Source organism: Sphingopyxis sp. GW821-FHT12C06 (assembly GCF_058807415.1).
In genome coordinates this window covers 1-53,563 of the sequence record NZ_JBXAQR010000005.1, presented here as the reverse complement: position 1 = coordinate 53,563, position 53,563 = coordinate 1, and the positions used below count along the sequence as shown (strand labels likewise).

The 53,563-nt window shown below is 63.5% G+C and carries 64 protein-coding genes and 1 riboswitch (1 of these 65 cut by a window edge); of the genes, 43 read left to right on the top strand and 21 right to left on the bottom strand.

Annotated elements, in window-relative coordinates; translation table 11 throughout:
- The 10 genes from aroE to AC1RRJ_RS15480 all read left to right on the top strand — a co-directional run.
- Positions 1-744, top strand: partial view of a shikimate dehydrogenase gene (gene aroE / locus AC1RRJ_RS15525; protein ID WP_493124252.1) — the 3' portion only. The gene continues 75 nt to the left of window position 1, outside the view; the window shows 744 of its 819 coding nt (coding positions 76-819); its start codon lies beyond the left edge, outside the window; it ends in the stop codon at positions 742-744.
- Positions 741-1,364, top strand: a complete 624-nt coding sequence (gene coaE / locus AC1RRJ_RS15520) for a dephospho-CoA kinase (protein WP_493124250.1) — start codon at positions 741-743, stop codon at positions 1,362-1,364. Before aroE ends, coaE begins: the two co-directional genes overlap by 4 nt.
- A 19-nt stretch (positions 1,365-1,383) precedes the next feature.
- Positions 1,384-2,085 (top strand): DNA polymerase III subunit epsilon, encoded by a 702-nt coding sequence (dnaQ, locus tag AC1RRJ_RS15515; RefSeq protein ID WP_493124248.1) that lies wholly within the window; start codon positions 1,384-1,386, stop codon positions 2,083-2,085.
- 46 nt (positions 2,086-2,131) lie between these two features.
- Positions 2,132-2,704 (top strand): ribosome hibernation-promoting factor, HPF/YfiA family, encoded by a 573-nt coding sequence (gene hpf, locus AC1RRJ_RS15510; protein ID WP_493124246.1) that lies wholly within the window; start codon positions 2,132-2,134, stop codon positions 2,702-2,704.
- A gap of 150 nt (positions 2,705-2,854) precedes the next feature.
- Positions 2,855-3,319: a PTS sugar transporter subunit IIA gene (locus AC1RRJ_RS15505; RefSeq protein ID WP_088473723.1), complete on the top strand. Its 465-nt coding sequence runs from the start codon at positions 2,855-2,857 to the stop codon at positions 3,317-3,319.
- A 27-nt stretch (positions 3,320-3,346) separates the two neighbouring features.
- Entirely contained in the window at positions 3,347-3,685 is a 339-nt protein-coding gene (locus AC1RRJ_RS15500) for a DUF1491 family protein (RefSeq protein ID WP_493124243.1), read from the top strand.
- 235 nt (positions 3,686-3,920) lie between these two features.
- Entirely contained in the window at positions 3,921-4,556 is a 636-nt protein-coding gene (locus AC1RRJ_RS15495; RefSeq protein ID WP_493124241.1) for a cell wall hydrolase, read from the top strand.
- Between the two features lie 94 nt (positions 4,557-4,650).
- Positions 4,651-5,277 (top strand): DUF4136 domain-containing protein, encoded by a 627-nt coding sequence (locus AC1RRJ_RS15490; protein WP_493124239.1) that lies wholly within the window; start codon positions 4,651-4,653, stop codon positions 5,275-5,277.
- Positions 5,274-6,395 carry a M14 family metallopeptidase gene (locus AC1RRJ_RS15485; protein ID WP_493124237.1) on the top strand — a complete coding sequence of 374 codons (1,122 nt, stop codon included), beginning with the start codon at positions 5,274-5,276 and terminating at the stop codon, positions 6,393-6,395. Before AC1RRJ_RS15490 ends, AC1RRJ_RS15485 begins: the two co-directional genes overlap by 4 nt.
- Positions 6,392-6,868, top strand: a complete 477-nt coding sequence (locus tag AC1RRJ_RS15480; protein ID WP_493124235.1) for a GNAT family N-acetyltransferase — start codon at positions 6,392-6,394, stop codon at positions 6,866-6,868. The genes AC1RRJ_RS15485 and AC1RRJ_RS15480 overlap by 4 nt, the downstream gene beginning before the upstream one ends.
- A 69-nt stretch (positions 6,869-6,937) precedes the next feature.
- On the opposite strand, the gene AC1RRJ_RS15475 is transcribed toward AC1RRJ_RS15480, so the two are convergent.
- A complete protein-coding gene (locus AC1RRJ_RS15475) occupies positions 6,938-7,390 on the bottom strand; it encodes an Hsp20 family protein (RefSeq protein ID WP_493124233.1) in 453 nt (150 codons plus the stop codon).
- 198 nt (positions 7,391-7,588) lie between these two features.
- Here AC1RRJ_RS15475 and gpmA point away from each other — a divergent pair, with 198 nt between their 5' ends.
- Positions 7,589-8,275 (top strand): 2,3-diphosphoglycerate-dependent phosphoglycerate mutase, encoded by a 687-nt coding sequence (gene gpmA / locus AC1RRJ_RS15470; RefSeq protein ID WP_493124231.1) that lies wholly within the window; start codon positions 7,589-7,591, stop codon positions 8,273-8,275.
- Positions 8,276-8,396: 121 nt separating this feature from the next.
- Here gpmA and AC1RRJ_RS15465 read toward each other — a convergent pair whose 3' ends face one another.
- The 4 genes from AC1RRJ_RS15465 to AC1RRJ_RS15450 form a co-directional block, all read right to left on the bottom strand.
- Complete coding sequence (locus AC1RRJ_RS15465) at positions 8,397-10,499, bottom strand: TonB-dependent receptor plug domain-containing protein (protein WP_493124229.1); 2,103 nt, start codon at positions 10,497-10,499, stop codon at positions 8,397-8,399.
- 126 nt (positions 10,500-10,625) lie between these two features.
- Positions 10,626-11,468 (bottom strand): 2,3,4,5-tetrahydropyridine-2,6-dicarboxylate N-succinyltransferase, encoded by an 843-nt coding sequence (gene dapD / locus AC1RRJ_RS15460; protein WP_493124227.1) that lies wholly within the window; start codon positions 11,466-11,468, stop codon positions 10,626-10,628.
- Entirely contained in the window at positions 11,465-12,142 is a 678-nt protein-coding gene (locus AC1RRJ_RS15455; protein ID WP_493124225.1) for a pyrimidine 5'-nucleotidase, read from the bottom strand. The genes dapD and AC1RRJ_RS15455 overlap by 4 nt, the downstream gene beginning before the upstream one ends.
- A 48-nt stretch (positions 12,143-12,190) precedes the next feature.
- Entirely contained in the window at positions 12,191-12,694 is a 504-nt protein-coding gene (locus tag AC1RRJ_RS15450) for a DNA-deoxyinosine glycosylase (protein WP_493124223.1), read from the bottom strand.
- 304 nt (positions 12,695-12,998) lie between these two features.
- Between AC1RRJ_RS15450 and rpsL the strand changes: the two genes are divergently transcribed.
- The 29 genes from rpsL to AC1RRJ_RS15305 all read left to right on the top strand — a co-directional run bounded on the left by rpsL (position 12,999) and on the right by AC1RRJ_RS15305 (position 30,565).
- Positions 12,999-13,370, top strand: coding sequence for a 30S ribosomal protein S12 (rpsL, locus tag AC1RRJ_RS15445; RefSeq protein ID WP_037515637.1), 372 nt, complete (start codon positions 12,999-13,001; stop codon positions 13,368-13,370).
- Between the two features lie 73 nt (positions 13,371-13,443).
- A complete protein-coding gene (gene rpsG / locus AC1RRJ_RS15440) occupies positions 13,444-13,914 on the top strand; it encodes a 30S ribosomal protein S7 (RefSeq protein ID WP_056341861.1) in 471 nt (156 codons plus the stop codon).
- Positions 13,915-14,007: 93 nt separating this feature from the next.
- The gene (gene fusA / locus AC1RRJ_RS15435) at positions 14,008-16,101 is read left to right on the top strand and encodes an elongation factor G (protein ID WP_493124221.1); all 2,094 of its coding nucleotides are present in this window, start codon (positions 14,008-14,010) and stop codon (positions 16,099-16,101) included.
- A 117-nt stretch (positions 16,102-16,218) separates the two neighbouring features.
- Positions 16,219-17,409 carry an elongation factor Tu gene (tuf, locus tag AC1RRJ_RS15430; protein WP_493124219.1) on the top strand — a complete coding sequence of 397 codons (1,191 nt, stop codon included), beginning with the start codon at positions 16,219-16,221 and terminating at the stop codon, positions 17,407-17,409.
- Between the two features lie 147 nt (positions 17,410-17,556).
- Positions 17,557-17,868, top strand: a complete 312-nt coding sequence (gene rpsJ / locus AC1RRJ_RS15425; protein ID WP_003042199.1) for a 30S ribosomal protein S10 — start codon at positions 17,557-17,559, stop codon at positions 17,866-17,868.
- 302 nt (positions 17,869-18,170) lie between these two features.
- Complete coding sequence (gene rplC / locus AC1RRJ_RS15420; protein WP_493124216.1) at positions 18,171-18,950, top strand: 50S ribosomal protein L3; 780 nt, start codon at positions 18,171-18,173, stop codon at positions 18,948-18,950.
- Positions 18,951-18,952: 2 nt separating this feature from the next.
- Entirely contained in the window at positions 18,953-19,579 is a 627-nt protein-coding gene (rplD, locus tag AC1RRJ_RS15415) for a 50S ribosomal protein L4 (RefSeq protein ID WP_493124214.1), read from the top strand.
- Entirely contained in the window at positions 19,572-19,880 is a 309-nt protein-coding gene (locus tag AC1RRJ_RS15410) for a 50S ribosomal protein L23 (RefSeq protein ID WP_088473640.1), read from the top strand. The genes rplD and AC1RRJ_RS15410 overlap by 8 nt, the downstream gene beginning before the upstream one ends.
- A 21-nt stretch (positions 19,881-19,901) precedes the next feature.
- On the top strand, positions 19,902-20,753 hold the full coding sequence (gene rplB, locus AC1RRJ_RS15405; RefSeq protein ID WP_493124212.1) for a 50S ribosomal protein L2: 852 nt from the start codon (positions 19,902-19,904) through the stop codon (positions 20,751-20,753).
- A gap of 3 nt (positions 20,754-20,756) precedes the next feature.
- Entirely contained in the window at positions 20,757-21,032 is a 276-nt protein-coding gene (gene rpsS, locus AC1RRJ_RS15400; RefSeq protein ID WP_037556370.1) for a 30S ribosomal protein S19, read from the top strand.
- Entirely contained in the window at positions 21,032-21,412 is a 381-nt protein-coding gene (gene rplV, locus AC1RRJ_RS15395) for a 50S ribosomal protein L22 (RefSeq protein ID WP_056341841.1), read from the top strand. The genes rpsS and rplV overlap by 1 nt, the downstream gene beginning before the upstream one ends.
- Position 21,413: 1 nt before the next feature.
- A complete protein-coding gene (gene rpsC, locus AC1RRJ_RS15390; protein WP_088473643.1) occupies positions 21,414-22,121 on the top strand; it encodes a 30S ribosomal protein S3 in 708 nt (235 codons plus the stop codon).
- An 11-nt stretch (positions 22,122-22,132) separates the two neighbouring features.
- A complete protein-coding gene (gene rplP, locus AC1RRJ_RS15385; RefSeq protein WP_487792118.1) occupies positions 22,133-22,564 on the top strand; it encodes a 50S ribosomal protein L16 in 432 nt (143 codons plus the stop codon).
- Positions 22,565-22,568: 4 nt separating this feature from the next.
- Positions 22,569-22,772 (top strand): 50S ribosomal protein L29, encoded by a 204-nt coding sequence (gene rpmC / locus AC1RRJ_RS15380; RefSeq protein WP_438324307.1) that lies wholly within the window; start codon positions 22,569-22,571, stop codon positions 22,770-22,772.
- Between the two features lie 11 nt (positions 22,773-22,783).
- The gene (rpsQ, locus tag AC1RRJ_RS15375) at positions 22,784-23,053 is read left to right on the top strand and encodes a 30S ribosomal protein S17 (protein ID WP_088473645.1); all 270 of its coding nucleotides are present in this window, start codon (positions 22,784-22,786) and stop codon (positions 23,051-23,053) included.
- A 61-nt stretch (positions 23,054-23,114) separates the two neighbouring features.
- A complete protein-coding gene (gene rplN, locus AC1RRJ_RS15370; protein WP_033074348.1) occupies positions 23,115-23,483 on the top strand; it encodes a 50S ribosomal protein L14 in 369 nt (122 codons plus the stop codon).
- 2 nt (positions 23,484-23,485) lie between these two features.
- Entirely contained in the window at positions 23,486-23,806 is a 321-nt protein-coding gene (gene rplX, locus AC1RRJ_RS15365) for a 50S ribosomal protein L24 (protein WP_493124206.1), read from the top strand.
- Positions 23,799-24,377, top strand: a complete 579-nt coding sequence (gene rplE / locus AC1RRJ_RS15360; RefSeq protein ID WP_431561320.1) for a 50S ribosomal protein L5 — start codon at positions 23,799-23,801, stop codon at positions 24,375-24,377. The genes rplX and rplE overlap by 8 nt, the downstream gene beginning before the upstream one ends.
- A 50-nt stretch (positions 24,378-24,427) precedes the next feature.
- Positions 24,428-24,733 carry a 30S ribosomal protein S14 gene (gene rpsN / locus AC1RRJ_RS15355; protein WP_088473648.1) on the top strand — a complete coding sequence of 102 codons (306 nt, stop codon included), beginning with the start codon at positions 24,428-24,430 and terminating at the stop codon, positions 24,731-24,733.
- 12 nt (positions 24,734-24,745) lie between these two features.
- On the top strand, positions 24,746-25,150 hold the full coding sequence (rpsH, locus tag AC1RRJ_RS15350) for a 30S ribosomal protein S8 (protein WP_054589697.1): 405 nt from the start codon (positions 24,746-24,748) through the stop codon (positions 25,148-25,150).
- Entirely contained in the window at positions 25,150-25,683 is a 534-nt protein-coding gene (gene rplF / locus AC1RRJ_RS15345) for a 50S ribosomal protein L6 (protein WP_493124203.1), read from the top strand. The genes rpsH and rplF overlap by 1 nt, the downstream gene beginning before the upstream one ends.
- Before the next feature lie 3 nt (positions 25,684-25,686).
- Positions 25,687-26,040 (top strand): 50S ribosomal protein L18, encoded by a 354-nt coding sequence (gene rplR, locus AC1RRJ_RS15340; protein ID WP_438324303.1) that lies wholly within the window; start codon positions 25,687-25,689, stop codon positions 26,038-26,040.
- A gap of 2 nt (positions 26,041-26,042) precedes the next feature.
- Positions 26,043-26,750, top strand: a complete 708-nt coding sequence (gene rpsE / locus AC1RRJ_RS15335) for a 30S ribosomal protein S5 (protein ID WP_493124201.1) — start codon at positions 26,043-26,045, stop codon at positions 26,748-26,750.
- 4 nt (positions 26,751-26,754) lie between these two features.
- Positions 26,755-26,940, top strand: coding sequence for a 50S ribosomal protein L30 (gene rpmD, locus AC1RRJ_RS15330; RefSeq protein ID WP_438324301.1), 186 nt, complete (start codon positions 26,755-26,757; stop codon positions 26,938-26,940).
- Positions 26,941-26,947: 7 nt separating this feature from the next.
- Positions 26,948-27,154: a DUF1737 domain-containing protein gene (locus AC1RRJ_RS15325; protein WP_493124199.1), complete on the top strand. Its 207-nt coding sequence runs from the start codon at positions 26,948-26,950 to the stop codon at positions 27,152-27,154.
- Between the two features lie 50 nt (positions 27,155-27,204).
- A complete protein-coding gene (gene rplO, locus AC1RRJ_RS15320) occupies positions 27,205-27,735 on the top strand; it encodes a 50S ribosomal protein L15 (protein ID WP_493124197.1) in 531 nt (176 codons plus the stop codon).
- Between the two features lie 141 nt (positions 27,736-27,876).
- Complete coding sequence (gene secY, locus AC1RRJ_RS15315; protein WP_493124195.1) at positions 27,877-29,250, top strand: preprotein translocase subunit SecY; 1,374 nt, start codon at positions 27,877-27,879, stop codon at positions 29,248-29,250.
- Between the two features lie 51 nt (positions 29,251-29,301).
- Positions 29,302-29,961: an adenylate kinase gene (locus tag AC1RRJ_RS15310; protein WP_493124942.1), complete on the top strand. Its 660-nt coding sequence runs from the start codon at positions 29,302-29,304 to the stop codon at positions 29,959-29,961.
- Between the two features lie 49 nt (positions 29,962-30,010).
- Positions 30,011-30,565, top strand: a complete 555-nt coding sequence (locus AC1RRJ_RS15305) for an SRPBCC family protein (protein WP_493124193.1) — start codon at positions 30,011-30,013, stop codon at positions 30,563-30,565.
- A gap of 10 nt (positions 30,566-30,575) precedes the next feature.
- Here the strand turns inward: AC1RRJ_RS15305 and AC1RRJ_RS15300 are convergent, their stop codons facing one another.
- Complete coding sequence (locus AC1RRJ_RS15300; protein ID WP_493124191.1) at positions 30,576-31,109, bottom strand: YceD family protein; 534 nt, start codon at positions 31,107-31,109, stop codon at positions 30,576-30,578.
- Entirely contained in the window at positions 31,106-31,636 is a 531-nt protein-coding gene (locus AC1RRJ_RS15295) for a ubiquinol-cytochrome C chaperone family protein (RefSeq protein ID WP_493124189.1), read from the bottom strand. Before AC1RRJ_RS15295 ends, AC1RRJ_RS15300 begins: the two co-directional genes overlap by 4 nt.
- Before the next feature lie 171 nt (positions 31,637-31,807).
- On the opposite strand from AC1RRJ_RS15295, the gene AC1RRJ_RS15290 reads away from it, so the two are divergent.
- Entirely contained in the window at positions 31,808-32,290 is a 483-nt protein-coding gene (locus tag AC1RRJ_RS15290; RefSeq protein ID WP_493124187.1) for an outer membrane protein assembly factor BamE, read from the top strand.
- A gap of 83 nt (positions 32,291-32,373) precedes the next feature.
- Here AC1RRJ_RS15290 and AC1RRJ_RS15285 read toward each other — a convergent pair whose 3' ends face one another.
- Positions 32,374-34,638, bottom strand: a complete 2,265-nt coding sequence (locus AC1RRJ_RS15285) for an NADP-dependent malic enzyme (RefSeq protein ID WP_088473660.1) — start codon at positions 34,636-34,638, stop codon at positions 32,374-32,376.
- A 129-nt stretch (positions 34,639-34,767) separates the two neighbouring features.
- Here AC1RRJ_RS15285 and mutS point away from each other — a divergent pair, with 129 nt between their 5' ends.
- Complete coding sequence (mutS, locus tag AC1RRJ_RS15280) at positions 34,768-37,440, top strand: DNA mismatch repair protein MutS (RefSeq protein WP_493124184.1); 2,673 nt, start codon at positions 34,768-34,770, stop codon at positions 37,438-37,440.
- The gene (locus AC1RRJ_RS15275) at positions 37,437-40,196 is read left to right on the top strand and encodes a [protein-PII] uridylyltransferase (protein WP_493124182.1); all 2,760 of its coding nucleotides are present in this window, start codon (positions 37,437-37,439) and stop codon (positions 40,194-40,196) included. The genes mutS and AC1RRJ_RS15275 overlap by 4 nt, the downstream gene beginning before the upstream one ends.
- Here AC1RRJ_RS15275 and AC1RRJ_RS15270 read toward each other — a convergent pair.
- From AC1RRJ_RS15270 to AC1RRJ_RS15210, 13 genes are all read right to left on the bottom strand, one after another.
- Positions 40,193-40,750 carry a methylated-DNA--[protein]-cysteine S-methyltransferase gene (locus AC1RRJ_RS15270; RefSeq protein ID WP_493124180.1) on the bottom strand — a complete coding sequence of 186 codons (558 nt, stop codon included), beginning with the start codon at positions 40,748-40,750 and terminating at the stop codon, positions 40,193-40,195. The two genes, AC1RRJ_RS15275 and AC1RRJ_RS15270, sit on opposite strands and share 4 nt — an antisense overlap.
- A gap of 71 nt (positions 40,751-40,821) precedes the next feature.
- The gene (locus tag AC1RRJ_RS15265; protein ID WP_493124178.1) at positions 40,822-41,781 is read right to left on the bottom strand and encodes an alpha/beta hydrolase; all 960 of its coding nucleotides are present in this window, start codon (positions 41,779-41,781) and stop codon (positions 40,822-40,824) included.
- 40 nt (positions 41,782-41,821) lie between these two features.
- On the bottom strand, positions 41,822-44,209 hold the full coding sequence (pheT, locus tag AC1RRJ_RS15260; RefSeq protein ID WP_493124176.1) for a phenylalanine--tRNA ligase subunit beta: 2,388 nt from the start codon (positions 44,207-44,209) through the stop codon (positions 41,822-41,824).
- Entirely contained in the window at positions 44,206-45,300 is a 1,095-nt protein-coding gene (pheS, locus tag AC1RRJ_RS15255; RefSeq protein ID WP_493124174.1) for a phenylalanine--tRNA ligase subunit alpha, read from the bottom strand. The genes pheT and pheS overlap by 4 nt, the downstream gene beginning before the upstream one ends.
- A gap of 137 nt (positions 45,301-45,437) precedes the next feature.
- Complete coding sequence (locus AC1RRJ_RS15250) at positions 45,438-46,343, bottom strand: helix-turn-helix domain-containing protein (protein WP_493124172.1); 906 nt, start codon at positions 46,341-46,343, stop codon at positions 45,438-45,440.
- A gap of 447 nt (positions 46,344-46,790) precedes the next feature.
- A complete protein-coding gene (locus AC1RRJ_RS15245) occupies positions 46,791-47,714 on the bottom strand; it encodes a homoserine O-succinyltransferase (RefSeq protein WP_493124170.1) in 924 nt (307 codons plus the stop codon).
- A gap of 39 nt (positions 47,715-47,753) precedes the next feature.
- Positions 47,754-47,859: riboswitch (SAM-I-IV-variant riboswitch) on the bottom strand.
- 157 nt (positions 47,860-48,016) lie between these two features.
- Positions 48,017-48,382 (bottom strand): 50S ribosomal protein L20, encoded by a 366-nt coding sequence (gene rplT / locus AC1RRJ_RS15240; protein WP_493124168.1) that lies wholly within the window; start codon positions 48,380-48,382, stop codon positions 48,017-48,019.
- 12 nt (positions 48,383-48,394) lie between these two features.
- Complete coding sequence (gene rpmI / locus AC1RRJ_RS15235) at positions 48,395-48,598, bottom strand: 50S ribosomal protein L35 (RefSeq protein WP_088473669.1); 204 nt, start codon at positions 48,596-48,598, stop codon at positions 48,395-48,397.
- A gap of 180 nt (positions 48,599-48,778) precedes the next feature.
- Positions 48,779-49,363 (bottom strand): outer membrane beta-barrel protein, encoded by a 585-nt coding sequence (locus tag AC1RRJ_RS15230; RefSeq protein ID WP_493124166.1) that lies wholly within the window; start codon positions 49,361-49,363, stop codon positions 48,779-48,781.
- Positions 49,364-49,457: 94 nt separating this feature from the next.
- Entirely contained in the window at positions 49,458-49,808 is a 351-nt protein-coding gene (locus tag AC1RRJ_RS15225) for a GFA family protein (protein ID WP_493124164.1), read from the bottom strand.
- 17 nt (positions 49,809-49,825) lie between these two features.
- Positions 49,826-50,605 carry a histidinol-phosphatase gene (gene hisN, locus AC1RRJ_RS15220; protein WP_493124162.1) on the bottom strand — a complete coding sequence of 260 codons (780 nt, stop codon included), beginning with the start codon at positions 50,603-50,605 and terminating at the stop codon, positions 49,826-49,828.
- A 70-nt stretch (positions 50,606-50,675) separates the two neighbouring features.
- Positions 50,676-52,220 (bottom strand): phospholipase D family protein, encoded by a 1,545-nt coding sequence (locus AC1RRJ_RS15215; protein ID WP_493124160.1) that lies wholly within the window; start codon positions 52,218-52,220, stop codon positions 50,676-50,678.
- Between the two features lie 132 nt (positions 52,221-52,352).
- Positions 52,353-53,288 (bottom strand): ribose-phosphate pyrophosphokinase, encoded by a 936-nt coding sequence (locus AC1RRJ_RS15210; RefSeq protein ID WP_088473673.1) that lies wholly within the window; start codon positions 53,286-53,288, stop codon positions 52,353-52,355.
- Positions 53,289-53,563: the final 275 nt, after the last annotated feature.

Genomic DNA, 53,563 nt, shown 5'->3' with positions numbered 1-53,563 from the left:
TTCTGGCTGGAGGCGCTCGGCATTGCGGGCGATTATCGCCGCTGTCATGTGACGACCGATGAGCTCGCCGCCTATATCGAAGGGCGCCGCGCCGACCCTGACTGGCGCGGTTGCAACGTCACCATGCCCCACAAGGCCGCGGTGATGGATCTGGTCGACGACCCCGGCGATATTCGCGGCACGATTGGCGCGATGAACACCGTCGTCCGGCAAAAGGACGGCTCGCTGATCGGCACCAACACCGATGCGGCCGGATTCTATTCGCCGCTCGCCGAACTCGATCTCGAAGGCGCGCCGGTCGTCGTCGTCGGCGCGGGCGGGGCCTCGCGCGCGGTGCTGTTCGCGCTTGCGCGCGCTGGCGTTGGCCCTGTCACCATTCTCAATCGCAGTCCGCTTAAAGCCATGGGCCTGCTCGCGACCTTTGGTCTCAAGGGCGATGTCGTCGGCCTCGACGCCAAGCTGCCGCCCGCCACGCTGCTCGTCAATGCGAGCAGCCTTGGCATGAAAGGCCAGCCGCCACTCGACCTCGACCTGTCGCCGCTGCCCGATGATGCGATCGTCTATGACCTTGTTTATTCGCCGCTCGAAACCGGACTGCTTCGCGCCGCCGAGGCGCGCGGGCTCGACACGGTCGACGGGCTCGACATGCTGATCGGCCAGGCCGCGCTCGCATTCGAGCTGTTCTTCGGTGCTGCGCCACCCGAAGGCCGCGACGAGGAATTGCGCGCGCTGCTCACCGCATGACGCATCGCCCCCACCCTGGATCGCGGTTGCGCCGGCCGTTTCTGATCGGCCTCACCGGGTCGATCGGCATGGGCAAATCGACTGCGGCGGCGATGTTCGAACGCGAAGGGGTGCCGGTGTTCGACGCCGATGCCGAGGTTCACCGTTTGCAGGGGCCCGGCGGCGCGCTCGTCGCCGCGATCGAAGCGCGCTTTCCGGGGACGACCGGCCCGAAGGGAGTCGACCGGCAGAAACTGGGCCCGCTCGTGCTCGGCAACACCCATGAGCTCGCGGCTCTGGAAGCAATCGTCCACCCGGCAGTCGCGAAGGCGCAGCGGCGCTTCCTGATGCGCCACCGCGCGCGTGATGTCGTCGTGCTCGATATCCCCCTGTTGTTCGAAAAGGGCGGCTGGCGAAAGGTCGGCGCGATCGCCGTCGTCTCGGCCCCCGCATGGATGCAGCGAAAGCGCGTCATGCGCCGCCCCGGCATGACCGCGGCGAAGCTCAAGGCGATTCGCCGCCTGCAGGTCCCCGATCGGGTCAAACGCGCGCGCGCCGATTTTATTATCGAAACCGGGCGCCCGAAAAGCGCGACGCATCGTCAGATAAGGGCGATCGCCTCTTGTTTCCGCGCCGGATAGGGTCCAGATTAAAGCCTCGATGCGTGAGATTATTTTCGATACCGAAACTACGGGTTTCGATCCCAAAACCGGGGACAGACTGGTCGAAATCGGGTGTGTCGAGCTGATCGACCGCCGCGAGACGGGGGTCACTTTCCACGCCTATTTCAATCCTGAACGCGACATGCCCGCCGCAGCCGAGGCAGTGCACGGGCTGTCGATCCAGTTTCTGTCGGACAAGCCGCTCTTTGCGACTCGCGTCGACGAGTTGATTGAGTTTCTGGGCGACGCGCCGCTGGTAGCCCACAATGCCGTCTTCGATTTTGGCTTCGTTAATGCCGAGCTCGCACGCGCTGGCCGGCCACCTCTCGACATGGCGCGCATGTGCTGCACCGTCCAAATGGCGCGCAAACTGCATCCGGGGGCAAAGCATAATCTCGATGCGCTGTGCGTGCGCTATGGCATCGATCGAAGCCACCGCGTCAAGCATGGCGCGCTGCTCGACGCGGAACTGCTTGCACATCTCTATATCGAAATGACCGGCGGGCGACAGATCGGCCTCGGTCTCGCCGCGACCCCCGGTTCGGCGGCGGCTTCGCCCGCGGGCGACGCCGCCCGGCCCGTCGTTCAGACCCGCGACTTTCGCGAACCGCGTCCGCACGCCGCGACGCCCGCCGAGATTGCGCGTCACACCATATTCGTCGCTGCACTGAATCAACCATTGTGGGACGATAGTCCGTGACGGGGGCTCAGGCCGCCGTCTTCGAGGCACTCGAAGGAGAAGAATAATGGAAATCCGCGTCTCTGGCCACCAGATCGAAACCGGCGAAGCGCTTCAGGCGCATGTGTCGGACCGGATGAACGCGATTGCCGACAAATATTTCTCGCGCGCCATCGGGGCCCATGCGACCTTCGGAAAAGGACCGCACGACAGCTTTCAATGCGATATCGTCGCGCATGTGATGCAGGGATTGGTGCTCAAGGGGCACGGTCAGGCGCAGGATGCTCATGTCGCATTCGAAGGCGCGGCGGAACGAATCGAAAAACAGCTGCGACGCTATATGCGACGATTGAAGGATCATCACAGCAATGGTCAGTCGTCGCCGACAGTCGAAGAGATTCAGGACAATGCCAATTATATCGTCTTCGACGGCGGCGGCGAAGAAGAGGATGCGGGTGATGCGCCGGCGATCATCGCCGAAACGCGCGTCGATATCCCCAGCAGCAGCGTGTCCGATGCGGTGATGATGCTCGACTTGCGCAACACCAACGCGCTGTTGTTTCTGAACAGCAAGACGGGCACGCACAATATGGTCTATCGCCGCCGCGATGGCACGATCGGCTGGGTCGAACCGCAATAAGGCTGGATTTTTTCCGCCAACCGGCATAAGGGCCGCGCCCAACACGGCCCTGTGCCGGGTGGCGTGGCCCCGGTACGATCGATCCGCGATCAATTGCCATTGAAACAGCTGGACCCTTTGTCCGGCGGCTGCACAGATTTGACCAGAGCGATGAACCTATCTTCCCTTCTTTATCCGGCGACCGTGCGCGCGCATGTTCAGCTCGATTCCAAAAAGGCGCTTTTTCCCTTCGTCGGCGATCTCGCCAGCCGTTCGCTCGGTCTCGATGCGGGCGAAGTCAGCGAGGCGCTGCTCGAACGCGAACGCTTGGGTTCGACCGGCTTTGGCCGCGGTATCGCCCTGCCCCACGCCAAGATGGCCGACCTGACCGGGGTCCGCGGCCTGTTTCTGCAACTCGCGCGGCCGATCGATTTCAACGCGGTCGACGGACTTCCCGTCGACCTGCTCTTCGTTCTGCTGTCGCCGCTCGATGCAGGCGCCGACCATCTGAAGGCGCTGGCCGGCGTGTCGCGCATGCTGCGCAACGAAGCGATCGCCGAGCGGCTGCGCGGCGCGAAGAATGACGAGGCGCTCTATGCGCTGCTCGTCGACACCGAGGCACGTGACGCGGCCTGACGCCGCCAACTGCTGCGGACAGCCATTATGTCACGGTTGACCAGCCGTTTCCTCGTTGACCTGATTCTGCGCAGGACCCAGGCGGTGGGCGGCTTTGCCGCCGTTCTCGCCAAGGGCGACGAACATTCGGGCACGATTCTCATCCAGTGCAGCGATCGCGGCCAGCCGGGACCGCTGCTCGAACGGCGCTTTTCGGCTGATGGGCATTATGTCTGGGAGGCGGTCGGTCCGGTGGGCTCTGATGACGCCGAAGCACGCGCAAATTATCAGGATCGGCGGCGTTCGGCTGATCCCGACCTGTGGATCGTTGAACTGGATATCGCAGATGCGCCACGACTCGTCGCGGAGTGGGCTGCGTTAACTTGACTCTGTTGCAGTGCACAATAAGTGCGCCACATAGTTCACGCGTAGGTCGTTCCGCGGGTTTATCGGCTTGTCCGAAAAGACCCGGCCAAACGGTTCGGACACGCAGTCGGATGATGACCGCAGGCGAAATTGGGCCCTTGCCCCCCGCCTGTTTTAAGGTTTCGGTTCATCAGCCGCCCTTTTGACGGACAATATGAGTCGCATTTTGAACGTAGCCAGCGTGGCTGCCGTTGGCATGACTGCCGCATCCATGCTGCTGCTGGCGGAACCTGGTTTCGCCAATGATCTGGGTGCCAACGCCCATATTCCGCTGATCACCTTGCCGGGCGCCGATGCGCCGGCTGCAACCGATCCGGACCTGCTGACCGGGGATGAGCTGACCGGAGACGAAACCCCGGTCGAAACGAAGCCTGCAACAGGAACCCAGCCCGAGGTCGAGCCCAAGCCGGCGCCCTTGACGGCCGAATCGCTCGCAGAACTCGTCGCCGAGACCCCCCGCCCCGCGAAACTCGACGCCGAACTGCGCTGTCTCGCCGGTGCGGTCTATTTCGAATCGCGCGGCGAATCGCTCGTCGGCCAGCTTGCGGTGGCGCATGTCGTGCTCAATCGCGCCAAGTCGGGCCGCTTCCCGACCAGCCTGTGCGGCGTCGTCCATCAGAAAAGCCAGTTCAGCTTCGTCCGCGGCGGCAAGATGCCCGCCGTGCGAAATGGCGGACAGTGGAATAACGCTGTCGCGATCGCACAAATCGCACGCGACGGCAGCTGGAAGAATCACGCGCCGGGTGCGCTCTTCTTCCACGCGCGCTATGTCTCGCCGGGCTGGCGCAAGACGCGCGTTGCGCAGATCGACAACCACATCTTCTATCGCTGACGCGATTTGATCCTCCCTGTGCCGCAGGCGCGGGGAGGAACGTCTCCGCACCCCGTTCATTGCCAAGCCATTTATTGTGGCGCATGATACGGGGATGATGCGTCATTTCCCCGCCACGCTGCTTGTCGCAGCGTCGCTCGCCCTCGGCGGTTGCGCGACTGCCGTGCCGCCGGTCGAAGTCACCCGCTTCCACAGCAATGCCGTCGCCGGCTGGGCGACAGGGACGCGCTATGTCGTCGACGTCGCGCCGCTCGGCAATGCCGCGGCCGCGGCCGACGGCTGGCAGCCGTCGCTCGAATGGAACAGCTATCGCACCGCGGTCGAACGCCAGCTGCAGTTGCAGGGTCTCGTCGCTGCGCCCGACGGCGCAAGCGCACCGCTCAAGGTCCGCATCGGCTTCGATCGCGCCGAGCGCGTTGGTCCTGCCAAACGCTCGCCGGTGTCGGTCGGCGTCGGTGGCTCGACGGGCAGCTATGGTTCGGGGCTTGGCCTCGGCATCGGGATCAATCTTGGCGGCGGCCCCAAGCCGAAACAGGATCTCCAGCTTTCGGTTCGGATCGACGACGCCGCGACCGGCCGGGCTTTGTGGGAAGGCCGCGCGCTGACTGCGGTTCCCGCCAAGGCGCCCGCCGCGCAGCCGTCGCTCGCCGCGGCGAAATTGGCCGAAGCTTTATTCAAGGACTTCCCCGGCGAATCGGGACGCACTATTACGGTCCCATGACCATCACCATCAACGCCGCCTTCGACAGCGGCAATATCGTCGTGGACAGCATCGACGGCACGTCGGCGCGCCTGTCCATCCGCAAGGATCGCGAATCCGATTTCTTCCAGTGGTTCCACTTCCGCGTTTCCTGCGCGGTGGGCGATGCGCTGGAACTTTCGATCACCGGCCTTGGCGCTTCTGCCTTTTCCGATGGCTGGGCGGACTATGCCGTGTGCGCGAGCTATGACCGCGACAACTGGTTCCGCCTCGACACCGGCTATGATGCAAAGGCCGACGGCGGCTCGCTCACGATCCGTCACACCGCCGAAAGCCCGATCCTGTGGCTCGCCTATTTCGCGCCCTATTCGATGGAGCGTCACCATGACCTCGTCGCCTCGGTCGCCGAATGCGAGGGCGTGACCTATCGCTGCCTTGGCACCAGCATCGAGGGCCAGCCGATCGACTGCCTCGAAATGGGCACCGGCGACACGCAGGTCTGGCTTTATGCGCGCCAGCATCCGGGTGAGAGCATGGCTGAATGGTGGATGGAGGGTGCGCTCGAAATGCTCACCGACCCTGCCAATCCGCACGCGCGCGCGCTGCGCCAGAAATGCCGCTTCCACATCGTCCCGAACATGAACCCCGACGGCTCGTGCCGCGGCCATTTGCGCACCAACTATGCCGGGGTGAATCTCAACCGCGAATGGGATAATCCGACGCCCGAACGCAGCCCCGAAGTCTTGTGCGTCCGCAATGCGATGGACGAAAGCGGCGTCGACTGGGCGATGGATATCCATGGCGATGAAGCGATTCCGGCGGTTTTCATCGCCGGCTTCGAGGGTATCCCGTCGCTCAAGCCCGGCCAGATGGAAAAATACAAGGCGTTTGAAACCGCGCTGGCCGCCAACACCCCAGATTTCCAGACCGAGCTTGGCTATGTTGAGACCGCCCCTGGGCAGGCCAATCTGACGATGTCGACCACGCAGGTCGCCGAACGTTTCGGCGCGGTGGCGATGACGCTCGAAATGCCGTTCAAGGACAATCGCGACCTTCCCGACCCGGTCCAGGGCTGGTCGCCCGAGCGGTCGAAGCTGCTCGCGCATGCATGTCTCGATACGCTGGATCGCATGCTGTGACGCACGTCGGGGCCGACTGGCGGATTGTCGAAGACGATCTGTCGGGGGCCCCGATCCGCGCCTTGCTCGAGGTGCATTTCGCGGGAATGCTGGCGAACTCGCCAGCGGACAGCTGTCACTTCCTCGATTTCGACGGGCTCAACGCACCCGACGTGACCTTCTGGTCGATTCATTGTGACGGCGAACTGGCGGGCTGCGGCGCGCTCAAAATGCTGGGCAGAGCGCACGGCGAGATCAAGTCGATGCGCACCGCCGATGGCTTTTTGCGGCGGGGTGTCGCGGCGCGGATGCTCGAGCATATCATGGCCGAAGCGCGCGGCCGCGGTCTTGAACGCTTGAGTCTCGAAACCGGATCGAGCGCGGCGTTCGAACCCGCGCTCGCGCTATATCGGCGTTACGGCTTCGAAGATTGCGCGCCCTTCGCGGATTACAAACCCGATCCGTTCAGCCGCTTTATGACGCGCTCGTTATAGATACGCAAACGGGGCCCGGAAGGGACTCCGGACCCCGCTCATATGCCCTTTCGGGCTCAGCTTTGTCGTTTAGGCGGCTTTTCCGATCGGCGTCGGGGCGCTGCCGCCGATCGCAATCTTGTGCGGCTTCATCGCCTCGGGCACTTCGCGCACCAGGTCGATGGTCAGCAGGCCGTCGGCCAGGTCGGCCGCGCTCACCCGCACGAAATCGGCGAGCTGGAAGCGGCGCTCGAATGCGCGCGTTGCGATACCACTATAGAGCAGCTGGCGTCCCTCGCCCTCACCGGCCGGTGTTTTGCGACCGCTGACGAGCAGCATATTCTGCTGCGCGGTGATGTCGATCTCGTCGCTCTTGAATCCCGCGACCGCGACGGTGATGCGGAAATGATCGTCGGCGATCTTCTCGATATCGAAGGGCGGGTAATTTTCGGCGCCCGAGCCGCTCGTTTCGAGGAAATCGAACAGGCGGTCGAAACCGACGGTCGAACGGCGATAGGGGGTCCAGTCGAAACTGTTACGCATGGGTCATGGCTTCCTTTCAAAGCGAAACATGGGACGGCGGCGATTCGCGCCGCGGCCTCCGCCCGGCCCCTTCGTGGCGACCGGATGTTTTGAATCTGGGAAGCGGGCATGGCTTTTCAAGGGGTGGTGGCTCTGGTGCCCGCGCCGCGCTATGGGGCGGCGAATCATCCCTGCGACGCAACGCGAAAAGGACAATCTATGCCCCAGCTCATCCTCATCCGGCACGGCCAGTCGCAGTGGAATCTTGAAAATCGCTTCACCGGCTGGTGGGACGTCGATGTCACCGAAAAGGGCGCGGCCGAGGCATGGGCGGCGGGCGAGCTGATGAAGGCCAAGGGGATCACCCCCGACCTAGCCTTCACCTCGGTCCAGTCGCGCGCGATCAAGACGCTGAACCTCGCGCTTGAGGCGATGGGGCGTTTGTGGCTGCCGGTGACCAAGGACTGGCGCCTGAACGAACGCCACTATGGCGGACTCACCGGGCTCGACAAGGCCGAGACCGCGGCGAAGCATGGCGACGATCAGGTCAAGATCTGGCGCCGCAGCTTCGATATCCCACCGCCGCCGCTCGACGCCGGCTCGCCGTGGGATTTGTCGAGCGATCCGCGCTACGCCGGGATCGCGATTCCTTCGGCGGAGAGTCTGAAGGACACGATCGAACGCGTCCTCCCCTATTATGAAAGCGCGATCGCGCCGCAACTCGCCGCGGGCAAGACGGTGCTGATCTCCGCCCATGGCAACAGCCTGCGCGCGCTCGTCAAGCATCTGTCGGGGATTTCGGACGCCGACATCACCGGGCTCGAAATCCCGACCGGTCAGCCGATCGTCTATGATCTCGCCGACGATCTGACCGCGCGCGAGCGCTATTATCTCAGCGAGCGTTGAGCATCGGGCCGTTTCTCGGCGAAGTCGCAGACAGCGCCTGGCGCCACCCGCCGGGGCCCGGCGCGACGATAACCATGGACCCCGGCTTTCGTCGGGGAACAGGGCTGGATGATGGTTGAGATCAAATCGTCCCGGTGACGGTCAGCTGGAAATACCGGCCGAACCGGCGCTGGCGGCTCTCGCTGAACGCGATCGGCCCGTCGCGCCGGTTGACGAAAACGGTGCGATCAAAGCCTTCGCGCATGTTCGCGAGGTTACGGTACGACGCCTTGACCGTGAAGCCCGCGACATTCTTGTGCTCGATGAAGGCGGTGACGAACGCGCCGCCGGTATATTCATGCTCGATCGCGTTCAGCCTGACGTTCGGACTGAACCGCTCGTCAAAATAGCCGGCGCCCCACGCAATATCCGTTTCGGGAATGTCATGACGCAGGCTGACGTCGACGACATATTCCTGCCCCTCGCTCTGGTCGCGCCACCGGCCGGTCAGCGGGTCGCGCACGCGGTTGCGGCGCCACGTCAGGTCGCTGTTGATCCGCGCGCCCTTCCACCCCAGCGGGTCGAGCAACAGGGTCGCCTTGGAACTGATGCGAAAGAGATGCGCGGGCGGCAAATTGCCGCGCCCTTCGGTCGTCGGCGACAGCGGAATCTGGTCGACCAGATCCTGCGCATAGGCATAGGCGGCGGCCATGGAGGCGTTGCCCCAGCGGCCCATGTCCTGAACAAGTTCCAGCTCGGTGCGGTTGACGATCGGCGGTACCAACTGGCCATTGCCCGTATTGCCATTGTTGTTCGCGACATCGACCGAACTCGCGAAATCGAAAAAGTCGAGCTGGTCGACGCGGCGCTGAAGGAACCAGTTGATCGTCGTCTTTGCTCCGGCCTTCCACGCCAATGCCAGCTTGCCCTTCGGCCGGACAAAGCGGCGCGTCAGTCCGCCGGGGCCTGAGGATGTCAGCTCGCTATATTCGGCGCCAAGGTTCAGCTGCGCGGTCAAATTGTCCGTCAGTGCGCGGCCCCAAGTCAGCGACGCTTCGCCGCGCTTTTCCTCGACCCTGGTCTTCTCGCCGCCAAAGACGATCGGCAGAAAGCTTCCGTCGGGTTGCAGCCGCGCAAATTCGGCATCGACATCTAGGCTGTTGTACGCGCCTTCGAGGGCAACCTGCCAGTCGGTACCGCCCGCGGTGCGCCAGCTATATTCGCTGCGCAAAATGGATTCGCCCTCGTCGGAAATCTGTGTGAATCGCTCGCCGCTGCGCCCTCCCACATCGCGATCGACGATAAAGCTGTCGACTGCCGGACTATGTTCGAAGCGGTAGAGACCGATCAGTTTGAGCCGGCCCTTGCCGAGCCCCAGCTCATAATCGCCGCCAATGTCGAAATTACGCTCCTCTTCGGTGAATCGAAAAGCCTCGCGGACGGCGCCTGCGCCGGGTTGGACCGAAATTCCGTTTACTCGCTCGTCGAGGTTGATCAGTTGGCCGCCGAGGTTGAAATTCCATTTGTTGCCGTTCGCGGCAGTGTGCGCGAGCGCGGCCGACAGGCGCGGTTGGTCGTCGTCATAGCGCCCAATTTCGTCGCGGATGAACAACAGGTCGCCATCGCCGTCGAACCGCCGTTCGGGACCCCAATGCCCCTTACGACTTGCCTCATTCTTCAGGCTGAGCGTCACATTGGTTTCGCCCAGCTTGCCGGTCGTCGAAATTTCGCCTTTCAGCCAATTGTTGTCGAGCCGCGGCCGCCATTCGGGTTGCCAGCGAAAAGTGGTCTTGAATCCGCCGCTTCCTGCGCCCGCGATCAGCACGACGTTCGCCACTTGTCCTGTCAGCCCGGGAACGTTCAGCCCGGCGCCGTCGACGATATCGATATACGCGACTTCGGCGGTGGTGATGCGCGACAAGGCGGTGCGGGCGTCGGTCGATTTGTTCGCAATGCGCGCCCCGTTGATCAGCACATTCTCGGTGGCAGCGCCCAGCCCGCGTTCGCCGCCATTGGTGCCTGTGACGATAAGGAAGCCCGGCACTTTCTCGACCATGTCGAGCGCAGTGCGCGGCGCGAAACGTTCAAAGTCGGCGGAACGATAGCGCTGTGCGCCATTGGCGGGCGGCGTGGCGGCGGTTGCCGCATTGTCGGTCACGGCCACCGAATCCTGCGCCCATGCCGACGGCCCGGCGACCATGCCGGCTACCAGTGCCAGCGCCGATGCCCTCGCGGCGATACGCATGATTCCCCTCCCCAGTGTGTCGTTCAAATAATACAGTGAGGAACCAGAGCCGCGCAGGCGCCGAGGCGTCAAAAACTTATCCACCAACGGGCGGTGGACATCGACGAGTTGGTGTGCGCGGCGGATTCAGTCGCGCAGCAGCTCGTTGATCCCGGTCTTCGCGCGCGTCTTCGCATCGACGCGCTTGACGATCACGGCGCAGTACAGCGACGGCCCCGGGCTGCCGTCGGGCAGCGGCTTGCCCGGCATCGCGCCGGGAACGACGACCGAGTAAGCGGGGACTTCGCCGATGAAGATTTCGCCCGTCGCGCGGTCGACGATCTTGGTCGATGCGCCAAGGTAAACTCCCATCGACAGCACCGCGCCCTCGCGCACGATCACGCCTTCAGCAACTTCGGCGCGCGCGCCGATGAAGGCGCCGTCCTCGATGATCACAGGGCCGGCCTGCAACGGTTCGAGCACGCCGCCGATCCCGGCGCCGCCCGACAGATGGACGTTGGCGCCGATCTGCGCGCAGCTGCCGACGGTGGCCCAGGCGTCGACCATCGATCCTTCACCGACATAGGCGCCGATGTTGACGAAGCTCGGCATCAGCACCGCGCCCTTGCTGATATGCGCGCCGTGGCGGACGATCGAACCGGGGACGGCGCGGAAGCCCGCGTCGCGAAAGCGGTTCTCGCCCCAACCGGCGAATTTCGACGGGACCTTGTCCCACCAGTGCGACCCGCCGGGACCGCCTTCGATGAGTTCCATATCGTTGAGGCGGAAGGACAGCAGCACCGCCTTCTTTAGCCACTGGTTGACCTGCCACGTGCCACCGGCGTCACGCTCGGCAACACGAAAGCTGCCGTCGTCGAGTCCGGCGAGCGCGGTCTGCACGGCTTCGCGTACCGGACCCTGTGTGGTCAGGCCCAGCGTGTCGCGTGCGTCCCAGGCGGCCTCGATCGTCGATTGCAGGTCGGTGGTCATAAAATCCCCAATGGTTGCGGTAATGTATCGAGCCAGTCCGATATGTCGTTCACATGGAAATCGACATGGTCCGGCAGGTGGTCGCGATGGCCGCTTTCGCTGCCATTGTCCAGCCAGACGGTGGTCATTCCCATCGCTTTTGCGGGGGTCAGGTTGCGCGCCATATCCTCGACGAACAGGCTTTTCGCCGGATCGACATTCTGGTGCGCGACCATCGCGGCATAGGCGGCCGGGTCGGGCTTGGGCGTGTACCGCGTCGCGCGAATGTCGCAGATGCCGTCGAACAGGTCGGCGATCCCGCGCGCTGCGAGCACCCGCGCCGAATAATCGGCATCGGCGTTGGTAAAGATCAGCCGCCGTCCGGGCAGGCGCTCGAGCCCTGCGCGTAACCGCATGTCGGGCACCAGCCGGTCCATCGCGACATCATGAACATCGATCAGAAAGGTTTCGGGATCGACGTCGTGGTGGCGCATCAGCCCCGCCATGGTCGTGCCATGGTCGTGGAAATATTGCTTCTGCACCCGCCGGGCCTCGACCGCGTCGCAACCCAGCAGGCGCATGATGAAGCCGCCCATCCGCTCGTCGATCAGGTCGAACATCCGCGCGGACGGCGGATAGAGCGTGTTGTCGAGATCGAAGATCCAGCAATCGATATGGTCGAGCGGCGGCGTCATGACGGGCGGCGCATAAAGCCTGTCGGGCGCGGCGGCAAGGCGCGCGGGTCAGTCGATCTCCAGCGCCGCGCCGAGCGCGCGCCACCGGGCCAGCTTCGCGTCGAAGCCGATTGTATGCGCGGCGCTGCTCGACGGCAGATCGACGATCGCGATGCCGTTCAGCGGCGGCAGTTGCCGGCGTCCGATCGCCGCGGCCTTGCCGCCGTTGAAAGCAATCATCCGAAGGTCGGGAAGCGTCGCTATCAACGCACCCAGATCATGCGCCTCGGCCTCGCGGATATCACCGTCGCTGCTCGTGCGCCGTGCGGCGGTGCGGATGACATCCCACAGGCCGACATGCGCGTCGCGCAGCGCGACCAGCCGGTCGGCGTAATCGAGGCCTGCCAGCGGCCGACCGACCACCGTCCCCGTCAGCCGCCAGAACTGGTTCGTCGGATGCGCATAATATTGCCGGTCGGCGAGCGAGCGCGCGCCGGGCAGGCTGCCCAGAATCAGCAGCCGCGTGTCGGGCGCGACATGCGGGGTAAAGCTGGCGTGGCGAACGGTGGGCATAGGGGACCGATAGCGCGGCCGGAGCGGCGCAACAATCTTGCTTCCCCCTTGACCGGCGGAGGAATCACCGCTAGGGGCGCGCACGGTCGAAAGCGGCGGTTTGCTGCCGCATTCGGTTACAACAGCGCTGAACATTGCTGGCGCGGATGGAGCCTCCGGAAGATCAACTTCGATCTGCCGGGGTCTTTTGCTGTTACAAGGTCGCCCGTTTTCCGCCAATTTTTGGGGGACCGATCGATGCTTCATCCACCGCGGTACAGTAACCGTTCGCTCCATTGGGCGGACATTTAAAGGTGAAGCATTCATGCCCACGATCAACCAGCTGGTCCGCAAGGGTCGGACTCCCCAGAAGGTGAAGTCCAAGGTCCCGGCGATGGACGCAAACCCGCAAAAGCGCGGCGTTTGCACCCGTGTCTACACGACGACCCCGAAAAAGCCGAACTCGGCGCTCCGTAAGGTTGCGAAGGTCCGCCTGACCAACCAGCGCGAAGTCATCACCTACATTCCCGGCGAAGGCCACAACCTCCAGGAACACAGCGTTGTGCTGATTCGCGGCGGTCGTGTCCGCGATCTTCCCGGTGTGCGTTACCACGTCCTGCGCGGCGTGCTCGATACGCAGGGCGTGAAGGACCGCAAGCAGAGCCGTTCGAAGTACGGCGCGAAGCGTCCGAAGTAAGGACTGCTTTCTCGGCTATTTGATCATCCCAGGCTGCCTTGGCGCCGGGATGCTGTTGTAAAAGGAATTACCTATGGCTCGTCGTCGTCGTCCTGAACGCCGCGAAATCCTGCCCGATCCCCGTTTCGGTGATGTTGTGCTGTCGAAATTCATGAACAGCGTCATGCTGGACGGGAAAAAGTCGACTGCCGAAGGCATCGTTTATGGCGCGCTTGAATCGGTCGAAGCCCGTGCCAAGAAGGAACCCATTGGCGTGTTCCACGAAGCACTGGCGAACATCCGCCCGAACATCGAAGTGCGCAGCCGCCGCGTCGGTGGTGCGACCTATCAGGTTCCGGTCGAAGTCCGTCCGGACCGTGCCCAAGCCCTCGCCATCCGCTGGCTGATCACCGCTGCGCGCAACCGCAGCGAAACGACGATGGCCGCGCGCCTGTCGGGTGAGCTTCTCGACGCCTCGAACAACCGCGGCAACGCGGTGAAGAAGCGCGAAGACACGCACCGTATGGCCGAAGCCAACCGCGCTTTCAGCCACTACCGCTGGTAATTGCGCGGACGCCCCGGCGTCTCGCAATCGCAACAAATCTTCCTATATCGGGGGTGGTCAAGCTGACCGCCCCCCAAGTCCAAGGAAAAGACCATGGCACGCAGCCATCCGCTCGAACGCTATCGCAATTTCGGTATCATGGCGCACATCGACGCCGGCAAGACCACGACGACCGAGCGTATCCTTTACTACACCGGCAAGTCCTACAAGATCGGCGAAGTCCATGACGGCGCCGCGACCATGGACTGGATGGAGCAGGAGCAGGAACGCGGCATCACGATCACGTCGGCGGCTACCACCTGCTTGTGGAAAGCCGACGAAGGTCAGGGCCCCGAACATCGCCTGAACATCATCGACACCCCGGGACACGTCGACTTCACGATCGAAGTCGAGCGCTCGCTTCGCGTCCTCGACGGCGCGATCACCGCGTTCGACGGCGTTGCTGGCGTCGAGCCGCAGTCGGAAACCGTGTGGCGCCAGGCGGACAAGTATAAAGTTCCGCGCATGTGCTACATCAACAAGCTCGATCGCACCGGCGCCAATTTCTATTATTGCGTCCAGACGATCATCGATCGCCTCGGTGCGGTTCCGGCGGTGCTGTATCTGCCCATCGGTGCGGAAGGCGACTTCGTCGGTCTCGTCGACCTCGTCAACGAACGTGCGATTATCTGGAAGGATGAAAGCCTGGGCGCCGAATTCTCTTATGAAGAGATTCCGGCCGACCTCGTCGACAAGGCTGCCGAATATCGCGAAAAGCTGGTCGAACTTGCCGTCGAGCAAGACGATGACGCGATGGAAGCCTATCTCGAAGGTACGCTGCCTGCCGTTCCCCAGCTGAAGGCGCTGATCCGCAAGGGTACGCTGGCGCAGGCATTCGTGCCGGTGCTGTGCGGCTCGTCGTTCAAGAACAAGGGTGTGCAGACGCTGCTCGACGCGGTTGTCGACTATCTGCCCTCGCCGCTCGACATCGAGGCTGTTCAGGGCATCAACCCGAACAACGATCAGCCCGACACGCGCGAGACCTCGGACGAGGCGCCGCTGTCGCTGCTCGCGTTCAAGATCATGAACGATCCGTTCGTCGGCTCGCTTACCTTCGCCCGCATCTATTCGGGTACCCTGAACAAGGGCACGTACCTGAATTCGGTGAAGGACAAGAAGGAAAAGGTCGGCCGTATGCTGCTCATGCATGCGAACAGCCGCGAAGACATCGACGAAGCCTTTGCGGGCGACATCGTTGCCCTCGCCGGCCTCAAGGAAACCACCACCGGGGATACGCTCTGCGCCACCAACGCGCCGATTATCCTCGAGCGGATGGAATTCCCCGAGCCGGTTATCGAGCTGTCGGTGGAACCGAAGACCAAGGCCGACCAGGAACGTATGGGCATCGCGCTCAACCGTCTGGCTGCCGAGGATCCCTCGTTCCGCGTGTCGACCGACCATGAATCGGGTCAGACGATCATCAAGGGCATGGGCGAGCTTCACCTCGACATCCTCGTCGATCGCATGAAGCGCGAGTTCAAGGTCGAAGCAAACGTCGGCGCGCCGCAGGTGGCGTACCGCGAATCGCTCGCGAAGCCGGTGGACGTCGACTACACTCACAAGAAGCAGTCGGGTGGCTCGGGCCAGTTCGGCCGAGTCAAGGTCAGCGTCGCTCCCGGCGAACGCGGTTCGGGCATCACCTTCATCGACGAGATCAAGGGCGGCAACATTCCGCGCGAATATATCCCGTCGGTCGAAAAGGGCATGCGCGAATCGGCTGAAAACGGTCACATGATCGGCTTCCCGATCATCGACTTCGAAATCAAGCTCACGGACGGCGCGTATCACGACGTCGACTCGTCGGCGCTGGCGTTCGAAATCGCGGGCCGTGCAGCAATGCGGGAAGTCGCGGCAAAGGCAGGCATCAAGCTGCTCGAGCCGGTGATGAAGGTCGAGGTCGTTACCCCGGAAGAATTCATGGGTGACGTGATCGGCGATCTCAACAGCCGCCGTGGCCAGATCCAGGGCACCGACAGCCGGGGCATTGCCCAGGTCGTCGAGGCGATTGTTCCGCTCGCGAACATGTTCGGCTACGTCAATCAGCTGCGCAGCTTCAGCCAGGGGCGCGCCAGCTATTCGATGCAATTCTCGCATTACGAAGAAGTGCCGAGCAGCGTCGCCGAAGAAGTTAAGGCCAAGATGGCCTGATGGTCAAAACCGCGCGGGCTTGCACCGCGCGGCAAGACCCTCTAAGGGCGGCGCCTGATTCAGCAGGCGCGTCCAGGACTGATCAACGCAAACATTGAACAAGAAGGTTGTTACATCATGGCCAAGGCTAAATTTGAGCGGACGAAGCCGCACTGCAACATCGGTACCATCGGTCACGTCGACCATGGCAAGACCTCGCTGACTGCAGCGATCACCAAGGTTCTCGCCGAAACCACCGGCGGCACCGCCGTCGACTTCGCGAACATCGACAAGGCTCCCGAAGAGCGCGAGCGCGGCATCACCATTTCGACCGCGCACGTCGAATATGAAACTGCCGGTCGCCACTATGCGCACGTCGATTGCCCGGGCCACGCCGACTATGTGAAGAACATGATCACCGGTGCTGCCCAGATGGACGGCGCGATTCTCGTCGTGTCGGCCGCTGATGGTCCGATGCCGCAGACCAAGGAGCACATCCTGCTCGCGAAGCAGGTTGGCGTTCCCACCATGGTCGTCTTCCTCAACAAGGTTGACCAGCTGGACGATCCCGAGCTGCTCGAGCTCGTCGAAATGGAAATCCGCGAAGAACTTTCGAAGCGCGGCTTTGACGGCGACAATATTCCGATCGTCGCCGGTTCGGCGCTCGCTGCTCTTGAAAGCCGCGACGACAACATCGGCAAGGAAGCGATTCTGAAGCTGATGCAGGCCGTCGACGACTGGATCCCGCAGCCCGACCGTCCCCTGGACAAGCCCTTCCTGATGCCGATCGAAGACGTGTTCTCGATCTCGGGTCGCGGTACCGTTGTGACCGGCCGTATCGAAACCGGCGTCGTCAAGGTTGGTGAAGAAGTCGAAATCGTCGGCATCAAGGACACCAAGAAGACCGTCGTGACCGGCGTTGAAATGTTCCGCAAGCTGCTCGACCAGGGCCAGGCTGGCGATAACGTCGGCGCGCTGATCCGCGGCGTTGCACGTGAAGACGTGGAACGTGGCCAGGTTCTCTGCAAGCCCGGCTCGATCAAGCCGCATACCGAGTTCACCTCGGAAGTGTACGTCCTGTCGAAGGACGAAGGCGGCCGTCATACGCCGTTCTTCGCCAACTATCGTCCGCAGTTCTACTTCCGCACCACGGACGTCACCGGCGAGGTCATTCTCCCCGAGGGCACCGAGATGGTCATGCCGGGCGACAACGTCCAGCTGGCGGTCAAGTTGATTGCTCCGATCGCTATGGACCCGGGTCTGCGCTTCGCAATTCGCGAAGGTGGCCGCACGGTCGGCGCAGGGGTTGTGGCGACGGTCACAAAGTAATATAGGGCCTCGAGCCGCCCGATTCGGACTGATTCGGGCGGCTCGTAGCTTAAAGAATTTTGATGGCCGATTCGGTCTCCATGCGGGGATCGGAGCAGGCCATTTCGGCTCTTTCGCATCGCTAGACGGGATTCGACTGGAATAGTCATGGAAACGCAGAATATTCGCATTCGCCTCAAGGCCTTTGATCACCGCGTGCTCGATCAGGCCACCACCGACATCGCCGATACGGCACGTCGCACGGGGGCACTCATTCGCGGCCCTATCCCGCTGCCGACGCGCATTGAAAAATTCACCGTGAACCGCGGTCCGCATGTCGACAAAAAGTCGCGCGAGCAGTTCGAGGTACGTACCCACAAGCGGCTGCTCGACATCGTTCAGCCCACCCCGCAGACCGTCGATGCGCTGATGAAGCTCGACCTTGCTGCCGGCGTGAACGTCGAAATCAAGTTGGCCTGAGCCAACGCAACCCCGGATCTGATCCGGGGTCTCTATCGGCAGAACACTTCGGTGACTGCATTGTCCGGCGCGATCCGGACCGACGATAGGGTGGATACCGCCGGACCTCTTCCTTGCGAAGAAAACGGTTCGGGCTGCGTCCCCCGTCTCGCCGCTTCTCCTTCGGGAAGGCGGCACCTCAGCCCGGACGGGGCGAAGCATCGAAATTACGGGCTGGGACGGGTTTCCATCGGGGTTCACCTTGATGGGGGCCCACACGCCGTGCGGAATGGTCCGCCCGGCCTCTGTTGAGGAGTTAGATCATGCGGACTGGCGTGATCGCGAAGAAAATGGGGATGACCCGCCTGTTTCAGGACGACGGCCGCCACGTGCCCGTCACCGTCCTGAGCCTCGAAGGCTGCCAGGTTATCTCTGTGCGCGAACAAGAACGTGACGGCTATGTGGCCGTTCAGCTCGGCGCAGGCTCGGCGAAGGCGAAGAACGTCGCCAAGCCGCAGCGCGGTGCTTTCGGCAAGGCCGAAGTGGAGCCCAAGGCAAAGATCGTCGAATTCCGCGTCGCTGACGACGCGACGCTCGACGTCGGTGCCGAACTGTCGGCTGACCATTTCGTCGCCGGCCAGATCGTCGACATTCAGGGCGTGACCCAGGGCAAGGGCTTTGCCGGTGCGATGAAGCGTTGGGGTTTCGGCGGTATGCGCGCCAGCCACGGCGTCTCGATCAGCCACCGTGCGCATGGTTCGACCGGTAACCGCCAGGATCCGGGTCGCGTCTTCAAGAACAAGAAGATGGCCGGCCACATGGGCGCCCGCAATCGCACCCAGCAGAATCTCGAAGTCGTTCGCACGGATGTCGAGCGCGGCCTCATCTTCGTCAAGGGTTCGGTCCCTGGCTCGAAGGGCGGCTGGCTGATGGTCCGCGATGCGGTCAAGCTGCCGCGTCATCCCGAGGCCCCCTATCCGGCGGGCGTCAAGATCGCGGCGAATGCCAATCAAGAAGTCCCGGCGGATGCACCGGTAGAGACCCCGACGGAAGAAACCGTCGTCGTCGATACCGCGACCACCGACGGCGCACAGGAGTCCTGATCATGAAGGTCAAGGTTCACACCATCGACGGCAAGGCCGGCGCAGACATCGATCTCAATGAAGAAGTGTTTGGCGTCGATCCGCGTGCCGACATCCTCCATCGTGTCGTCAGCTGGCAGCTCGAAAAGCGCCGTGGTCCGGCTCGCGCCGCCCGCGAACGCAGCGACGTGTCGCGCACTGGCAAGAAGTTCGGTCGCCAGAAGGGCGGCGGTACGGCTCGTCACGGCGATCGTGCAGCTCCGATCTTCATCGGCGGCGGCAAGGCGCATGGTCCCCGGGCCCGCACCTTCGGCCACTCGCTGAACAAGAAGATCCGTACGCTCGGCCTGAAAATGGCACTGAGCGACAAGGCCAAGGGCGGTAAGATCCTCGTTCTCGATACGCTCGAGCTCAAGGATGCCAAGACCAAGGCGCTCGCCGGCCAGCTCGGCAAGCTCGAACTCGGCAATCGCGCATTGTTCATCGACGGTGATGCAGTGCACGAAAGCTTCGCCATGGCGTCGGCCAACCTCATCGGTATCGATTCGATGCCGGCGATGGGTGCCAACGTTTATGACATTTTGCGCGCCGATACGCTGGTCCTGACCCGCGCCGGCCTCGAAAAGCTGGAGGCACGCTTCAATGGCTAAGGCAAAAACAGTCGACGCGCGTCACTATGACGTGATCCTCGCTCCGGTGATCACCGAAAAATCGACGATGCTCAGCGAAAACAACGCAGTGGTGTTCAAGGTCGCAAACGACGCGACCAAGCCCGCCATCAAGGCAGCCGTCGAGGCGCTGTTCGATGTCAAGGTGATCGGCGTGAATACGCTCATCACCAAGGGCAAGACCAAGCGCTGGAAGGGCAAGCCCTACACCCGCAGCGACGTGAAGAAGGCGGTTGTTCGTCTGGCCGAAGGCCAGTCGATCGACGTCACGACCGGCGTCTGATTGTAGGAAGAGGCAGAGAAAATGGCACTTAAATCCTATAATCCGACCAGCCCCGGACAGCGCGGCCTGATCCTCATCGATCGGTCCTCGCTTTGGAAGGGCAAGCCCGTCAAGGCGCTGACCGAAGGCAAGAGCAAGACCGGCGGCCGCAACAACAAGGGCCATGTCACTTCGCGTGGCATCGGCGGCGGTCACAAGCAGCGTTATCGCATCGTCGATTTCAAGCGCCGCCTGTGGGACGTTGAAGGCACGGTCGAGCGTCTGGAATATGACCCCAACCGCACCGCTTTCATCGCGCTGATCAACTATGGCAAAGACGAAGCCGGCAAGGACCGCGTCGCTTACATTCTGGCGCCGCAGCGTCTGGCCGTTGGCGACAAGATCATCGCGGGCAAGAAGACCGACGTAAAGCCGGGCAATGCGATGGAATTGTCGCAGATGCCGGTCGGCACGATCGTCCACAACATCGAGATGAAGCCGGGCAAGGGTGGCCAGATCGCCCGTTCGGCTGGCACTTATGCACAGGTCGTCGGTCGTGACCGCGGTCTCGTCATCGTGCGTCTCGGTTCGGGCGAGCAGCGTTATATTCGCGGCGATTGCATGGGCACGGTGGGTGCGGTTTCAAACCCCGACAACACCAACCAGACCCTGGCGAAGGCCGGTCGCAACCGCTGGGCGGGCAAGCGTCCGCTGACCCGCGGTGTTGCGAAGAACCCGGTCGATCACCCGCATGGCGGCGGCGAAGGCCGTACCTCGGGCGGCCGTCACCCGGTTACCCCTTGGGGCAAGCCGACGAAGGGTGCGCGTACGCGCCATAACAAGTCGACCGACAAGATGATCATCCGGTCGCGTCACGCGAAGAAGAAGAGGTAAGCCATGGCTCGCTCGGTCTGGAAAGGTCCGTTCGTGGACCTCCATCTGCTCAAGAAAGCCGAAACGGCACAGGACGGCGGCAGCTCTGCCCCGATTAAAACCTGGTCGCGTCGGTCCACCATCCTGCCGCAGTTCGTGGGGCTGACCTTCAACGTCTACAACGGCCGCAAGTTCGTGCCGGTGTCGGTCAACGAAGATATGGTCGGCATGAAGTTGGGTGAATTTGCGCCGACGCGCTTCTTCCCCGGTCACGCTGCCGACAAGAAGGGCAAACGCTAATGGGTAAGGCAAAATCCCCCCGCCGCGTTGCGGATAACGAGGCGCTCTCGGTCGGCACGCAGATTCGCGGTTCGGCTCAGAAGCTGAATCTTGTTGCCGCGCTGATCCGCGGCCGCAAGGTCGAAGACGCGATGAACGTCCTCGCTTTCTCGAAGAAAGCGATGGCGGTCGACGTGCGCAAGGTTCTCGCCAGCGCCGTCGCCAACGCGGAAAACAACCACAACCTCGATGTTGATGCCCTGGTCATCCAGGAAGCCAGCGTCGGCAAGTCGATCTCGATGAAGCGCTGGCACGCTCGTGGCCGCGGCAAGTCGACCCGGATCGTCAAGCCGTTCAGCCGCATTCGCATCGTCGTCCGCGAACAGGAAGAAGAGGCGTAAGATGGGCCAGAAGAGCAATCCGATCGGCCTGCGCCTGCAGGTCAACCGCACCTGGGACAGCCGCTGGTTCGCCGAAGGCCAGGACTATGGCCGCATGCTGGTCGAGGATCTGAAGATCCGCCAGTATGTGTTCAAAAACCTGCCGCAGGCCGCGATCTCGAAGGTCGTGATCGAGCGTCCCGCCAAGCTTTGCCGCGTGTCGATCTATGCCGCCCGCCCGGGTGTCATCATCGGCAAGAAGGGCGCGGACATCGAAAAGCTGCGCAAGAAGCTGGGTGAATTGACGGGCAGCGACGTGTCGCTGAACATCGTCGAAATCCGCAAGCCTGAAGTCGACGCCAAGCTCGTCGGTCAGGGCATTGCCGACCAGCTCGAACGCCGTGTCGCATTCCGTCGTGCCATGAAGCGTGCCGTTCAGTCGGCGATGCGTCTGGGCGCCGAAGGCATCCGCATCAACTGCGCTGGCCGTCTCGGCGGCGCGGAAATCGCACGTACCGAATGGTACCGCGAAGGTCGGGTGCCGCTTCACACGCTGCGCGCCAATGTCGACTATGCCGAATCGACCGCCCACACCGCCTATGGCGTGTGCGGGATCAAGGTTTGGATCTTCAAGGGCGAAATCCTGGGTCATGACCCGATGGCGACCGACCGGTTGATGCTCGACGCGCAAACGTCGGGCGTGCGCCCGGCGCGCGATGATCGCCGCTAAGGACTGCTGACATGCTGCAACCGAAAAAAACCAAGTTCCGCAAGGCCTTCAAAGGCCGCATCCATGGCAATGCCAAGGGGGGGACCAGCCTCAACTTCGGCTCCTACGGGCTGAAGGCGATGGAACCCGAGCGGATCACCGCGCGCCAGATCGAAGCGGCGCGTCGTGCTATCAGCCGTGCGATCAAGCGTCAGGGCCGTTTGTGGATCCGCATCTTCCCCGACCTTCCCGTGTCGTCGAAGCCTGCCGAAGTCCGCATGGGTAAGGGCAAGGGTTCGCCGGAATTCTGGGCCGCGCGCGTCAAGCCGGGTCGCATCCTGTTCGAACTCGACGGCGTTCCCGGTCCCGTGGCCGCGCTGGCATTCGAACGCGCAGCGATGAAGCTGCCGATCAAGACCAAGGTCGTTGCCCGCCTCGGCGACACCTCGCATCTGGAGGGTTAAGGCAATGGCCAAGACCGAAGATTATAAGGCCAAGACCGACGACCAGCTCGCGGAACAGCTTGGCGAACTGAAGCGCGAGGCGTTCAACCTCCGCTTCCAGGCGGCCACCGGCCAGCTTGAAAAAGCATCGCGCGTCAAGGAAGTGCGGCGTTCGATCGCCCGCATCAAGACGCAGCAGACCGAGCGCACCCGCTCGGCTGCGAAGTAAGGAGACTATCGATGCCGAAGCGCATATTGACCGGTACGGTGGTGTCCGACAAGGGCGACAAGACCGTCGTGGTGAAAGTCGAGCGGAAGGTGAAGCACCCTCTGTACGGCAAGATCATCCGCCGTTCGAAAAAATACCACGCCCATGATGAGGACAACAGCATCAAGGCTGGCGAAACCGTCCGCATCGAAGAGACGCGGCCGATTTCGAAGCTGAAGACGTGGAAAGTGCTCGACAAGGTCGACACCCACAGCAAGCCCAAAACGGCTGCTGACGCCTGAAGCTAGGTTTCACGGAACCGCCGGGGCATCCCGGTAGGCCAAAACAGAAGGAAATGCATCGATGATTCAGATGCAGTCACAATTGGAAGTCGCTGACAACAGCGGTGCAAAGCGCGTCCAGTGCATCAAGGTGCTCGGCGGGTCGAAGCGCCGCGTCGCCGGCGTCGGCGACGTGATCGTCGTGTCGATCAAGGAAGCACAGCCGCGTGGCAAGGTGAAGAAGGGTGACGTGCATCGCGCTGTTATCGTTCGCACCGCCAAGGACGTGCGCCGCGCCGATGGCTCGGTCATCCGTTTCGACAGCAATGCCGCCGTGCTCGTCAACAAGAATGAAGAGCCGATCGGTACCCGTATCTTCGGCCCCGTCGTCCGTGAACTCCGCGGCAAGGGCTATATGAAGATCATCAGCCTGGCGCCGGAGGTACTCTGACCATGGGTATGACGAAGATCAAAAAGGGCGACACGGTTGTCATCCTGTCCGGCAAGGACAAGGGCAAGACCGGCGAAGTGACGCAGAGCCTGCCGAAAGACGGCAAGGTTGTGGTCGCGGGCGTCAACATCATCACGCGGCACCGCAAGCCGACCCAGACCAACCCGCAGGGTGGCCTGGAGCGCAAGGAAGCGCCGATGCACGCGAGCAAGGTCGCGGTTGCCGATCCGAAGAGCGGCAAGCCGACGCGCGTGCGCTTTGAAACCAAGGACGGCAAGAAGGTGCGCGTCGCCGTGAAGTCCGGGGAGACGATCAGTGGCTGATAATTACACCCCGCGCATGCGGACCCGCTATGACGAAGTGATCGTTAAGGCGATGACCGAGAAATTCGGTTACAAAAATGCGATGGAAGTCCCGAAGATCGAAAAGATCGTGCTCAACATGGGTGTCGGTGAAGCCACGCAGGACAAGAAGAAGGTCGAATCGGCAGCTGCAGAAATGGAGCTGATCGCCGGCCAGAAGCCTGTCGTGACCAAGGCAAAGAAGTCGATCGCCCAGTTCAAGCTGCGCGAAGGCATGCCGATCGGTTGCAAGGTGACCCTGCGCCGCGAGCGGATGTACGAATTCCTCGATCGCCTGATCACCATCGCAATGCCGCGTATCCGCGATTTCCGCGGCGTGTCGGCGACGAGCTTCGACGGTCGTGGCAACTATGCCATGGGCCTGAAAGAGCAGATCATCTTCCCCGAGATCAACTATGACCGCATCGACCAGGTGCGCGGCATGGACGTGATCGTCACCACCACCGCCCGTACGGATGATGAAGCCCGCGAACTGCTCAAGCTGTTCGGCTTCCCCTTCCCGATCGAAGCGCAGGAAAAGGAAGCCGCTTGATCCCTTCGGGATCAGGCTGGCTCTTTCAAGAAGGAAAGAGAACTTAAGTCATGGCGAAACTGAGTTCGATGAACAAGAACGAGCGTCGCAAGCAGCTGGTGAAGAAATACGCCGGCCGTTATGCGAAGCTGAAGGCGATTGCAGCAGACACCTCGCTCGACGAAGGCGAACGTCTGATTGCCCGCCTCAAAATGGCGGAAATCCCGCGCAATGGTAACCCGACCCGTATCCGTAACCGGTGCGAGCTGACGGGCCGCCCGCGCGCTTATTATCGCAAATTCCGGCTTTGCCGTATCCAGCTCCGCGATCTGGCCAACAAAGGCCTGATCCCCGGTGTTGTGAAGTCGAGCTGGTAAGGGACTGACAAGATGGCAATGACCGATCCTTTGGGTGATATGCTCACCCGCATCCGCAACGGCCAGCAGGCGAAGAAGGACAGCGTCCTGACGCCGGCTTCCACCTTGCGCGTCCGCGTTCTCGATGTTCTCCAGCGCGAAGGCTATATCCGCGGCTACAGCGAAGAAGCGCTGGGTGCCAAGGGCCAGCACAAGGGCATCCGCATCGAGCTGAAATATTTCGAAGGGCAGCCGGCAATCCGCCATGTGGCGCGCGTTTCGAAGCCGGGCCGCCGCGTCTATTCGGGTTCGAAAGAACTGCCGATCGTGCGCAACGGCCTGGGCATCACCATCGTGTCGACCCCGCGCGGCGTCCTTTCGGATGCCGAAGCTCGCGAGCATAATGTCGGCGGCGAAGTGCTGGCGGAGGTGTTCTGATGTCACGCATTGGTAAGAAATTCGTGGAAATCCCGGGCGGCGTTACCGCCGCGATCGACGGCGGCGAGCTGTCGGTCAAGGGGCCGAAGGGCACGCTCGCGATGCCGCTCAGCGACCTCATTAATTATGAAGTCGCCGAGGGTTCGATTTCGGTGCGTCCTGCCAACGACAGCCGTGAAGCACGCGCCTTTTGGGGCATGCAGCGGACGCTGGTGCAGAATCTGGTCACGGGTGTGACCGAGGGCTTTACCAAGGTTCTCGAAATCACCGGTGTCGGCTATCGCGCCAACGCCCAGGGCAAGAATCTGAAGCTGCAGCTTGGCTACAGCCATGATGTCGATTTCGCGGTGCCGGAAGGCATCGAGATCAAGACGCCGGACAATACGACGATCGAGATCACCGGCATCAACAAGCAGCAGGTCGGTCAGGTCGCGGCAGAAATCCGTCGCTGGCGTAAGCCGGAGCCCTATAAGGGCAAGGGCATCAAATATCGCGGCGAGTACATCTTCCGCAAAGAAGGCAAGAAGAAGTAAGCCATGGCACATCTTACCCAATTCGAAAAACGCCGTCAGCGCGTTCGTACTGCCCTCCGCAAGCGGGCCGGTGGGCGCGCGCGCCTCTCGGTGCACCGTTCGGGCCGTCACATCTATGCGCAGCTTATCGATGACGCTGCCGGCCAGACGCTGGCTGCAGCCTCGACGCTCGACAAGGATGTTCGCGGCAAGACCGGCGCGACCACGGCTGCCGCTGCTGATGTCGGCACGCGCCTCGCCGCTGCCGCCAAGAAGGCGGGCGTGACGCAGGTCGTGTTCGACCGCGGCGGTTTCCTGTTCCACGGGCGCATTAAAGCGCTGGCCGACGCGGCACGCGAAGGCGGATTGGAGTTCTAATCATGGCAGACGAAGTACAGAACGTCGAAGGCGCTCCCGAAGCCACCCCCACCGAAACCGCAGCTCCGCGCCGCGGCCGTGGCGGCGGTGCCGGCGGACGCGATGGCGGCCGTGGCGGACGTGACGGTGGCCGTGGCCGCCGCGACGATCGTCGTCCGCGCGACGAAGATGGCGGCGAAGAGCTGATCGAAAAGCTGGTTCACATCAACCGCGTTTCGAAAACGGTGAAGGGCGGCAAGCGCTTCGGTTTCGCAGCACTCGTCGTCGTTGGTGACGGCAAGGGCCGCGCCGGTTTCGGTCATGGCAAGGCACGCGAAGTGCCGGAAGCCATTTCGAAAGCAACCGCTGCGGCGAAGAAGGCGATGATTCGCGTTCCGCTGCGCGATGGCCGCACGCTGCACCATGATGGCCTCGGCCATTTCGGCGCCGGCAAGGTGACGGTTCGTTCGGCTCCTGCCGGTACGGGCATCATCGCCGGTGGCCCGATGCGCGCCGTGTTCGAAAGCCTTGGCGTTGCCGACGTGGTGACCAAATCGAACGGTACGTCGAATCCCTATAACATGATCCGTGCGACCTTCGAGGCGCTTGGTGAACAGACGAGCCCGAAGTCGGTGGCACAGCGTCGCGGCAAGAAGGTTTCGGACCTGATCAAGCGTGGCGGTGCATCCGATCGCGCTGCCGAGGCCGAAGCCGCGGCGGTGACGGAGTAAGACAATGGCTGACAAGAAAATCAAGATCCGCCAGATCGGTTCGCCGATCCGTCGTCCCAAGAGCCAGCGTGCAATTCTGACCGGCCTCGGCCTGGGCAAGATGCGCCGCGAAGTCGAACTGATCGACACCCCTGAAGTGCGTGGCATGATTCGCAAGCTGCCGCACATGGTGGAAGTGATCGAAGGCTAAGCCGCCCGTGAAGCTCTATCGCCTGCTGACCGGTCCCGACGACAGCGCCTTTTGCGCGCGGGTCGAAGGGCTGCTCAACAGGGGGTGGCAGCTTCACGGCAGCCCGGCTATGACGAACGTCGATGGCCGGGCCTATGTGGCGCAGGCCATTGTGATGGAAAAGGCCGGGGTGTACCCCGGCTTTCAGCCGTCGAGTGAAATCGAACCGGACTGACCCGCAAAAGGCGGCCAGTCCAGAGCGCGACAAAAGCGAAAGCGAGTGCAATGACTATCAAACTTAACGAACTCCGTGACAACAATGGCGCCCGCAAGGGTCGGATGCGCGTCGGACGCGGCATCGGCTCGGGCAAGGGCAAGACCGCCGGCCGCGGCCAGAAGGGCCAGAAGGCACGCAGCGGCGTCGCCATCAACGGGTTCGAGGGTGGCCAGATGCCGCTCCACATGCGTATCCCGAAGCGCGGCTTCAACAATATTTTCGGCAAGGATTTCGCGATCGTCAATCTGGGCATGATCCAGAAGCTGGTCGATGCGAAGAAGCTCGATGCGAAGGCTGTGATCGATCACGCCGCGCTGAAGGCTGCTGGCCTCGCCCGTGGCGGCAAGGACGGCGTTCGTCTTCTCGCCAAGGGTGAATTCACCGCAAAGCTGAATTTCGCCGTTGCCGGTGCGTCGAAAGGCGCCATCGAAGCGGTCGAAAAGGCTGGCGGCAAGGTTGAGCTTCCCGAACCCAAGGTCGAAGCGACCGACGGCAAGAAAGCCCAGCGCAAGGCTGCTGCAGCCGCCAAGAAGGTTTGATGCACCTGGGGGCGGGTCGGCAACACGCCGATCCGCCCCCACGCATTCTATTAGGGCCTTTCCCCTTGCGCTTCGTGCCGGGCGAACGCACATAGGCGCCGGGTCGCGGGGGGCGCGGTCCGCCACTGAGGAAAGATCATCATGGCCTCTCGCGCCGACCAGCTTGCATCCAATCTGAATTTCTCGAAGTTCGGCAAGGCGACCGAGCTCAAGAACCGCATCTGGTTCACGATCGGTGCGCTGATCGTCTTCCGCTTCCTGTCTTTTGTGCCGCTACCGGGCGTCGATCCGGTGGCGCTCTCGCAGCTTTACAGCCAAGCGGCTTCGGGCGGTGTCCTCGACATTTTCAACACTTTCTCGGGCGGCAGCCTGGAGCGGATGAGCATCATCGCGCTCGGCGTCATGCCCTATATCACGGCGTCGATCGTCGTTCAGCTGGCAACCGCGCTGTCGCCCAGCCTCGCCTCACTCAAGAAAGAGGGCGAAAGCGGGCGCAAGAAGATCAACCAGTATACGCGCTACGGTACGGTCGCGCTGACCGCAATCCAGGGCTATTTTATCGCCGTGGGCCTCGAAACACTGGGGCAGAGCCAGTCGATTGCGGCGGTCGTCGACCCCGGCATGATGTTCCGCATCGGCGCGGTGATCAGCATCGTCGGCGGTACCTTGTTCCTGATGTGGCTCGGTGAACAGATCACCAGCCGCGGGATCGGCAACGGTGTTTCGCTGATCATCATGGCAGGCATTCTCGCGCAGCTGCCGCGCAGCTTCTCGCAAATGTTCACCCAGGTCCGTGAAGGATCGATGGGCGGTGGAACGGTGTTTGCTGTTATTGGCGGCGCAATTCTCGTGATAGCCTTCATCAGCTTCATGGAGCGTGCGCAGCGCCGCGTGCTCGTGCAGTATCCGAAGCGTGCGACCCAGCGCGGCGTGATGCAGGCCGATCGCAGCCATTTGCCACTGAAGGTCAATACCGCGGGCGTCATCCCTCCGATCTTCGCTTCGTCGCTGTTGCTGATGCCGCTGACGATCACCCAGATGATGGGGCAAAATGTTCAGGGCGATACGGCGACCGGCGATTTCCTGATCACGCTCAACCAGTATCTCGCACACGGCCAGCCGCTCTATATGGCGCTCTATGCCGCGGGGATCATCTTCTTCTGCTTCTTCTACGTAGCGGTCGTCTTCAACCCCGAAGAAACCGCCGAGAATCTCAAGAAGCAGAACGGCTTCATTCCTGGCATCCGCCCGGGCAAGAACACCGCCGCCTATCTCGATTTCGTGCTGACCCGCATCACGGTGCTCGGTGCGGCTTATCTGGCGGCCATCTGCCTGGTGCCGGAATATTTCATCGCGCAGTCGGGCCTGCCGTTCCAGCTCGGCGGCACCAGTCTTTTGATTATCGTCAATGTCACCATCGACACGATCAGCCAGATTCAAAGCCACATGCTTGCGCATCAATATGGCGATTTGATCAAGAAGGCCAAATTGAAGGGCGGCGTTGCGCGGCGCTAAGGCGCCCGCTACGGACTACGCGCAGGGCAGGATACAGGGGCTTCCATGACGCTGAATATCATTTTGCTGGGTCCGCCGGGGGCGGGCAAGGGAACGCAGGCGGTGCGCCTGGAAGACGAGCATGGCATGGTCCAGCTCTCGACCGGCGACATGCTCCGCGCCGCGGTCAAGGCGGGCACGCCGATCGGCCTTCAGGCCAAGGCCGTGATGGACGCCGGCGAACTGGTCTCGGACGAGATCGTCTCCGGCCTGATCGGTGAACGCCTCGATGAACTCGGCGGCGATGTCTCGGTAATTTTCGACGGCTATCCGCGCACGGCGGCACAGGCCGACTCGCTCGACGAAATTTTGAGCGCGCGCGGACGCAAGCTTGACCATGTGATCGAACTGCAGGTCGAGGAAGATGCGCTCGTCGACCGCATCACCGGGCGGTTCTCGTGCGCGAAATGTGGGGCCGGCTATCACGACCGTTACAAGCTCCCCAAGGTGGACAATGTTTGCGACGTTTGCGGCAGCGACGAATTCAAGCGCCGTCCTGACGACAATGCGGAAACCGTGCGTACGCGCATGGCCGAATATCGCGCCAAGACGGCTCCGATCCTGCCGATCTACGAAGCACGCGGTATCGTGGCCCATGTCGACGGCATGGCACCGATCGATCAGGTCAACGACGCAATCGAAGCTATTCTCGCACCTGCCACGGCAGGCTAGCCACTGCTCTTGCCGCTGACTATGTTTGCGGCAAAGGGGGAGTGGGGCGATGAAGATCCGAAATCATGTGATGGCAGCGTTGCTCGGCGGCGCTGCCCTGTCTTCGGCGCCAGCGTCGGGGAAAGTCATCGACCAGAGCGAAATTGGTTTCACCGTTTCGCATGCCGCTGAGGTCGCAGGGCCCCCCGCCGAAGTGTGGAGGATGCTCCGCAGTCCTGACAAATGGTGGTCCAAAGAGCATAGCTGGTCCGGCGACGCCGCGAATTTTTGGCTCGATTCGCAAGCGGGCGGTTGTTTTTGTGAAAAACTGCCGGATAGCGGTAGCGTTCAACACGCGCGCATCCTCTTTGCCGAGCCGAATCACATGCTGCGCCTGTCGGGCGCCTTCGGGCCGTTGCAGGGCGAGGCGCTGACCGGCACACTGACTATCCAGATCAAGGAAACCCCGACGGGCTCGTTGATCCGCTTCGACTATGTTGTCGGCGGCTATATGCGATTCAAGGTCAGCGACATCGCGCCCGCGGTCGACAACGTGATGGGCGAACAGCTTGCCGGTCTCGTCAAGACATTGGGCGGCCAAGCCGCCAGGCATAGCGACCGCTAGGCCAAGGCGTTCAGGAGGCGGGCTTGTCGCCGCGCAGTTTTGCCAGCGCGGCGAACGGGCCCGCCGCCTCTTCGCTCAGCACGCCCTTTTCGGCGAGGATCCGTCCGGCGTCGGGATGGCGCGGAAATGGGTCGAGGCCGAGTGAAAGCGTCTGCACCGCGGTTTCGCCCAGATCGATGCGGTCGCCTTCAAGCAGCATGGTTTCGCAATCCTCACTGCTGATCTCAATCTCTTCCATATCGTCCGCGGGCGCATCGATATCGCGCAGGAAGCGCAGGTCAAAACTTTCGGTCAACGTTGCGGGAACCGGCAAGCCGGTCGCGGCGCAGCGCTGGACGAGCTTTGTCCGCACTTCGCCCGTGGCGGCGATTCCTCCGGCGATCGCGCGAACCTCGGCGGTCACTGCAAATTCGCCAAGTTCGATAAGTTTCAGCCGCTGAGCAATGCGCGCACGGGCTTCGGCATCGGCCTCCAGAAAGACTGGACGGCCGTGGGCAGCGTCGCCCAGCGTCACGATATGTGAAAACTCGGGCGTGTCGCTCATGTCTGGGATCCGGGGAGGTGGTCGGCGAGGATCAGCGTATCGACCGGCATGGCGGCGAGCGCGGCGCGCAGCGCGGCGACCTCGGCTATGACATGTGCAAGCCCCGATTCCGGAGGTGCGTTGCCGCGCCACAGGTTGCGGACCAGCGCAGCGCTGAGCTCGTCGGAGCCGTTGGCAGCGCGATAGACGCCGAGTCGACCGCCGAGTGCGCCGACCATTCGCCCGATCTGTTTGCCGACGACCATGTCGCCGAACCCGATCTGGCGCATCTGCCCGTCCATGTCGTTTACGAACAATTCGGTGAGCTCAACGCCTGCGAGTGCCTGCGCCGGGGCATCGTCGATGCGATGCAGGACGAGCGCGAGGACCAGGCTGACCATGTCGAAACGGCCATCGAGCGTGTCGGGAACGGTGCCTTCGACATACCAGTGCGGCGCGCGAGCGGTGGCGACGACGGCATTCCAGAGCGGACGGCGCGCTTCGCGCGGGTCGGGACCGGATCTGAACAATTTGCTGAGTGAGAACATGGAGTCTCGCTTAGTCGCATTCGGGCCGGCGGAAAAGGGCCGCCGGTCAGCTTGTGGCAAGCTTTGCCGCGGCACAAGCGGCTTGTGCGCGCCCGGCGCTTGCGGTTAAGAGGCGCGAGAGCCAGCGCCGACCGCCGGGAGACGCGGCGGACAGGCGCCATGGAGATAATTATGCCCACTTCGATCCTTTCGCTTTCCGCCCCGCGTGCGCGCCTGGTCGCCCTCGGCCTTGTCGTCGCGCTGGCCGTCGGTGGTTGTTCGCAGCTCAAGGGCCGACAAGGCTATATTGTCGATCCGGTGCTGACTGATTCGGTATCGGTCGGTGTCGACAACCGCGAATCGGTGGAAAAGACGCTCGGTCGCCCCACGTTCGTCGGCCAGTTCAGCAACAATGAATATTATTACGTGTCGCGCGAAACGCGCCAACTGGCCTTTGCCAAGCCGCGCCCGATCTCGCAGCAGGTGCTGCGCGTGCGTTTCGATCCCGCCGGCAATGTCGTCGCGGTCGACCGCACGGGAATCGAACTGGTCAGCAAGCTGAGCCCATCCGGTGACAAGACCCCGACGCTGGGTCGCAATCGCAGCTTCTTCGAGGATATTTTCGGCAACATCGGCGCGGTTGGTGCGCCGGGTGCAGGCGCTCCCAGCCAGTAAGGCCACCACCGCGAATGCGGCGGCTGCCGGATATGTAATGCCAAGCCAAAAGCGGCCCCTACCAGTTAGGGGCCGCCTATATTTTACTGCGCGATTCCGCCTGCCGCGAGCACCGCGAGAGTGACAAGATCCGACGCAGTCGAAGCCATGGTCGCGACCTGCACCGGCTTTTCCATGCCGACCAGCATCGGGCCGATGACGGCGCCGCCGCCCAGTTCCCGGAGCAGCTTGGCCGACAGATTGGCCGATTGCAGCCCAGGCATGACCAGCACATTAGCGGGGCCTGACAGGCGGCAGAAGGGATAATTTTTCATCACCTTCGCGTTCAGCGCGACGTCGGGCGCCATTTCGCCTTCATATTCGAAGCCTGGCTGGCGCTGATCAAGGATCGCCACCGCTTCGCGGATATTGTCGAGCCACGATCCCGGCGGGTTGCCGAAGGTCGAATAGGAGAGGAAGGCGACGCGCGGTTCATGCCCCATGCGCCGCGCAACCTGTGCAGTGCGCTCGGCGATATCGGCCAGCATTTCGGCCGAAGGCCGCTCGTTGACCGTCGTGTCGGACATGAAGATGGTGTGATGCTGGTCGACCAGAACATGGATGCCGAACGGCGTCTTGCCCTCGGCATGATCGATCACGCGCCGCACTTCGCGCATCGTCTGCGAATAGGTGCGCGTCGTACCAGTGATCATCGCGTCACCAAGGCCGAGCTTGAGCAGCAGAGAGCCAAAGATGTTGCGATCGCGATTGACCATGCGCTCGATATCGCGGCGCAGATATCCACGGCGCTGCAGCCGTTCATAGAGCATGTCGACCATCTGCGGCACATGCGGCGAATTGACGCTGTTGTGGACTTCAAAGCTCTCGGGATCGGCTACGCCCATCGCGCGGAGTTTGTCATGCAGTCCTTCGCGTCCGACGAGCACCGGGATGCCATAGCCGCCGTCGCGGAACTGGATCGCGGCGCGCAGCACGACTTCCTCTTCGCCCTCGGCAAAGACGACGCGCTTGGGATTGGCGCGCGCTGCTTCATAGGCGAGTGTCAGCACCGAAGTCGTCGGGTTGAGGCGCGCGCGCAGCTTCGTGCGATACGCATCCATGTCGGCGATCGGAAACTGCGCGACGCCAGTGTCCATTGCCGCCTGGGCGACCGCCGCGGGGACGATTTCCATCAAACGCGGATCGAAGGGCGATGGAATGATATATTCGGGGCCGAAGCTGGAGGCGCGCCCGCCATAGGCGACGGCAACTTCCTCGGGCACCTGCTGGCGCGCGAGGTCGGCGATTGCATAAGCTGCCGCGATCTTCATTTCCTCATTGATCGCGGTTGCGCGTACGTCGAGTGCGCCGCGGAAGATGAAGGGAAAACAGAGGACGTTGTTGACCTGGTTTGGATAGTCCGAACGGCCCGTGGCAATGATCGCATCGGGCCGCGCCGCTCGGGCATCGGGCGGCGAGATTTCGGGGTCGGGGTTTGCCATCGCGAAGATGATCGGCGCGGGCGCCATATCTTTCACCATCTCGGGCTTCAGCGCGCCGGCGGCCGACAGGCCGAGGAACACGTCGGCGCCGACTAGCGCTTCGGTCAAGTCGCGGGTTTCGGTCGGCACCGCATGCGCTGATTTCCACTGGTCCATGCCCTCGGTGCGACCTTGATAGATCACGCCCTTCCGGTCGCACATGATGACATTTTCGTGCCGGACGCCCATCGCCTTGATCAGCGCGGTGCACGCGATCGCCGCAGCGCCGGCGCCGTTGACGACGACCTTCACCGTCGCAAGGTCGCGGCCCGTCAGGTGGCAGGCGTTGATCAGCCCGGCGGCGGTGATGATCGCGGTGCCATGCTGGTCGTCGTGGAACACCGGGATATTCATGCGTTCTTTCAGCGCCGCTTCGATGATGAAGCAGTTGGGCGCTGCAATATCTTCGAGGTTGATGCCACCAAAGCTCGGGGCGAGCAGCTCGACCGCTTCGATGAAGCGCTGGGGATCTTCGGTATCAACCTCGAGGTCGATCGAATCGACGTCGGCAAAGCGCTTGAACAGCACTGCCTTGCCTTCCATCACCGGCTTCGATGCGAGCGCACCGAGATTACCGAGGCCCAGGATCGCGGTGCCGTTGGAGATCACTGCGACCAGATTGCCCTTGATCGTATAATCATAGGCCTTGGACGGATCTTCGGCGATTGCGAGCACGGGGACGGCGACGCCGGGCGAATAGGCGAGGCTGAGGTCGCGTTGCGTCGCCATCGGCTTCGACGCGACGATCTCGATTTTTCCGGGACGGCCATATTCGTGGTAGAGTAGCGCCTCGCGGTCCGAGAATTGCACTTTGCTACCACTGTCCATTTTCAATCCCCTAAAAGTCACAGGATGTGCATCCACGCCCGTTCCCTAGCGTCGCCATCTGCAAAAAGTAACCGTCAATCTCAACGCCGCGCGCCTTGCCATGCCGCGATCAATGACTAAGCAGGGCGAATGCCTGCCACCGTGACCGCCCGTAACCCCCAAGCCTCCAGCCCCGCGTCAGCTCCTGCGGCGACGCCGATGATGGCGCAATATTGGACGCTCAAGGAAAAGGCCGGCGATTGCCTGCTTTTCTACCGCATGGGCGATTTTTTCGAGCTTTTTTTCGACGATGCAAAGGCGGCGGCGTCGACGCTCGATATCGCTCTGACTTCGCGCGGCGAATATGATGGCGCGCCGGTGGCGATGTGCGGGGTTCCGGTCCATGCCGCTGAATCCTATCTCGCCCGGCTGATCCGCGCCGGCCACCGCGTCGCGATCGCCGAACAGATTGAAACGCCGGCCGAAGCCAAGGCGCGTGGCGGGTCAAAGGCGCTGGTGGCGCGTGCAATCGTGCGCTTCGTCACCGCTGGAACGCTGACCGAAGAAAGCTTGCTTGAAGGCCGCAGCGCCAACCGTCTCGCCGCGCTCGCCGAAATTGGCAGCGAGGGTGATATTGCGATCGCCGCCGCCGATATTTCGACCGGGCGGTTTGAGGTTGTCGCGGTACGCCGCGACGCGGTCGACGCCGAACTCGCACGCCTCGCGCCGTCTGAACTGCTTGTCAGCGACGCGGCGGGCGATATACCCGGCTGGAGCGTGCGGCAGGTCGTCCGGCGCCCGGCGGGCGATTTCGCCAGCGGTCCCGGTCAGAAACGGCTCGAGGCGATGTTCGCGGTCCAGACGCTCGACGGCTTTGGTAATTTTACCCGCGGCGAAATAGCGGCGATGGGGGCGATCGCGGCCTATCTCGACCATGTTGCGACTGGTCAGCCGATTTTTCTCCAGCCGCCGGTGCGCCACCAGTCGGGTGACCGCATGGCGATCGATGCAGCGACGCGCGAGAGCCTCGAACTCGTCCGCACCATGACTGGCGCCCGCGAGGGCAGCCTGCTCGGTACGATCGATCGTACCGTGACTGCGGCAGGCGCGCGGCTGCTCGCCGATGACCTTGCGAGCCCGCTCACTGACAACGGCGCGATTCTCGATCGGCTCGATCTGGTCGATGCGCTCGCGCGCGATGCGTTGTGGCGCGGTGAGCTGCGCGCGGGGCTGCGCGCGCTGCCCGACGCCGGACGCGCGCTTGGACGACTTGTTGCGGGACGCGGTGGCCCGCGCGATCTGGCACAGCTTCGCGATGCGCTCGGTGGCGCGCGGCTCTTGCGCGAACGTCTCGCGCAACGGCCCGATTTGCCGCCTTTGCTCGCACGGCTGCTTCCGGGACTCGACGGCCATGGTGCGCTCGTCGATGAGCTCAGCCGTGCGCTCGTCGAAACCCCGCCGGTCGATGCCGCGCAGGGCGGCTACGTCGCCGAAGGTTATGATGCCGCGCTCGACGCGCTGCGCGAAACCGCGCGCGACGGGCGCAAGGCGATCGCGGTGCTCGAGGCGGGCTATCGCGACCGCACCGGCATCGCGTCGCTCAAGATCCGCCACAATGGTGTCCTCGGCTATCATGTTGAGGTGCCGGCGAAGCATGCCGATGCGCTGATGCTGCCCGATTCGGGCTTCACCCATCGCCAGACGCTTGCCGGAGTAGTGCGCTTCAACTCGTCGGACCTTCACGAGGCGGCGAGCCGGGTGACGCAGGCGGGCGTTCATGCGCTCGCCGCCGAGGCGGCGCATCTTGAAACGCTGACCGATGCGGCAACGCAGCGGCGCGAAGCGATTGCTGCGAGCTGCGACGTCCTCGCGCGCATCGATGTCGCCGCCGCGCTCGCAGACCATGCGATGAGCCACAATTGGTGCCGTCCCGACCTCGCCGATGAACCATGCCTTGATGTCACCGGCGGCCGCCATCCGGTGGTCGAGGCGGCGCTCGCGAAGTCGGGCGAACGCTTTGTTCCCAATGACGTGTCGCTGGCGCCAGATGACCGGCTCTGGCTCGTCACCGGTCCGAACATGGGCGGTAAATCGACCTTCCTGCGGCAAAATGCGCTGATCGTCGTGCTCGCGCAGGCGGGCGGTTTTGTCCCCGCGGCGTCGGTGAAGCTCGGGCTCGTCGACCGGCTGTTCAGCCGCGTCGGGGCGAGCGACAATCTCGCGCGCGGGCGCTCGACCTTCATGGTTGAAATGGTCGAAACCGCGGCGATCCTCGCGCAGGCAACCCCGCAGAGCTTCGTGATTCTTGACGAGGTCGGGCGCGGCACGTCAACCTATGACGGGCTCGCGCTCGCTTGGTCGGTGGTCGAGGCGGTGCATGAGGTCAACAAATGCCGCTGCCTCTTCGCGACCCATTATCACGAACTGACGCGGCTCGCCGAAACGCTGGGTGCGCTGTCGCTTCACCATGTCCGCGCGCGTGAATGGCAGGGCGATCTGGTGCTGCTCCATGAGCTTGCCAACGGCCCCGCCGACCGCAGCTATGGCCTTGCCGTTGCGCGGCTTGCGGGGGTGCCCGCGGGCGTGGTCAAACGTGCCGAAGCGGTGCTGGCAAAGCTTGAGGCTGGGCGGGAGGCGACCGGCGGACTTGCCGCGGGGCTCGACGATCTGCCGTTGTTTGCCGCGACGCTTGCTGCTGCACCGATGGTGGCGAAAGATACACTGCGCGAGGCGTTGGCGGCGATCGACCCCGATGCGCTCGCGCCGCGCGATGCGCTCGAGGCACTCTACGCGCTCAAACGCCTGATGACCGATGCGCCATGAGCGACATGTTCGCCCATCTCGACGACCGGCGGGCGATCATCGACCGGCGCCGGCTCGCGGGCGAGCTCGATGATATTGCGGCGGACAGCAAGGATAGCGGCACCCGACGCCGTGCGATGGTTGCACTGCTCAAGGGCGCGCTCGACGACGGCCGCGCGGAAATCGAGCGGCGGCTGCTCGCGCGGCCTTCGTCGGGGCGGATCGCGGCGAGCGCGACCGCCTTTCTGATCGACCAGATCGTCCGCCTCAGTCATGATTTTACCACCGGCCATCTATATCCCGCGAACAACCGGTCGGCGGGCGAGCGGATTACGCTGATCGCGGTCGGCGGCTATGGCCGCGGCGAAATGGCGCCGCACAGCGACATCGACATCGGCTTTCTGACTCCGTTCAAGCAGACCAGCTGGACCGAACAGGTGATCGAAGCGCAGCTTTATACGCTGTGGGATTTGGGGCTGAAGGTCGGCCATTCGAGTCGCTCACTCGACGAGATGATCCGCGCCGCGAAGGAGGATCTGACGATCCGCACCGCTCTTTTGGAAGCGCGCTTCATCTGGGGTGACCGCGCGCTGTACGATCAGGCAGCGTCGCGCTTCGATGCCGAGGTCGTGGCGGGCAATGCGCGCGCTTTTGTTGCCGACAAACTTGCCGAGCGCGACGAACGCCACAGAAAAATGGGCGATTCGCGTTATGTCGTCGAACCCAATGTGAAGGAAGGAAAGGGCGGTCTTCGCGATCTCCACACTCTCTTCTGGATCGGCAAGTTCATCCACCGCGTTCGCACCGTTCCCGAACTGGTCGATGCGGGGCTATTGTCGGGACGTGAACTTCGCCAGTTCGAACGCGCCGAAAATTTCCTGCTCGCGGTGCGCTGCCACCTCCATGTTCTGGCCGGGCGCGCCGAGGACCGGCTGACCTTTGATTTCCAGCCAGAAATTGCGCGCCGGATGCACTTCGCCGAGCGGCCGGGGAAAAGCGCGGTCGAGCGCTTCATGCAACTCTATTTCCTCCATGCAAAAAGCGTCGGCGACGTCACCGGTACCTTCCTAGCGCATCTTGACGATCAGCTCGCGGCGCGTGGGCGGCGTTTCCTGCCGACGATCCGCCGCCGCCCGGGCAAGCTCAATGGTTTCGTCCTCGACCGTGGCCGCCTCGCGCTGCCGTCAGACGATTTCTTTCAAAAAGAGCCTGTCCGTCTGCTCGAAATCTTCGCGCTCGCCGATAGGCATGGTCTCGAAATTCATCCGCAGGCGATGCGCCAGGCGCGCCATGACGCCAAGCTGATCGACGCGCGGGCGGTACGGCGGATCGCGCGCGCCAATGCGCTGTTCCTCGATGTGCTCACGTCCCCGCGCGATCCCGAAACGGTACTCCGGTGGATGAACGAGGCGGGGGTGTTCGGCCGCTTCGTTCCCGATTTCGGCCGCGTCGTCGCGCAGATGCAGTTCGACATGTATCATCATTATACAGTCGATGAGCATACGATTCGCGCGATCGGCCTGCTCGCCCGTATCGAGCAGGGACGGCTCAAGGATGATCATCCGCTGTCGACCGTGATCATGCAGCAGATTCAGTCGCGCCGCGTCATTTATGTCGCGGTGCTGCTCCACGATATCGCCAAGGGACGCGGCGGTGATCATAGCGTGCTCGGCGCCGAACTCGCGCTGCGCGTCTGCCCGCGCCTCGGGCTCAGCGATGCCGAGACCGAAACCGTCTCGTGGCTCGTGCGCTATCACCTTCTGATGTCGGCGACGGCGTTCAAGCGCGACCTCGCCGACTTCAAGACGATCCTTGATTTTGCGGGGCAGGTGCAATCGCCCGAACGGCTGCGCCTGCTGCTCGTCCTCACTGTCGTCGACATTCGCGCGGTCGGGCCCGGGGTGTGGAACAGCTGGAAACGCCAGCTGCTCAGCGAACTATATGATGCCGCCGAGGAAGTACTACGCCTCGGGCACAAACAGCGCGGGCGCGAGGTACGGATCGCCAGCAAGAAAGAAGCCGTCGCGGACCTCCTCCGCCTCGACGAAAAGACCTTCGCCAACCTTGCCCGCCGCCTCCCTGAAAGTTATTGGATCGCCGAACCGGTCGAGGTGATCGCTGCCAATCTGATCCACATCCAGAATGCTGGTGACACTCCGCTGCATATCACCGCCGTTCCCGATGATGACCGTGGCGCGACGCTGGTAATGGTCCTCGCGGCCGATCATGCCGGGCTTTTCTATCGCATTGCTGGCGGCATCCACCTTGCCGGCGGCAACATTATCGATGCGCGCATCCACACGACGCGCGATGGGCTCGCGCTCGACAATTTTCTCGTCCAGGATCCGCTCGGTCGGCCGTTTGCGGAGGCCGAGCAGATCGTCCGGCTGACGCGTGCGATCGAGGATGCGCTCGCGGGCCGCCAGAAACTGTTGCCGAAGCTCACGGCGCGCGCGCTACCGCGCCCGCGCGCCGAGGCGTTCACCATCGCCCCGAATGTCTTCGTCGATAATAAGGCTTCCAACAGGTTCACGGTGATCGAGGTCAACGCGCAGGATCGCCCGGCGCTGCTCAACCAGCTTGCCTATGCGCTCTTCCAGTCGAAGGTGACCGTGCACTCGGCGCATGTCGCCACCTATGGCGAACGCGCGGTCGACACCTTCTATGTTACCGATTTGCTGGGCGACAAGATCGACGGTGCCGCGCGGGTGAAGAGCCTCGAGAAGCGTATGCTCGAGGCGGCAGCCAACAACAGCGACGCGGCGGTCGCGGCCTAGAAATCAAACCCATGCTGAACCGGGGCCATGGTGACCGGTACGCCTTCGAGTTCGAGCATCCGCGCCTTGGATGTCGAGCCGCCGGGTGCAGAAAAACCTCCGATCTTGCCGCCCGCCGCCATGACGCGGTGGCAGGGAATGATCAGAGGGACCGGGTTCGTCGCCATCGCTTGACCGACCGCGCGGGCGTGTTCGGGACCCGCGTCCAGCGCCCGCGCAACGGCGCCGTAGGTGGTCGTTTCGCCCCAGCCGAGCGTGCGGACGAAAGCATAGACCTGCGCGAAGAAGGGCGGTTGCTGGCCCGGATCGACCGGGGCGTCGAAAAACTCTATCCGCTCGCCTTCGAAATAACGGATCGCGGCTTCGAGGACCGTGACTATGCCGGCCGGGGGTTCCGCGCGCGCTGCGCCGGGCAAGCGGTGCAAGACGGACCGTTCGGCTTCGGACGCGCCGGGAGCGGGCAAGCGAAAGCTCGTGATCGCGGCGGCCCTCCAGCCGATCGCCGCCACGCCAGCCGCTGTTTCGAAAAGCTGATACTGGTCGTGGCTCGCCATACCCGATCCTTCATCGTCGATGCGGATATATAGGGCTGCGTTTGGCCGAAAACCATGTCGTCCGCGCTGGCTCAGTCCCGCGCCGGGCCCGCCATCGCTGCCGCCGCCGCAAGGAGCCCGCCGTTGAAGCGCTGCGACAGCGCGGCATCGGGAATTGCGTTGAAGGCATGGATCGCGCCGGCATAGCTGTGAAGATCGACCGATACACCCGCGGCGGTGAGCCGGCGCGCATAGTCCAGATTCTCGTCGAAGAAGAGGTCGAGGCTGCCGGTCGCGATATAGGCGGGGGGCAGGCCCGTCAGATCCTCGGTGAGGCTCGGTGAAAACCAGCCGCGCCGTGCGTCGTCGGCCTTATAGTCGCCTTGCAGCGCGGCCCAGCCAAAGCGGTTGCTTGCGCGCGTCCAGATGAACTCGCCGGTCGTCGGATTGCGATAGGGACAGTCCTCGCCGCCGGTACGGTGATCGAGCATCGGATAGGTGAGAAGCTGGCCCGCGATGGCCGGGCCGCCCAGATCGCGCGCCATGATCGCGAGTGCCGCAGCGAGTCCGCCCCCTGCACTCTCGCCCGCGACGACGATCCGGCTCGCGTCGAAACCCAGAACGTCCGCCTGACCCGCGAGCCACGTCAGCGCCGAATGGCAATCCTCCTGCGGGGCAGGGAAGGGATGTTCGGGCGCGAGGCGATATTCGACCGATGCGACCGGTACGCCGGCCGCAGCAGCCAGCGCGGCGGGTCCCGCCTGCATCTGCTTGACCGACCCCATCACCATGCCGCCCCCATGGATATGAAGGATAGCGCCACTGCCTGGGTGCGTTTGGGCGGGACGATAAAGGAAAACCGGAATCTCCGGCCCGCCGTGGATCGAGGGCACCATTGTTTCTTCGGGCGCAATCACCGGCGGCGGCAAGATCGAATAGGTCTGTGCCGCTTTGGCGCGGATTTCGGCGATCGGCGCCGAATCGAGTTCAACCCGCGGAAACAGGTCGATGATCGGCGCGATCTCGCGGTCGACGAGGTGACGGGTGTCCATGGTACAACTCTCCCTTTTGTCTCGTCGGCGCGAGTGAGTTTCAGCTACGCAACATCGCCCCGGCCTTCGCCGCTGCAGCGACCACCTTGTCGGCGATCGCTTTCAGCTCAGCGTCGGTGAAGCTCTTGTCCTGCGGCTGCAGCTCGACTTCGATCGCAAGGCTTACCTGTCCGTCGGGCACGCCCGCGCCGACGAAGCGGTCGAACAGGCGGGCATCGACGATGCTCGCCTTGTCGGCGCCGCGGATCGCACGCACCAGATCGGCGGCGGTCAGCGCTTCGGGCGCGAGGAAGGCAAAGTCGCGGCGCACCGATTGCAGCGCGGGCGGGGTGAAGGCGGTGCGCGCCGGACCGCTCGCGCGCTTCGCCGGAATCGCATCAAGGAAGATTTGCACGGCCATCACCGGACCGTCGACGTCGAAGGCACGGGCCAGCAGCGGGTGGAGCGCGCCAAATTCGGCGAGCACTGCCTTGGGGCCGAGCCGCAGCGTCGCCGACTGGCCGGGGTGCCAGATGCTGCCTTCGGTGACGGCTTCCATCACCTGCAATCGGTCAATCGGCGCGCCTGCCGCCTCGAGCAGCGCGAGCGCCGCGGCCTTGGCGTCGAAGGCGTCGAACGGCGCGGCCTTGCCGGCTTGCCAGCTGCGTGCGCTCTTGTTCCCCGCCATCACAATTGCCAGCGTCGGATGCTCGGCGTCGGCCAGATAGCGTCGGCCGATTTCGAACAGGCGGATGGAGCCCGCACCGCGATGCTGGTTGCGCTGCGCCGCGGTGAGCAGGCCGGGCAGCAACGACGGCCGCATGACCTTGAGGTCCTCGCTGATCGGGTTGGCGAGGCTCCACGTGCCGCCGCCGAAGGGCGCGGCTTCGCGTTCGCTGATGAACGACCAGGTCACCGCTTCGTGGAAACCGGTGGCGGCCGCGGCGCGGCGCATACGGCGCTCGAGCAGCTGTTCAGCGGTTGCGGTCGGCTTGGCGACGCCTTCGCTGCGCGGCAGCGGGGTCGACGGGATTGCGTCGAAACCGTGGATGCGGGTGACTTCCTCGACCACGTCGGGCGCGGCGTCCATGTCGCGGCGCCAGCTTGGTACGGCAACCTGCCAGCGACCGCCCTGTTCGACCACGCCGAAACCGAGCGCCGCCAAAATCTCGCGCTGGCGGTCGGGGGCAATGGCGATGCCGCCCAGCGTTTCGGACAGTGCCGGGTCATAATCGATCTGGCGCGTCGCGGCGGGCGGGGTTCCGGCGCGGGTCACCGCCGACGGCGTGCCGCCGCAGATGGCGAGGATATGGCCGGTGACGATCGCGGTCGCATCGTCGAGGAATGCGGGGTCGACCCCGCGCTCGAAACGGCTGCGCGCGTCGCTGGTCAGCGCGAGGGCCTGCCCCGTCAGCGCGATGCGTTCGGGAGTGAAATAGGCGATTTCGAGGAGCACGTCGGTGGTCGTCTCACTGCAGCCGCTATGCTCACCGCCCATGATGCCCGCGATGTCGTGGACGCCATGATCGTCGGCGAGCACCGTCATCGTGTTGGCGAGCGCATATTCCTTGCCGTTGAGCGCGGTCGCCGTCTCGCCATCCTTCGCGCGCCGTGCGACCAGCGCGCCGCTCAGTTGCGCGCGGTCATAGACATGGCTCGGGCGACCGAGGTCGAACATCACATAATTGCTGATGTCGACGAGCGCCGAGATCGAGCGCTGGCCGACCGCTTCGAGGCGGCGGCGCATCCATTCGGGGGCTGTGCCGTTGGTGACGCCTGAAATCGTGCGGCCGAAGAAGGCGGGACAGCCTTCGATATCGTCGGTCCGGATTTCGGTCGCGGGCGCGCCTTCGCCGACGATCGTCGGGACGTCGAGCGGTTTCAGCGTACCGAGTCCTGCGGCGGCGAGGTCGCGCGCGATCCCGCGCACGCCCATGCAATCCTGGCGGTTCGGGGTAATCGAAATGTCGATTACGGGTTCGCCCGCACCCGAATAATCGGCGAAGCTCGCGCCGATCGGCGCGTCTTCGGGCAATTCGATGATGCCGTCATGGTCGTCGCCCAGCTCAAGCTCACGCGTCGAGCACATCATGCCGTTCGATTCGACGCCGCGCACTGCGGCAACTTTCAGCACCATGCCGTTCGCCGGGACGACCGCGCCGGGCAGGCCGAGCACGCCGATCAGGCCGGCACGCGCATTGGGCGCGCCGCAGACGATCTGCAGTGGTGCGCCACCGTCGCCGGTGTCGACGGTCAGCACCTGCAATTTGTCGGCCTGCGGATGACGTTCGGCGGTCAGCACCTTGGCGACACGGAAACCGGTGAGCTTCTCGGCCGGATTTTCGACACCTTCGACCTCGAGGCCGATACGGTTGAGCGTCGCGACGACGTCGTCGACGGTCGCTTCGGTGTCGAGATGCTCCTTGAGCCAGTCGAGGGTGATCTTCATGCCGAAATTCCTCCGCTGAGCGTCGGGACACTCAGCGCGTTAAACCCGTAATGGGCGAGCCAGCGCAGGTCGCCGTCGAAGAAGGCGCGCAGGTCGTCCATGCCATATTTGAGCATCGCAAGCCGATCGACGCCGACGCCGAAGGCGAAACCCTGCCATTCGTCGGGGTCGAGCCCGCAATTGGCGATGACGCGGCGGTTGACCATGCCGCTGCCGAGCAGTTCCATCCACGCATGACCCTCGTCGTCGCCATTGCCACCGACGATGCGCCGTCCCTTTTCCTGCTTGTAACCGACATCGACCTCGGCCGAGGGTTCGGTGAAGGGGAAATAGCTCGGGCGCAGGCGCAGCACGATGTCGTCGCGCTCGAAATAGGCCTTGAGGAAGGTTTCGAGCGTCCATTTGAGGTGCCCCATATGGATGCCGCGATCGATCACGAGGCCCTCGACCTGATGGAACATCGGCGTGTGGGTGGCGTCGCTGTCGCTGCGATAGACGCGGCCGGGCGCGATGATGCGGATCGGCGGCTCTTGGCTCATCATCGTGCGGATCTGCACCGGCGACGTGTGCGTGCGCAGCAGCATCGCGCGGCCTTCGGCGTCCTTGTCGGGGAAATAGAAGGTGTCATGCATCGCGCGCGCGGGGTGCGTTTCGGGAATGTTGAGCGCGGTGAAGTTGCGCCAGTCATCCTCGATCTCGGGACCCGTGGCGACGGCGAAACCCATATCGGCGAAGATTTCGGCGAGTTCGTCCATCACCTGACTGACCGGATGGACGCTGCCGCGCGGGCTCGCGTCGGCGGGGAGCGACATGTCGATCGCCTCGGCGGCGAGCTTGACGTCGAGCGCCACAGCGTCGAGGGCGGCCTTGCGCGTTGCAATCGCGGTGGTCACGGCTTCGCGCAGGCCCTGAATCTCGGGACCGCGCGACTGGCGTTCCTCGGGCGACAGGCCGCCGAGCGTTTTCAGAAGCGCGGTGATGCTGCCCGCCTTGCCCAGCGCCGCGACGCGCAGCGCCTCGAGCGCGTCGAGGTCGGCCGCCGCCGCTATGTCGCCCACCAACCGGGTCTGCATTGCCTGAAGTTCGCTCATCGTCATTCGTCCTGCCGCGGCGGGACGCATGCTGCGCCGCCGCTTGCTTCTTTGTCGGTTTATTGGGTGCGGAGAGTCCGCCTTTGCCTTGCCGCCGCTTGCACCGAAGGCGCGGCGCGGGTCAACCCCGAACGGCGCTATCCGGCGGGTTTGTGGAGACCCTGGACCGCGGCACCGGCAGCGGCGGCGCGGGCAAAGGCAGCGGCGCCGAGGATCGGTTTCGGCCGCGCGGCATAGGCACGCGGACTCATCCCCATGAAGCGGTGAAAATCATGGGTGAATTGCGCCTGATCGCAATATTGATGATCGAGCGCGTCGATCCACGCCATCGACGGGTCGAGCATGAAACGCCCGAGCGAGCGCAGGAAGCGCTGGCGACGCAGCAACAGCTTCGGCGAGAAGCCGAAGGCGCGGTGGCTCAGCCGTTCGACCGATCGTTCGGACAGCGCCAGTTTCGCCGACAGATCGGCGACGCTCGCCAGATCGTCATCGACCAGCGCGCGGTGCGCCGCGAGAATCGCAGGATCGTCGGGCGGCGCATCAGCGAGCAGGCCGACCAGATGCGTGTCGATCATCGCCGCCGCTGCGTCGGTATCGCGTTCCTGCCGGAGCGCATCGATGAGCGGTATGAAGGCCGCGAAGGCGGGATGCTCGGCGCCGTCGCAGGAGCGGTCGGCAAGATCATCGGCGGGCAGGGGGATGAACTTGGCCCAGCCCATCGGCAGGATGCCGATGCCCCAGGCACGCATGTTGCCCACGGCAAAGTGCGTCGCGTGGCTTGTCGGCCCGGTGACCGAGAAGTGCGGGCTCGCGGTCAGGGGCGCGTCACCGATCGCGGCGAGCGGCGCTTCGCCGTCGATAAAGCGCAAATTCGCCCATTCGGGGTGCAGATAATCCTCGATCTGCCCGCCATCGGGTACCGCGATGTCGCTCAGGTAAATCGCGCTGACATAGGGCCGCAAATTTGCGGAGAGCGGAAAGAAGCGTGTGACGACACGAGCGCCCGGGGGAGAAGTATCGGGCGGGGTGCTCCGGCTGTGCATATCGTGACATCTAGCTGACAATATGGGCAAAGAGCAATGTTACCGTATCTCGCGTGTCGGGTTTTTACAATTTTGCGGACCCCGACTGGCGCATAGATGCGCAGTCCGCTTTTTGGAGGGAACGGACAGGCAAAGGAAGTTTCGGGCGTCGGCGGCAATGGATGGGATTGGCGTGGACCTGAAATAGGCGACGGATTTTCCAGAGCTTTGTCCAAGCCGTCAGCTTTCTGCGACCCACGGCTATTCGGCTTGGACAGGGGGGCGATGGTTTTCTAGCAAAACCATTGTCGAGGCGGCGCGGGGCGAGAGCTTCGCGCCGCTTCTTCGTTCGGGAAGCGAGCAGGTGACGCAGGGTGCAGCAAGAGGCCGTGCAAATTCCAGCTTGCAAACCCTGGGCGGGCGGCGGCTTCGGGGTCAAAAGCGGCAGACGGCTATCCGGCAAGACGATCAGAAATCCGGTCGTTCCGCGTTCCCGCTATTGGTGAAATCAAAAGGCGTGGTTTGATAGATTTCATTGATCCAGTTCGCGAACAGCAAGTGAGCATGGCTGCGCCAACGATTCTCCGGGGACCGGGTCGGATCGTCGGCAGGGAAATAGCCTTTCGGAAGCCGGGTGGGGCCGTCGCGGTGATACTCGGCCGCGAGCGTACCGGTGTCATATTCAAGGTGGTTGAACATGTGCAACGTGCCGTGAGCGCGATCATCGACGAGGCCAGCGCCGGCTTCGACACTGCCCGCAAGAATATGCAGCCCTTTCGCGCCTGACAAAGCGGAAGGACAAACTTCTGTCCAGCGCGAAACCGGGACATCGAATGCGTCTGAAAACCCCCGAAGATACGGCGATGTGGGGGCAAGATTTTGGTGCCTGAACACGCCGAAGGCTTTGCTCGACAGGTCGCGCTTTGGCAGGCCGTGGAAGTGAAAAAGGGCGGCTTGAGCAGCCCAGCAGATCGTGAAGCAGCGATGGACATGCGTTTGAGTCCAGTCAAGGATCGACCGCAGTTCGGGCCAATAGCGAACATCCTCGTAAGGCAGACGCTCGACGGGTGCGCCCGTGATGATGAAGCCGTCGAATCGTTCGGCGCTAACGTCGCTCCACGGTCGATAGAACGCCGCCATGTGATCGGCCGACGTGTTGCGGGAGATGTGATCTGTGATCCGCACCAGCGTCAATTCGATTTGAAGCGGAGTTGCCCCAAGCAGTCGGGCCAGTTGGGTTTCGGTGCTGATCTTGTTTGGCATGAGGTTAAGCAGGCCGATCCGCAGCGGCCTGATGTCCTGGCGTACTGCATCAGCTTCACCCATCACCATAACCCCCTCGGCCTCAAGCGTATGTCGAGCGGGGAGTTGATCGGGTATTGTTATCGGCACGGCGCGTCACTTCCTCTTGCGGGGGCGACGTTTGGTGGCTTGATCCGTTTCAGTTGCCGGCTCGGCCACATCCTCCTTGCGGAGTGCCACCTTGCCCGGATTGGCAGGTTGGCGTTGGGCGTCGCCCCAACTCTTGATGCTGGGTTTATCTTACGTTGCCGGAGCAGACTTCGCAACGGCCGGTTTCGGGTGTCGCGGATTGGAGCGACGATTTTGGACATCCGCTATCCGCATGCCGCAGGGCCAACGAAAAAGGGCGGCCCCGACGGGACCGCCCTTTTCGTTGGCCTTGGCGTGAAGCGTCAGGCTGCCTTGGGCAGCGCCGCTTTCGCCTGAGCGATGATCGTTGCGAACACGCCGCCTTCGTTCATCGCCAGATCAGCCATGACCTTCCGGTCGAGTTCGATGCCCGACAGCTTAACGCCGTGCATGAACTGCGAATAGGTCAGACCTTCGGCGCGAACCGCAGCGTTGATGCGCTGGATCCACAGAGCGCGGAAATTGCGCTTCTTAACTTTGCGGTCGCGATAGGCATATTGGCCAGCCTTTTCGACCGCCTGCTTGGCGACACGAATGGTGTTCTTGCGACGGCCATAATAGCCCTTCGCCTGTTCCAATACGCGTTTGTGCTTGGCGCGCGTGGTAACGCCGCGTTTAATGCGTGACATTCCAGGGGCTCCTTACTTCAGGCCGTAGGGCGCCCAGAGGCGCACGTGTGCCGTATCCGCTTCGCTGAGCACGCTGGTGCCGCGGTTGGTACGGATATATTTCGCATTGTGGCTGCTCAGGCGGTGACGCTTGCCGACAACGCCGTGCTTCACCTTGCCTGAAGCGGTGAATTTGAAGCGTTTCTTCACACCGCTCTTGGTCTTCATTTTGGGCATTTTGGTCTCCTCAGGAAGTCCGTTTGCGTAGCGACATGGCAGCCCTTTCAGCCAGTCGTTACAATCGGAAGCGGCGCGCCTAGACGGATTCGCGCCGAAATGCAAGCGGTGCGGGGTATCAAAAGAAACGGGGACCCGTCGCCGGACCCCCGTTCTTTCGCATCACGAAGAATGCCGGGTTCAGAAACGAACGCCCATTCCGACGCCGATGTGGCGGCGCTGGAACTTGATTCCGCCGATGCGGCCGTTGTCGCCATAGCCAGCTTCGGCCCGGACATAGAATTTGTCGCCAAAACCATGTTCGTAACCGATCGCGCCCTGGACGCCCGAACCGCTTTCCGTCTCACGCAACGCGCCAACCTGCGCTTCGAGGCGAAGCTTCGCATAGCCGACCTTGCCGTAGATCTGGCCCTTGCTGCCGACGGCATAGCCGATGTGCAGGCCGGCGGCGAGATTGTCCTTTACCTTCAGATAATCGGCGCCGTCGCTGGTTTTGACCGACGATTTTTCGAAGGTGAGATAGGGACCGACGACGACCGACGAGCCGACCGCGATATCGAAACCGGCCTCGCCGCCAAACGCCACCGCGCTGCCGAGCTTGTAGACATCGTCATCTTCATCGATGTCGCTGACGGTTGGTGTTTCATAGACTGCGCGCGCTTCGACGCGGAGGCCTGCCTTGGCATTGCTTTCGCCTTCGTCCTGCGCGAGCGCGGGCGAAGCAAAGCCGACCGCGCAAATCGCGGTCAAAATCAATTTTTTCATTTATTCCCCCAAATATAGTTGGCGCTATCTTCACGCCGGGGGTGCCGGTAGCAATATTATCGCCGGTGTAAAGCGATGATACTGTAAAATACGTCTAAAAGCTGGCGCCGTCGACTTTGTGGATCGTCAGCGCGTCGAGGTCGGCGTCGGGGACGCAGCGCAGGTTCACCGCGGCCATCTTCTCGCCCGAGGGGCCAGTGCCGACCGAAAATCCCTGGCAGCCGCATGTCGTGCAGAATTGATGATCGATGCTGTGCTTGTTGAACCCATAGGATACGAGCTTGTCGGCGCCGCTTTCCAGCCGGAACCGGTCAATCGGAACGAAGGCGAGCAGGAAGCCTTTGCGCCGGCAATGCGAACAGTTGCAGCTCATTGCCGTGCCCGGAATCTCACCTTCGACGCTGTATGTCACCGCGCCGCAATGGCAGCTGCCTTCAAAAGCCATGGGTCAATCCTTTCCGGTCAATGGTGGCAGGCGAGGCCTTCGATCACATCCTCGAGCCGCGCGGGATCGCCGAGCGCGAGGACATGGCCTGCACTGTCGGCGTTCAGCGGGTCGCCGTTCCAGTCGCACATCGTGCCCCCGGCGCCCTCGACGATGGGGACGAGCGCGGCATAGTCGTGGAGCTTCAATCCGGCTTCGACGACCAAATCGATATGGCCGCTGGCGAGCAGGCCGTAATTATAGCAGTCGCCGCCGAAGATCAGCCGCTTGTGCGCGGTTTGCGCGGCGAGCGCCATGAAATGTTCGGCGTCATGGTCGGCAAAATATTGCGGCCCCGTCGTCGCTAGGGTCGCATCGGCGAGTTCGCGGCAGGCGCGCGTGCGCACCGGCTGGCCGTTGAACAGGGTGGGCTTGCCCAGCGCGCCGACCCAGCGTTCGCCGCTGATCGGCTGGTCGATGATCCCGAGCACGGGCCAGCCGTCCTGCAGCAGCGCGATCAGGGTGCCGAAGATCGGACGACCCGCCATGAAGCTGACCGTGCCGTCGATCGGGTCGAGCACCCATTGGCGCGTCGCGTCGGCGCGCTCGGTGCCATATTCTTCGCCGATGATGCCATCGTCCGGGCGCTCGGTGCCCAAAATGCTGCGCATCGCGGCTTCGGCGGCCCGGTCGGCCTCGGTCACGGGTGAGGCGTCGGATTTGGCTTCATGGGTGAAGGCGGCGCGAAACAGCGGGCGGATCGCCGCGCCGGCGGCGTCGGCGAGGCGGTGGGCGAGGGCGATGTCGTCAGTGCGCATGGGGGCTCCAGTGGGTCATGGCCCAAAGCCATGCCGCCGGGCCGCGCAATTGTCACTGGCCAATCTCACACTAGAGCAGCCAGTCTATCGGCAGGTGCGAGAGCAGCCAGATCGAAGTGCGGTCCCACGCGGTCGTCCCGGGCTCGGTGGTCAGGACGCCGCGCTTTCCCTTCGCCGCGTCGATCCATTCGAGCTTGCCCTGCGGCGACCGTGTGACGGCATAGCTGTGATCGGGCAGCCGTTCGCGCAGCCCGTCGGCGACCAGCCCGGACAAATAGGGGCTGTCGATCACGAAGCCCATTTCGCAATTGAGCTGGGCCGACCGCGGGTCGAAGTTGAACGAGCCGACGAACAGCAGACGCCGGTCGACGACAAAGGTCTTGGCGTGAAGGCTTTCGCCGCCGCCGCTGAAGCGGGTGGCCTTGTTCTCGGGCTCCTGGGCGCGGCCCTGCGGACCCGGGCGAACCTCGAACAATCGGACCCCTGCGTCGAGCAGGGTCTTGCGCTTCTTGATATAGCCGGCGTGGACCAGCGGAACGTCGGTCACGGCAAAGCTGTTGGTGACGACCAGCGTATCGACCCCGCGCCGCGCGAGCCCGGTGAGCAGGCTGGTGCCGAAATCGGCGGGGACGAAATAGCCCGAGACGAGATCGAAGCTGGTCCGCGCGTCGGCGATCACCGGTTTCAGCCGGTTGATCAGCAGCGATTCGGGCGGTTCGGCCCCCAGCGCCTTCGCCGGATCGTCGCTGAACAATTGCACGTCGGTCCATTGCCAGTTGAGCGTCTGGGTCATCGCGCCCTGGATGAAGGCGGTCGCGGCGATCGCCTGACGATATTGCCGGCCACGCAGGCCGTTCGATTCGGGCGGATCGCGCAGCGCATCCATCGGCTCGGCGCGATCGGCGGCGAGCAGCATCTCGGCGGGATAGGCCGAGCGGCTGTTCCAGTACTGGTCGAACTGCGCTGACACCGCGGGCAGCACCGCGCCGATCGCCAGCGCGTCCATGTCGATGAACAGGCCGTCCTGTTCGGCGCCAAAATATTCGTCGCCGACATTGCGCCCGCCGACGATGGTCACCGCCCCGTCGATGGTCAGCGATTTGTTGTGCATCCGCCGGTTGAGACGGGGAAAGGCGAAAATATAATTGGCCGGGCGGACGCGCCGCACCGTCAGCGGATTGAACAGGCGCACCTCGATCCCCGGGTGGGCGTTGGCGCCCGCGAGCATCGGGTCAAGCCCGGCGGTGGTGTTGTCGTCGACGAGCAGGCGGACGCGCACGCCGCGGTCGGCCGCCTTGACCAGTTCGGACAGGAGGATGCGGCCCGACAGATCATTGTGCCAGATATAATATTGCAGATCGACCGACTGCTGTGCGGCGCGGATCATCTCGACCCGCGCGGCAAAGGCGTCGAGTGCGTCGGGGAGCAGATAGATGCCGCTCATCCCCGGATGCTGCGCCGACACCGGGGCGATCGCCGCGGCGACGGCGGTGGTCGGGTCGGACAGCGCCTGGCTGCTGCGGCGGCCTTCGAGCGAAGGCAAGGGGAAGGCCGCCCATAGCGCCAGCGCCAGCAGGGCGAAACTTCCGGTCAGGAAGATTAGCGACGTCAGCATACGCCGGATGAACCGGCGTTGGCGCGTTGGCGCTTGTTCAGGCAATCCGCCCCCTGTTCGCCATCATCCTGTCCCATGCCGCGCGTTCCTCGCGCAAAGTCTGGGCGCAAAGCGGCGCCAAGGCAATGCGGCTTAGTCGAACAGGCTGCTGACCGAGCTTTCGTCGGCGATGCGCTTGATCGCTTCGCCGAGCAGCGGAGCGACGGTCAGCGCGCGGACCTTTTTGCTGTCGTTCACCGCGTCGGTCGGCTGGATCGAATCGGTGATGACCAGTTCGGTGAGCTCGCTCGCTTCGACGCGCGCGACCGCGCCGCCCGACAGGACGCCGTGGGTGCAATAGGCGACGACGCCCTCGGCGCCCGCGGCCTTCAGCGCGGCGGCGGCGTTGCAGAGGGTGCCCGCCGAGTCGACGATATCGTCGATCAGGATGCAGAAGCGGCCCTTCACGTCGCCGATGATGTTCATCACTTCGGATTCGCCGGCGCGCTCGCGGCGCTTGTCGACGATTGCCAGCGGGGCGTTGTCGAGGCGCTTGGCGAGTGCGCGGGCGCGCACCACGCCGCCGACGTCGGGCGACACGACCATCAGATTCTTGCCGCCGAAGCGCGCCTGAATGTCGGCGCTCATCACCGGTGCGGCATAGAGGTTATCGGTCGGGATATCGAAGAAGCCCTGGATCTGCCCGGCGTGGAGGTCGATCGCGAGGACGCGGTCGGCGCCCGAGGTGGTGATGAGGTTCGCGACGAGCTTGGCCGAGATCGGCGTGCGCGGACCGGGTTTGCGGTCCTGGCGGGCATAGCCGAAATAGGGGATGACCGCGGTGATGCGCTTCGCCGAGGCGCGGCGCAGCGCGTCGGTGATAATCAGCAGCTCCATCAGATTGTCGTTCGCCGGAAAATTGGTCGGCTGGACGATGAAGACATCCTGGCCGCGGACATTTTCGTGAATTTCGACGAAGACTTCCTCGTCGGCAAAACGGCGGACGCTGGTATCGGTCAGCGGCAGTTCCAGATAGTCCGCGATCGCGCGGGCGAGCGGAAGGTTGCTGTTGCCGGAGATGAGTTTCATGGGGTGCAAAGCCCTTTCGCGCGGGGATGGGGGTTGCGCGCCCCCTTAGCCAGCGCGGACCGATAGGGGAAGGGGTTAAAGCCATGGCGGCGGCGTTCGGGCCTTTGCCGGTCGGTCGGGCGATGTTGAGCCATTGGGAGGATCGTCTAGCCATGGGCGCTGCTGCCCGGTTTCGACGCGGGTTTCGCATGCGGGGTGGCGTCATTCGCCGCGACCGGCAGGTTGAAGAACGCCCGGCGTGCGGCTTCGGCGGCTTTGCGCAGCGGGGCGAGGCT

Excerpts from the sequence above, each read along its gene's own strand:
- coaE (WP_493124250.1), top strand. The coding sequence starts at position 741 with ATGACGCATCGCCCCCACCCTGGATCGCGGTTGCGCCGGCCGTTTCTG.
- dnaQ (WP_493124248.1), top strand. The coding sequence starts at position 1,384 with ATGCGTGAGATTATTTTCGATACCGAAACTACGGGTTTCGATCCCAAA.
- hpf (WP_493124246.1), top strand. The coding sequence starts at position 2,132 with ATGGAAATCCGCGTCTCTGGCCACCAGATCGAAACCGGCGAAGCGCTT.
- AC1RRJ_RS15505 (WP_088473723.1), top strand. The coding sequence starts at position 2,855 with ATGAACCTATCTTCCCTTCTTTATCCGGCGACCGTGCGCGCGCATGTT.
- AC1RRJ_RS15500 (WP_493124243.1), top strand. The coding sequence starts at position 3,347 with ATGTCACGGTTGACCAGCCGTTTCCTCGTTGACCTGATTCTGCGCAGG.
- AC1RRJ_RS15495 (WP_493124241.1), top strand. The coding sequence starts at position 3,921 with ATGACTGCCGCATCCATGCTGCTGCTGGCGGAACCTGGTTTCGCCAAT.
- AC1RRJ_RS15490 (WP_493124239.1), top strand. The coding sequence starts at position 4,651 with ATGATGCGTCATTTCCCCGCCACGCTGCTTGTCGCAGCGTCGCTCGCC.
- AC1RRJ_RS15485 (WP_493124237.1), top strand. The coding sequence starts at position 5,274 with ATGACCATCACCATCAACGCCGCCTTCGACAGCGGCAATATCGTCGTG.
- AC1RRJ_RS15475 (WP_493124233.1), bottom strand. The coding sequence starts at position 7,390 with ATGCGTAACAGTTTCGACTGGACCCCCTATCGCCGTTCGACCGTCGGT.
- gpmA (WP_493124231.1), top strand. The coding sequence starts at position 7,589 with ATGCCCCAGCTCATCCTCATCCGGCACGGCCAGTCGCAGTGGAATCTT.
- AC1RRJ_RS15465 (WP_493124229.1), bottom strand. The coding sequence starts at position 10,499 with ATGCGTATCGCCGCGAGGGCATCGGCGCTGGCACTGGTAGCCGGCATG.
- dapD (WP_493124227.1), bottom strand. The coding sequence starts at position 11,468 with ATGACCACCGACCTGCAATCGACGATCGAGGCCGCCTGGGACGCACGC.
- AC1RRJ_RS15455 (WP_493124225.1), bottom strand. The coding sequence starts at position 12,142 with ATGACGCCGCCGCTCGACCATATCGATTGCTGGATCTTCGATCTCGAC.
- AC1RRJ_RS15450 (WP_493124223.1), bottom strand. The coding sequence starts at position 12,694 with ATGCCCACCGTTCGCCACGCCAGCTTTACCCCGCATGTCGCGCCCGAC.
- rpsL (WP_037515637.1), top strand. The coding sequence starts at position 12,999 with ATGCCCACGATCAACCAGCTGGTCCGCAAGGGTCGGACTCCCCAGAAG.
- rpsG (WP_056341861.1), top strand. The coding sequence starts at position 13,444 with ATGGCTCGTCGTCGTCGTCCTGAACGCCGCGAAATCCTGCCCGATCCC.
- fusA (WP_493124221.1), top strand. The coding sequence starts at position 14,008 with ATGGCACGCAGCCATCCGCTCGAACGCTATCGCAATTTCGGTATCATG.
- tuf (WP_493124219.1), top strand. The coding sequence starts at position 16,219 with ATGGCCAAGGCTAAATTTGAGCGGACGAAGCCGCACTGCAACATCGGT.
- rpsJ (WP_003042199.1), top strand. The coding sequence starts at position 17,557 with ATGGAAACGCAGAATATTCGCATTCGCCTCAAGGCCTTTGATCACCGC.
- rplC (WP_493124216.1), top strand. The coding sequence starts at position 18,171 with ATGCGGACTGGCGTGATCGCGAAGAAAATGGGGATGACCCGCCTGTTT.
- rplD (WP_493124214.1), top strand. The coding sequence starts at position 18,953 with ATGAAGGTCAAGGTTCACACCATCGACGGCAAGGCCGGCGCAGACATC.
- AC1RRJ_RS15410 (WP_088473640.1), top strand. The coding sequence starts at position 19,572 with ATGGCTAAGGCAAAAACAGTCGACGCGCGTCACTATGACGTGATCCTC.
- rplB (WP_493124212.1), top strand. The coding sequence starts at position 19,902 with ATGGCACTTAAATCCTATAATCCGACCAGCCCCGGACAGCGCGGCCTG.
- rpsS (WP_037556370.1), top strand. The coding sequence starts at position 20,757 with ATGGCTCGCTCGGTCTGGAAAGGTCCGTTCGTGGACCTCCATCTGCTC.
- rplV (WP_056341841.1), top strand. The coding sequence starts at position 21,032 with ATGGGTAAGGCAAAATCCCCCCGCCGCGTTGCGGATAACGAGGCGCTC.
- rpsC (WP_088473643.1), top strand. The coding sequence starts at position 21,414 with ATGGGCCAGAAGAGCAATCCGATCGGCCTGCGCCTGCAGGTCAACCGC.
- rplP (WP_487792118.1), top strand. The coding sequence starts at position 22,133 with ATGCTGCAACCGAAAAAAACCAAGTTCCGCAAGGCCTTCAAAGGCCGC.
- rpmC (WP_438324307.1), top strand. The coding sequence starts at position 22,569 with ATGGCCAAGACCGAAGATTATAAGGCCAAGACCGACGACCAGCTCGCG.
- rpsQ (WP_088473645.1), top strand. The coding sequence starts at position 22,784 with ATGCCGAAGCGCATATTGACCGGTACGGTGGTGTCCGACAAGGGCGAC.
- rplN (WP_033074348.1), top strand. The coding sequence starts at position 23,115 with ATGATTCAGATGCAGTCACAATTGGAAGTCGCTGACAACAGCGGTGCA.
- rplX (WP_493124206.1), top strand. The coding sequence starts at position 23,486 with ATGGGTATGACGAAGATCAAAAAGGGCGACACGGTTGTCATCCTGTCC.
- rpsN (WP_088473648.1), top strand. The coding sequence starts at position 24,428 with ATGGCGAAACTGAGTTCGATGAACAAGAACGAGCGTCGCAAGCAGCTG.
- rpsH (WP_054589697.1), top strand. The coding sequence starts at position 24,746 with ATGGCAATGACCGATCCTTTGGGTGATATGCTCACCCGCATCCGCAAC.
- rplF (WP_493124203.1), top strand. The coding sequence starts at position 25,150 with ATGTCACGCATTGGTAAGAAATTCGTGGAAATCCCGGGCGGCGTTACC.
- rplR (WP_438324303.1), top strand. The coding sequence starts at position 25,687 with ATGGCACATCTTACCCAATTCGAAAAACGCCGTCAGCGCGTTCGTACT.
- rpsE (WP_493124201.1), top strand. The coding sequence starts at position 26,043 with ATGGCAGACGAAGTACAGAACGTCGAAGGCGCTCCCGAAGCCACCCCC.
- rpmD (WP_438324301.1), top strand. The coding sequence starts at position 26,755 with ATGGCTGACAAGAAAATCAAGATCCGCCAGATCGGTTCGCCGATCCGT.
- rplO (WP_493124197.1), top strand. The coding sequence starts at position 27,205 with ATGACTATCAAACTTAACGAACTCCGTGACAACAATGGCGCCCGCAAG.
- secY (WP_493124195.1), top strand. The coding sequence starts at position 27,877 with ATGGCCTCTCGCGCCGACCAGCTTGCATCCAATCTGAATTTCTCGAAG.
- AC1RRJ_RS15305 (WP_493124193.1), top strand. The coding sequence starts at position 30,011 with ATGAAGATCCGAAATCATGTGATGGCAGCGTTGCTCGGCGGCGCTGCC.
- AC1RRJ_RS15300 (WP_493124191.1), bottom strand. The coding sequence starts at position 31,109 with ATGAGCGACACGCCCGAGTTTTCACATATCGTGACGCTGGGCGACGCT.
- AC1RRJ_RS15295 (WP_493124189.1), bottom strand. The coding sequence starts at position 31,636 with ATGTTCTCACTCAGCAAATTGTTCAGATCCGGTCCCGACCCGCGCGAA.
- AC1RRJ_RS15290 (WP_493124187.1), top strand. The coding sequence starts at position 31,808 with ATGCCCACTTCGATCCTTTCGCTTTCCGCCCCGCGTGCGCGCCTGGTC.
- AC1RRJ_RS15285 (WP_088473660.1), bottom strand. The coding sequence starts at position 34,638 with ATGGACAGTGGTAGCAAAGTGCAATTCTCGGACCGCGAGGCGCTACTC.
- mutS (WP_493124184.1), top strand. The coding sequence starts at position 34,768 with ATGCCTGCCACCGTGACCGCCCGTAACCCCCAAGCCTCCAGCCCCGCG.
- AC1RRJ_RS15275 (WP_493124182.1), top strand. The coding sequence starts at position 37,437 with ATGAGCGACATGTTCGCCCATCTCGACGACCGGCGGGCGATCATCGAC.
- AC1RRJ_RS15270 (WP_493124180.1), bottom strand. The coding sequence starts at position 40,750 with ATGGCGAGCCACGACCAGTATCAGCTTTTCGAAACAGCGGCTGGCGTG.
- AC1RRJ_RS15265 (WP_493124178.1), bottom strand. The coding sequence starts at position 41,781 with ATGGACACCCGTCACCTCGTCGACCGCGAGATCGCGCCGATCATCGAC.
- pheT (WP_493124176.1), bottom strand. The coding sequence starts at position 44,209 with ATGAAGATCACCCTCGACTGGCTCAAGGAGCATCTCGACACCGAAGCG.
- pheS (WP_493124174.1), bottom strand. The coding sequence starts at position 45,300 with ATGAGCGAACTTCAGGCAATGCAGACCCGGTTGGTGGGCGACATAGCG.
- AC1RRJ_RS15250 (WP_493124172.1), bottom strand. The coding sequence starts at position 46,343 with ATGCACAGCCGGAGCACCCCGCCCGATACTTCTCCCCCGGGCGCTCGT.
- rplT (WP_493124168.1), bottom strand. The coding sequence starts at position 48,382 with ATGTCACGCATTAAACGCGGCGTTACCACGCGCGCCAAGCACAAACGC.
- rpmI (WP_088473669.1), bottom strand. The coding sequence starts at position 48,598 with ATGCCCAAAATGAAGACCAAGAGCGGTGTGAAGAAACGCTTCAAATTC.
- AC1RRJ_RS15230 (WP_493124166.1), bottom strand. The coding sequence starts at position 49,363 with ATGAAAAAATTGATTTTGACCGCGATTTGCGCGGTCGGCTTTGCTTCG.
- AC1RRJ_RS15225 (WP_493124164.1), bottom strand. The coding sequence starts at position 49,808 with ATGGCTTTTGAAGGCAGCTGCCATTGCGGCGCGGTGACATACAGCGTC.
- hisN (WP_493124162.1), bottom strand. The coding sequence starts at position 50,605 with ATGCGCACTGACGACATCGCCCTCGCCCACCGCCTCGCCGACGCCGCC.
- AC1RRJ_RS15215 (WP_493124160.1), bottom strand. The coding sequence starts at position 52,220 with ATGCTGACGTCGCTAATCTTCCTGACCGGAAGTTTCGCCCTGCTGGCG.
- AC1RRJ_RS15210 (WP_088473673.1), bottom strand. The coding sequence starts at position 53,288 with ATGAAACTCATCTCCGGCAACAGCAACCTTCCGCTCGCCCGCGCGATC.